This is a genomic window from Pseudobdellovibrionaceae bacterium (assembly GCA_023898385.1).
GTDB lineage: Bacteria > Bdellovibrionota > Bdellovibrionia > Bdellovibrionales > UBA1609.
Window position 1 is genome coordinate 3,228,921 of sequence record CP060220.1, and the last position, 57,671, is coordinate 3,286,591.

The 57,671-nt window shown below is 47.3% G+C and carries 42 protein-coding genes, 2 tRNA genes and 3 rRNA genes (2 of these 47 cut by a window edge); 28 read left to right on the forward strand and 19 right to left on the reverse strand.

Annotated elements, in window-relative coordinates; all coding sequences use genetic code 11:
* The 9 genes from carB to pilQ form a co-directional block, all read left to right on the forward strand.
* Positions 1–1,715, forward strand: partial view of a carbamoyl-phosphate synthase large subunit gene (gene carB, locus H6626_14900; GenBank protein USN49060.1) — the 3' portion only. 1,486 nt of this gene lie to the left of the window's left edge; 1,715 of the gene's 3,201 nt are visible here — the last part of the coding sequence; its start codon lies beyond the left edge, outside the window; its stop codon occupies positions 1,713–1,715.
* 15 nt (positions 1,716–1,730) lie between these two features.
* Positions 1,731–2,621: an ABC transporter ATP-binding protein gene (locus H6626_14905; protein ID USN47447.1), complete on the forward strand. Its 891-nt coding sequence runs from the start codon at positions 1,731–1,733 to the stop codon at positions 2,619–2,621.
* A complete protein-coding gene (locus H6626_14910; GenBank protein USN47448.1) occupies positions 2,618–3,385 on the forward strand; it encodes an ABC transporter permease in 768 nt (255 codons plus the stop codon). Before H6626_14905 ends, H6626_14910 begins: the two co-directional genes overlap by 4 nt.
* Positions 3,386–3,401: 16 nt before the next feature.
* Entirely contained in the window at positions 3,402–4,184 is a 783-nt protein-coding gene (locus tag H6626_14915; GenBank protein USN49061.1) for a prepilin peptidase, read from the forward strand.
* Between the two features lie 111 nt (positions 4,185–4,295).
* Positions 4,296–5,345 (forward strand): type IV pilus assembly protein PilM, encoded by a 1,050-nt coding sequence (pilM, locus tag H6626_14920; GenBank protein ID USN47449.1) that lies wholly within the window; start codon positions 4,296–4,298, stop codon positions 5,343–5,345.
* Positions 5,342–5,935, forward strand: coding sequence for a PilN domain-containing protein (locus tag H6626_14925; protein USN47450.1), 594 nt, complete (start codon positions 5,342–5,344; stop codon positions 5,933–5,935). Before pilM ends, H6626_14925 begins: the two co-directional genes overlap by 4 nt.
* A 6-nt stretch (positions 5,936–5,941) precedes the next feature.
* Complete coding sequence (gene pilO / locus H6626_14930; GenBank protein ID USN47451.1) at positions 5,942–6,532, forward strand: type 4a pilus biogenesis protein PilO; 591 nt, start codon at positions 5,942–5,944, stop codon at positions 6,530–6,532.
* A gap of 9 nt (positions 6,533–6,541) precedes the next feature.
* The gene (locus H6626_14935) at positions 6,542–7,135 is read left to right on the forward strand and encodes a pilus assembly protein PilP (protein USN47452.1); all 594 of its coding nucleotides are present in this window, start codon (positions 6,542–6,544) and stop codon (positions 7,133–7,135) included.
* A 21-nt stretch (positions 7,136–7,156) separates the two neighbouring features.
* Positions 7,157–9,418: a type IV pilus secretin PilQ gene (pilQ, locus tag H6626_14940; protein ID USN47453.1), complete on the forward strand. Its 2,262-nt coding sequence runs from the start codon at positions 7,157–7,159 to the stop codon at positions 9,416–9,418.
* A gap of 93 nt (positions 9,419–9,511) precedes the next feature.
* On the opposite strand, the gene H6626_14945 is transcribed toward pilQ, so the two are convergent.
* Together H6626_14945 and H6626_14950 are read right to left on the reverse strand one after the other, a co-directional pair.
* The gene (locus H6626_14945) at positions 9,512–11,557 is read right to left on the reverse strand and encodes a M13 family metallopeptidase (protein ID USN47454.1); all 2,046 of its coding nucleotides are present in this window, start codon (positions 11,555–11,557) and stop codon (positions 9,512–9,514) included.
* 133 nt (positions 11,558–11,690) lie between these two features.
* On the reverse strand, positions 11,691–12,215 hold the full coding sequence (locus H6626_14950; GenBank protein USN47455.1) for a hypothetical protein: 525 nt from the start codon (positions 12,213–12,215) through the stop codon (positions 11,691–11,693).
* 186 nt (positions 12,216–12,401) lie between these two features.
* On the opposite strand from H6626_14950, the gene H6626_14955 reads away from it, so the two are divergent.
* Positions 12,402–13,712, forward strand: coding sequence for a replication-associated recombination protein A (locus tag H6626_14955; protein USN47456.1), 1,311 nt, complete (start codon positions 12,402–12,404; stop codon positions 13,710–13,712).
* A gap of 123 nt (positions 13,713–13,835) precedes the next feature.
* Here the strand turns inward: H6626_14955 and H6626_14960 are convergent, their stop codons facing one another.
* On the reverse strand, positions 13,836–14,141 hold the full coding sequence (locus tag H6626_14960; GenBank protein ID USN47457.1) for a cupin domain-containing protein: 306 nt from the start codon (positions 14,139–14,141) through the stop codon (positions 13,836–13,838).
* Between the two features lie 313 nt (positions 14,142–14,454).
* Here H6626_14960 and H6626_14965 point away from each other — a divergent pair, with 313 nt between their 5' ends.
* Together H6626_14965 and H6626_14970 are read left to right on the forward strand one after the other, a co-directional pair.
* Positions 14,455–14,952 (forward strand): hypothetical protein, encoded by a 498-nt coding sequence (locus H6626_14965; GenBank protein ID USN47458.1) that lies wholly within the window; start codon positions 14,455–14,457, stop codon positions 14,950–14,952.
* A 531-nt stretch (positions 14,953–15,483) separates the two neighbouring features.
* Positions 15,484–16,278, forward strand: a complete 795-nt coding sequence (locus tag H6626_14970; protein ID USN47459.1) for a hypothetical protein — start codon at positions 15,484–15,486, stop codon at positions 16,276–16,278.
* Here H6626_14970 and H6626_14975 read toward each other — a convergent pair.
* Together H6626_14975 and H6626_14980 are read right to left on the reverse strand one after the other, a co-directional pair.
* Complete coding sequence (locus tag H6626_14975; protein ID USN47460.1) at positions 16,265–16,942, reverse strand: acyltransferase; 678 nt, start codon at positions 16,940–16,942, stop codon at positions 16,265–16,267. The two genes, H6626_14970 and H6626_14975, sit on opposite strands and share 14 nt — an antisense overlap.
* The gene (locus tag H6626_14980; protein USN47461.1) at positions 16,939–17,778 is read right to left on the reverse strand and encodes a helix-turn-helix transcriptional regulator; all 840 of its coding nucleotides are present in this window, start codon (positions 17,776–17,778) and stop codon (positions 16,939–16,941) included. The genes H6626_14975 and H6626_14980 overlap by 4 nt, the downstream gene beginning before the upstream one ends.
* A 239-nt stretch (positions 17,779–18,017) precedes the next feature.
* Here H6626_14980 and H6626_14985 point away from each other — a divergent pair.
* From H6626_14985 to H6626_15010, 6 genes are all read left to right on the forward strand, one after another.
* Positions 18,018–18,093: transfer RNA gene (locus H6626_14985), tRNA-Ala, on the forward strand.
* An 884-nt stretch (positions 18,094–18,977) separates the two neighbouring features.
* Positions 18,978–20,497 (forward strand): 16S ribosomal RNA (locus H6626_14990).
* Between the two features lie 234 nt (positions 20,498–20,731).
* Positions 20,732–20,808: transfer RNA gene (locus H6626_14995), tRNA-Ile, on the forward strand.
* 274 nt (positions 20,809–21,082) lie between these two features.
* Positions 21,083–24,063: ribosomal RNA gene (locus H6626_15000) — 23S ribosomal RNA — on the forward strand.
* Between the two features lie 230 nt (positions 24,064–24,293).
* Positions 24,294–24,410: ribosomal RNA gene (gene rrf / locus H6626_15005) — 5S ribosomal RNA — on the forward strand.
* Together the 16S, 23S and 5S rRNA genes with 1 tRNA gene alongside form the textbook arrangement of a ribosomal RNA operon.
* Before the next feature lie 434 nt (positions 24,411–24,844).
* Positions 24,845–28,306 carry a DUF2341 domain-containing protein gene (locus tag H6626_15010; GenBank protein USN47462.1) on the forward strand — a complete coding sequence of 1,154 codons (3,462 nt, stop codon included), beginning with the start codon at positions 24,845–24,847 and terminating at the stop codon, positions 28,304–28,306.
* 74 nt (positions 28,307–28,380) lie between these two features.
* Here H6626_15010 and H6626_15015 read toward each other — a convergent pair whose 3' ends face one another.
* The 3 genes from H6626_15015 to H6626_15025 all read right to left on the reverse strand — a co-directional run bounded on the left by H6626_15015 (position 28,381) and on the right by H6626_15025 (position 30,098).
* Positions 28,381–28,932, reverse strand: coding sequence for a hypothetical protein (locus tag H6626_15015; GenBank protein USN47463.1), 552 nt, complete (start codon positions 28,930–28,932; stop codon positions 28,381–28,383).
* A gap of 3 nt (positions 28,933–28,935) precedes the next feature.
* Positions 28,936–29,484, reverse strand: coding sequence for a hypothetical protein (locus H6626_15020; protein ID USN47464.1), 549 nt, complete (start codon positions 29,482–29,484; stop codon positions 28,936–28,938).
* A gap of 182 nt (positions 29,485–29,666) precedes the next feature.
* The gene (locus H6626_15025; GenBank protein ID USN47465.1) at positions 29,667–30,098 is read right to left on the reverse strand and encodes a hypothetical protein; all 432 of its coding nucleotides are present in this window, start codon (positions 30,096–30,098) and stop codon (positions 29,667–29,669) included.
* A gap of 84 nt (positions 30,099–30,182) precedes the next feature.
* Here H6626_15025 and H6626_15030 point away from each other — a divergent pair, with 84 nt between their 5' ends.
* The 3 genes from H6626_15030 to H6626_15040 all read left to right on the forward strand — a co-directional run bounded on the left by H6626_15030 (position 30,183) and on the right by H6626_15040 (position 32,881).
* Positions 30,183–30,398 carry an RND transporter gene (locus H6626_15030; protein USN47466.1) on the forward strand — a complete coding sequence of 72 codons (216 nt, stop codon included), beginning with the start codon at positions 30,183–30,185 and terminating at the stop codon, positions 30,396–30,398.
* Positions 30,399–30,879: 481 nt separating this feature from the next.
* Complete coding sequence (locus H6626_15035; GenBank protein USN47467.1) at positions 30,880–31,491, forward strand: hypothetical protein; 612 nt, start codon at positions 30,880–30,882, stop codon at positions 31,489–31,491.
* Between the two features lie 280 nt (positions 31,492–31,771).
* On the forward strand, positions 31,772–32,881 hold the full coding sequence (locus tag H6626_15040; protein USN47468.1) for a VWA domain-containing protein: 1,110 nt from the start codon (positions 31,772–31,774) through the stop codon (positions 32,879–32,881).
* A 40-nt stretch (positions 32,882–32,921) separates the two neighbouring features.
* Here H6626_15040 and H6626_15045 read toward each other — a convergent pair whose 3' ends face one another.
* From H6626_15045 to H6626_15085, 9 genes are all read right to left on the reverse strand, one after another.
* Positions 32,922–33,569 carry a response regulator transcription factor gene (locus H6626_15045; protein USN47469.1) on the reverse strand — a complete coding sequence of 216 codons (648 nt, stop codon included), beginning with the start codon at positions 33,567–33,569 and terminating at the stop codon, positions 32,922–32,924.
* A gap of 180 nt (positions 33,570–33,749) precedes the next feature.
* Complete coding sequence (locus tag H6626_15050; GenBank protein ID USN47470.1) at positions 33,750–34,298, reverse strand: SAM-dependent methyltransferase; 549 nt, start codon at positions 34,296–34,298, stop codon at positions 33,750–33,752.
* Positions 34,299–34,796: 498 nt separating this feature from the next.
* Positions 34,797–35,591 carry a nucleotidyl transferase AbiEii/AbiGii toxin family protein gene (locus H6626_15055; protein ID USN47471.1) on the reverse strand — a complete coding sequence of 265 codons (795 nt, stop codon included), beginning with the start codon at positions 35,589–35,591 and terminating at the stop codon, positions 34,797–34,799.
* Positions 35,582–35,848 carry a hypothetical protein gene (locus tag H6626_15060; protein USN47472.1) on the reverse strand — a complete coding sequence of 89 codons (267 nt, stop codon included), beginning with the start codon at positions 35,846–35,848 and terminating at the stop codon, positions 35,582–35,584. The genes H6626_15055 and H6626_15060 overlap by 10 nt, the downstream gene beginning before the upstream one ends.
* Before the next feature lie 1,030 nt (positions 35,849–36,878).
* Entirely contained in the window at positions 36,879–38,273 is a 1,395-nt protein-coding gene (locus H6626_15065; GenBank protein ID USN47473.1) for a hypothetical protein, read from the reverse strand.
* A 407-nt stretch (positions 38,274–38,680) separates the two neighbouring features.
* Positions 38,681–44,689 (reverse strand): hypothetical protein, encoded by a 6,009-nt coding sequence (locus H6626_15070; protein USN47474.1) that lies wholly within the window; start codon positions 44,687–44,689, stop codon positions 38,681–38,683.
* The gene (locus H6626_15075) at positions 44,676–45,197 is read right to left on the reverse strand and encodes a hypothetical protein (GenBank protein ID USN47475.1); all 522 of its coding nucleotides are present in this window, start codon (positions 45,195–45,197) and stop codon (positions 44,676–44,678) included. The genes H6626_15070 and H6626_15075 overlap by 14 nt, the downstream gene beginning before the upstream one ends.
* Positions 45,194–48,583 (reverse strand): hypothetical protein, encoded by a 3,390-nt coding sequence (locus H6626_15080; GenBank protein ID USN47476.1) that lies wholly within the window; start codon positions 48,581–48,583, stop codon positions 45,194–45,196. Before H6626_15080 ends, H6626_15075 begins: the two co-directional genes overlap by 4 nt.
* A gap of 221 nt (positions 48,584–48,804) precedes the next feature.
* Entirely contained in the window at positions 48,805–49,326 is a 522-nt protein-coding gene (locus tag H6626_15085) for a hypothetical protein (protein ID USN47477.1), read from the reverse strand.
* Between the two features lie 127 nt (positions 49,327–49,453).
* Between H6626_15085 and H6626_15090 the strand changes: the two genes are divergently transcribed.
* The 5 genes from H6626_15090 to H6626_15110 all read left to right on the forward strand — a co-directional run bounded on the left by H6626_15090 (position 49,454) and on the right by H6626_15110 (position 54,316).
* On the forward strand, positions 49,454–50,413 hold the full coding sequence (locus tag H6626_15090; protein USN47478.1) for an ROK family protein: 960 nt from the start codon (positions 49,454–49,456) through the stop codon (positions 50,411–50,413).
* A 77-nt stretch (positions 50,414–50,490) separates the two neighbouring features.
* The gene (locus H6626_15095) at positions 50,491–51,099 is read left to right on the forward strand and encodes an AAA family ATPase (GenBank protein USN47479.1); all 609 of its coding nucleotides are present in this window, start codon (positions 50,491–50,493) and stop codon (positions 51,097–51,099) included.
* Positions 51,096–52,997 carry a response regulator gene (locus tag H6626_15100; protein ID USN47480.1) on the forward strand — a complete coding sequence of 634 codons (1,902 nt, stop codon included), beginning with the start codon at positions 51,096–51,098 and terminating at the stop codon, positions 52,995–52,997. The genes H6626_15095 and H6626_15100 overlap by 4 nt, the downstream gene beginning before the upstream one ends.
* 137 nt (positions 52,998–53,134) lie before the next feature.
* Entirely contained in the window at positions 53,135–53,737 is a 603-nt protein-coding gene (locus H6626_15105) for a hypothetical protein (GenBank protein USN47481.1), read from the forward strand.
* Between the two features lie 63 nt (positions 53,738–53,800).
* Positions 53,801–54,316, forward strand: coding sequence for a hypothetical protein (locus H6626_15110; GenBank protein ID USN47482.1), 516 nt, complete (start codon positions 53,801–53,803; stop codon positions 54,314–54,316).
* A gap of 96 nt (positions 54,317–54,412) precedes the next feature.
* Here H6626_15110 and H6626_15115 read toward each other — a convergent pair whose 3' ends face one another.
* Together H6626_15115 and H6626_15120 are read right to left on the reverse strand one after the other, a co-directional pair.
* On the reverse strand, positions 54,413–55,108 hold the full coding sequence (locus H6626_15115) for a GNAT family N-acetyltransferase (GenBank protein ID USN47483.1): 696 nt from the start codon (positions 55,106–55,108) through the stop codon (positions 54,413–54,415).
* A gap of 20 nt (positions 55,109–55,128) precedes the next feature.
* Entirely contained in the window at positions 55,129–56,022 is an 894-nt protein-coding gene (locus tag H6626_15120; protein USN47484.1) for a fatty acid desaturase, read from the reverse strand.
* A gap of 160 nt (positions 56,023–56,182) precedes the next feature.
* Here H6626_15120 and H6626_15125 point away from each other — a divergent pair, with 160 nt between their 5' ends.
* Together H6626_15125 and H6626_15130 are read left to right on the forward strand one after the other, a co-directional pair.
* Positions 56,183–57,592: an aminotransferase class I/II-fold pyridoxal phosphate-dependent enzyme gene (locus H6626_15125; protein USN47485.1), complete on the forward strand. Its 1,410-nt coding sequence runs from the start codon at positions 56,183–56,185 to the stop codon at positions 57,590–57,592.
* A 26-nt stretch (positions 57,593–57,618) separates the two neighbouring features.
* Positions 57,619–57,671: the 5' portion of a GNAT family N-acetyltransferase gene (locus H6626_15130; protein USN47486.1), read on the forward strand. 1,081 nt of this gene lie beyond the right edge of the window; the window shows 53 of its 1,134 coding nt (coding positions 1–53); its start codon is at positions 57,619–57,621; its stop codon lies beyond the right edge, outside the window.

A 57,671-nucleotide genomic window follows, 5' to 3' on the forward strand; every position in this document is an offset into this window, starting at 1 on the left:
CCCGAAGGGGTGTGCGTGAACTACGACGCAAGCATGATGTTCGGCCGGCTTACCTGAGAGTGGATACCTGCGCGGGTGAGTTTGAATCGAGTACACCTTACTTTTACTCTACATATTGGAGTGATCCGCTCAATGAGAACCTGTGTGACCCCTCTAGGCTTGTGACCCTTTTGGGCAGTGGGCCTAACCGTATCGGTCAAGGCATTGAATTTGATTACAGCTGTGTGCGATCTGTGCGCCAGTTGCAGGCGGATGGTTACCAGGTGGCCATGATCAATTCGAACCCAGAGACCGTATCAACGGACTATGACACGTCTGACTTTTTGTTTTTTGAGCCACTCACAGACGAATGTGTTGGCGAAGTGATGGATTTTCTCAAACCGTTTGGTTTTATTTGTCAGGTGGGTGGGCAAACCCCCATTCATCTGGCTGCGGGCCTCACCGAGTCAGGGCACAACCTATTGGGTTCAACTTTGGATACCATAGATCTTGCCGAAGATCGGGGAAGATTTGCTGAAATTTGCCGTGAGCTTAATTTTGAAGTTCCAGAGTCCACTATGGCGTCAAATGTTGAAGATGCCATCACATTTGTAAGACAAGCCGGTATGCCTATTATTTGTCGCCCCAGTTATGTTTTAGGCGGGAGTCGCATGGAGATTGTCGAGTCAGAGGACGAGTTGCGATCTTATTTTAAGCGGCATGCCGCCTATATTTCTGAGACTCGCCCCTGTTTACTCGATCAGTTTTTAGAACGAGCCCTTGAAGTGGATGTTGATCTTGTGCGCGGGAAAGACTGGTTAGTTATTGGCGGTGTTCTTGAGCACATTGAAGCTGCTGGTGTACATAGTGGTGATAGTATTGCCGTGGTGCCACCGCAGCGATTAAAGCCAGAGACCCGCGACAAAATAGAAGACTTAAGTCGGCAACTGGCAAATCGCCTTGGCATTCTTGGGTTTTTGAATTTGCAGTTAGCAGTTAAAGATGATCGCGTTTACATGCTTGAGGCTAATCCGAGAAGCTCAAGGAGTGTGCCGTTTTTGGTTAAGGCCACGGGTGTGCCCCTTGTGGATTTAGGGGTCAAAGCCATGTTGGGCGCGCCGGCTAGCGAATTGGCGTTGTCTGAACTGGATTGGAAAGCCTTAGATAAAGTTTGTGTTAAGGGCGTGGTATTTCCCTTTAAGAAGTTTGCCGAAGCTGATTCCATTTTGGGGCCCGAGATGAAGTCCACGGGCGAGAGCATGGGGCGGGGAGCGGATTACTCAGAAGCCCTGCTTAAGGCCCTATTTTCAAGTCGCGTGAGTCTGCCACTATCTGGCGAGGTGTTTCTCTCATTAAGAGATAAAGACAAAACTGATTTGTTACCTGTGGCGCAAGAATTGGTGAGCATGGGATATACATTATCGGCAACAGGTGGTACTGCGAAATTTCTTATCGATTCGGATTTGCCGGTGACAACAGTTAAAAAAGTACATGAGGGCCGCCCCCATTGTGTGGATCGCATTCGATCGGGCCATGTAGCGTTGGTCATTAACACCACCTCGGGTCGTCAGGCCGTAGAGGCCAGTTTTGGAATTCGTCGAAGCTGTACGGATTATTCCATTCCCTGTATTACCGAAAGTGATGCCGCCCACGCTTTCTTGTTGGCTCTGAAAAAACACCGGGCGGGTGACTTTTCGGTATCACCCATTCAGCGACCGAAGCCTTTGACCCACTAATTTTTCTATGCTGCAATGTTTGCAGCTATGGCCATTTTAGAAGTTAAAGATTTACATAAAAGTTATAAAAAAGGCTTTATCCCAAAAACACAAAAAGTGTTAAAGGGCCTTAATTTTAAAATTGAGGCCGGAACCATTACTGGTTTTTTGGGAGGAAATGGCGCCGGCAAGACCACAACTATGAAGTGTATGTTGGGCTTGGCTTTTCCTGACTCTGGTGAAATCACTTATTTCGGAGGCCAGCCGCTGTCGGGAAAGGTAAAAAGTCGAATTGGCTTTTTGCCGGAGCATCCGTATTTTTATGATTATCTCACCGGAATTGAGTTTTTAGAGTTTTACGGGCAACTCACTTTAAGTTGGAGTCGTAAAAAGCTGCGGTCCCGCATCGATCAATTGTTGGCGAAAGTGGATCTGGTGCATGCCGGAGATAAAAAGCTTCGAGATTATTCAAAGGGAATGTTGCAGAAGGTGGGCATGGCGCAAGCTCTTATTCATGAGCCAGAGTTTATTATTCTCGATGAACCCATGGCGGGACTCGATCCTGATGGCCGGGGTTATATTAGTGATATCATCAATGAAACAGCAAGCTCTGGAACGGCGATTTTCTTCAGCAGCCATTTGCTGCACGATGCAGAACGCCTTTGCCAGGATTTAATTATCATACGAGATGGTTTGGTGCGGTTTTCTGGAAAGACTGAAAAATTACTCGACCGAATGGGCCAGGCCTCCATCGTGACCTTCTTAGAGAAAGACCTAAAGCATTCTTGTCGAGTGAAAGACTTGGCTGAGCTACAAAACAAGCTCGATGAACTTCGAAAAATGAATGCGACTGTTCTCGATATTCGACAAGATCGTAATTTAGAGCAGGCCTTCACTCTTGTGGGATTGCGGGGTGAAGAGTTATGAGAGTGGTTTGGATTATTGCACTTAATACTTTTCGAGAGATCATTAGAGATCGAATTTTATATGGCTTGGTGGTTTTTGCACTGCTATTGATCGGCTTAAGTTTAGCGTTGGGACAGCTCAGTTTTGCTGAGCAAATTCGAATCTCAGCCAATTTTGGCTTTACAGGTATCCACCTCAGCGCCGTGATGCTTTCGATTTTTGCAGGTGGCTCGCTGGTTGCCAAAGAGATTGATAAAAAGACAATTTTGACTCTATTGGCAAGACCCATCAGTCGGTTTCAATTTATGCTGGGTAAGAGTTTGGGGTTAACCTTAGTGGTGGTTTCGGTGGTGACGGGCCTAGCTCTCGTGTTGGCATTTATTCTAATGAACATGGGCTTTAAGTTAAATGAAGGTTTTTTTCTGGGTTTATTTGGGATTATTCTCGAAGCCATTGTTTTGTTGGGTATGGCACTGTTTTTTAGCACGTTTTCTCGTCCAATTATGGTGGCCTCATTTGTTTTAGGAATGTTTTTGATTGGGCATTGGTTAAATAGCCTAGAGTATTTTTCGAATAAAAGTGAGTCAGGGGTATTTAAGGGCGTTGGAAGCGCCATTGTCGCTGTATTTCCCAATCTAGAGACCTTCAATTGGCGCTCCCTTGCTGTTTATGGAGAAACTCTCGAGTGGTCTGTGGTTGGTACGGCCGTCGTATACGCCTTTGTCTGGTACAACCTGTTACTGTTGGCAGCGGCACTCGTGATAAGGAAAAAAGATTTTGGTTGATCTATTTTTAGACCATATGGGTGTGGCGACTTTTGTGGTGTTTCTATTTGGAGCCATTTGGGGCAGTTTTGCGAATGTGGTCATCTACAGATTACCCCACGAAAAAAGTGTAGTGAAGCCCAGAAGCCGTTGCCCCAAATGTGAGGCGGCCATCAAGTGGTATGACAATGTGCCCATTTTGTCCTGGCTATTTTTGCGAGGTCGTTGTCGATCCTGTAAGGCGAAGATTTCCTGGCGCTACCCATTGGTGGAATTTTTGATGGGAAGTGTTTTTGCAATTGTCTTTTACCAGTTTGGATTTTCTTGGTTAACCCTTGAGTATCTCGTGTTTGCCTTTGGTTTGATCGTTGTCAGTTTTATTGATTTTGACCATATGATCTTGCCCGATGTTTTTACTCTATCCGGTGTAGTATTGGGTCTACTGGGAGCCGCACTCAACCCTGAGCGGGAATTTATGTCGGCATTATGGGGCGTGCTCATGGGGGGCGGGTCTTTGTACCTCGTGGCCTATATTTATTTTGCCCTTCGAAAAGAAGAGGGCATGGGCGGTGGCGACATAAAGCTTTTGGCATGGATCGGCGCCCTATTGGGTTGGAAGTCCATCCCCTTTGTGATCCTAGCCTCAAGTCTAGTTGGAAGTGTGGTGGGAATTCTAATTATGATCCGCAGCCGAGAGGGGATGAAGGCGGCAATTCCCTTCGGGCCATACCTTGCGCTAGGGGCCCTTATTTATATGATCGGTGGTTCTCAACTGATCGACTGGTACTTTCGTCTACACATACCTTCGTTGGGACAATAACCCCTAAAGGCCGGTTGTTTGACATTTAAAGTCGACTTCGGTCTAATTTAGATTGGGTATCTTTTAGGCAAACGGCGAGTAAAAAACATCAGTGATGGGGCCTAGTTAACCATGTTTTTTGGCAAGAAAAAGATTATTGGGTTGGACATTGGTACTAGCACCATAAAGCTGGCGGAGCTTGACGTCTCTAAACGGTCGGCCACATTGGTGTCCTTCGGTATGTTAGAAACACCTCCTAACTCCGTCTCAGGCGGAGAAGTCATCGACAGTGGTGCCATAGGTGCCACCATTGGCCAGCTAGTTGAGGATGTGAATTCCAAACGAAAATTGGCAGCCACTTCGCTTTGGGGAACCAGCGTTATTGTTAAGAGAATCAGTATCCCGCGTATGGAAGAAAGCTTAATCGCTGAACAGATTCGCTGGGAGGCCGAGCAGTATATACCCTATGATGTAAACGAAGTGAACTTGGCCTTTCAAGTTCTAAAACAAGCCAACAAGTCGCCTGAAACGATGGACATTTTGTTGGTGGCCGCTGTTCAAGAAAAAGCTTTCAAAAGTGCAGAAACTATTGAGCTAGCGGGCCTTAAATGCGCGATTTTAGACGTGGCAGGTTTTGCTTTGGCCAATTGTTTTTTTCGAAGTTACGGGGACCGTGCCACTGGCAACGCCTTATTGTTGAATGTGGGTGCGACCACGACTAATTTTGTCGTTGTTTCAAAGGGTGAAGTGGTTTTTTGCCGAGACATTCCGGTAGGTGGATCCACCTACACCAGTGAGCTTCAAAAGGGTATGGGCATCAATAGTGAAGAAGCCGAGGTCATGAAGATGAGCGTGGCTTCTGGTCAGCCGGCCCCCGATGAGGCGGCAGCTATTATTCAGTCGGTGCATGATATAGTGGCTGACGAAATCTCTGGCAGTGTGGACTTTTTTGTTAACACATCGGATGCAGATCAAATCAAACAGTGTTTTGTCACTGGTGGTGGAAGCAAAATGCCAGGACTGCTGACTCGCCTTTCAAATATAATGAATTGCGAGAAGTTTGATCCCTTTTTGGGCATCAACTACAGTAAAAAAGTGTTCTCAGCCAGTTACATTGATCAAATCAGAGATTTCTCCGCTGTGGCCATCGGCCTCGGTTTGCGCGGGGTGGGTGATTCATGATCAAAGTCAATCTTCTTCGAAATCAAGGTGTAGAAGTTGCTGAGACTCAAACATTTGATATTGGATCTCTCGACAGCGGTTCTCAGTCGCAGAATGCGAAAAAAATTGGGGCCATGTTGGCGTTCGTTATTTTATTGATTGGGTTTGAACAGTTCACACTCAGTGAGCTTGAAGATGATTACAAAGCAGCAGTGGCTCTAAACCAACAAAAGGTCACTGAGTCTAGAAATAAACAGAAAAAAGCAGACGAGGCAGAAAAAGCACAAAAAGTGATTCGGGAGCTTGAAGATAAAATCCGTGTGATTAAGGTGCTTTCAAAAACTCGACTTCGCGAGATTAAGATGCTGGACATGTTGCAAAATATTGTGCCTGAACGCTTGTGGCTCACCCAAATTAAGTATCAAGAAGACACAATTAATCTCATGGGCTATGCCCTATCGGAAGACGAACTGACGGGTTTTCTTGAGGCTATGGAAGCGCGACGAGGAATGTTTAGAGATGTGATACCGTTAAAGTCAGCCGAAAAGACAGTGGGTCAGGGCAATGTGATAAGTTTCGAAATTAACGCAAAAGTGATGCCATTGGAATAAGTGAATATGGAAGAAAAGCTCAACCAGTTAACATTACAGCAGTCAGTTTTAATAGGTATAGGCCTGGCTGTACTATATTTCTTTGTGATGTTCGACGATGGGACGAGCAAAGAAAATCAGATTAAGAATATGAAGGATCAGGTGGCGGCCAAGGAACAAGAAATCGCCAAGTATGATAAGACTATTAAGGATGCTGAGCGTTTTAAGGTGGTGGCCGAAGAGTTAGGCGAAGAGATGAATAGAATTCTCAATTATATTCCCGCCGATTTAAGTGGCGTTGAGTTGATGAAAACAATGTCGAATGAGGCCCGAGTGGCAGGTGTTAATATCAACAATGTTCAGTCATCGGGCGGAGAAAAGACAGACTACAATTTTATAGAAGCCATAGGTGTCACTGTAGATCTGCGTGGATCATATGGCCAATTGTTGTCATTCATGTCGTACCTGACGAAAGTAGAAAAAATTGTCACGTTAAAAGAGTTCGAGATGCGTTCAACATCCGGCAAGAACAACGAAGATAATGAATTGACGTTTAAGGCAAAGTTTAAGGGATTTAAATATGTCGTTGAGGAAAACAAAAACGACAAAAAGAAATAGGCTTTAGGGATGAATCGAAAGTGGTCTGAAGTTTTAGCATTGTTATTTGTCGGTGTGGCCAGCACCATGATGGCTTTTGCTGTAACGTCGCCCTTTGTTCGCGTGGCGGAGTCCCAAGAAGCACAACTGCCCCCTCCTGTACCTCCACCCCCACCAGGCACAGAAGTTCCACCGGAGACAATGCCTGGTGATAATGCCGGGGCGGCCCCGGTACCTCCGCCAAGCCCTGCGGCCAATGAGTTGCCCTTTCTTGAGCCCTACAACTACAATCCCGAAGGTCGACGAGACCCCTTTGAGCCGTTCACCACAATTCAAGTCACGGTGGGAGTGGATGGGCCAGCGGCCGGACCGATGTTGCCCCTTCAGCAGTTTGATCTGGGACAGATAAAATTGATTGGAATCATGTGGGACGTTAAAGATCCAAAGGCCATGTTTTTGGATCCGAATAATGAAGTGCATACTTTACGAAAGAATGATCGTTTGGGCCGAAGCAACGGATATATAGCGGTGATTCGTGAAGGGGAAGTTGTCATTGTAGAAACAGCTCGCATTCGCGGCGAGTTGCTGTATACAACCCGAGTCGTGAAAATGGCTCGAAACTAATTGGTAGATGGGGTGTCAAGGATGGCGCAGAAACTTTATAAAATTATTTGGCTAGTTTTAATCTTAGGATTGTCCACGTCTTGTTCTTCGCCAAGTTCAAAAAGCGACGACGATGTTCTTGCGGCCCTTGAAGACGTCGAAAGTGGAGTTGAAAGCGAACCTGCTGAATTTGGATCTGACGAAGAGGTAGCATCCAATGAAGAGGGCATTGAGGATGAAATCATTGATAGCGAAGACTTTGGGGGCGACGAGGTCATGGACTCATCTGATGAGTCCGCTGATGACATAGCCGACAGTGAGCCTGCCGAAGAAGACTTCGGATCAGAAGAAGAAATGTCTGAAGAGCCGGAGCAAATGGCTGAAACTCAATCCATGGAAAATGAGATGGAAGAGCCTCTGGCCGATGAAATGGCTCAGGAAGAAGCGCCTTTTGAAGATGAGCCTGTTTTTGCCGAAGAACCAGGTGTAACGGCTGAGCCAATGATGGCTGGGGCCGCGGAAGCAGAGGTGACTGATATTGAATATCGCAGCAACGAACAAGGTGGAGCGATTGTCATCAAAACATCTGCAGCCACACCCTATACCACTCGCCTCAATCCTGAAACCAATCAGTTTGTGGTGGAAATTCAAAATGTGAATTTAGCAGATCGTTTTAAGCGCCCCTACATTATGAAAGACTTTGGGGCCGCGTTTAAAGCTATTAATGCCTATCAAAATCCAGGCACCACAACGGCCCGCGTGGTTATTCAAATGCAGGCATCCAATGAGCCTCTTGTCCAGCAAGAGGGCCACTCTATTATTGTTATTCCACAAGGTGAGATGAGCATGGCCCAAGCAGAGGCCGTGCCCCCCGCGGAAGACGCAGCCGCTGTTGCCGCCGGCCCATCTGCGGCCCCTGCCGAGGCTGACAGCTTTGAGGACGATCCCACATGGCGCTCCTCTTACGACACTCAAAAAGCGGAAGAACAAGCCAAAATACTCGGGGCGCGAACTCTTGATGAGTTTATGACAGAAAGTAACGAATTTTTTGGTCGGCGAATCTCAATTGAAACAAAAGATGCCGATATCCGCGATGTAATCGGGTTTATTGCAGAAGAAAGTGGTGTGAACCTGGTGATGTCAGATGATGTACAAGGTAAGATTTCGCTACGTCTTCGTCGAGTGCCTTGGGATCAGGCCTTGATCATCGTTATGCGGGCCAAAAACCTTGGGTATATCCGACAAGGTAACGTTCTTCGCATCTCTCAATTGGCGTCGCTTCAAAAGGAAGCGGCTGACGCTCAAGCGATCGTTCAATCGCAAAAGGGTCTCTCACCTCTAAAGGTGAAGGTGATCCCCATCAGCTATGCTCAGATCAAAGATTTAACCACTCAAATTAAAGAGTTTCTAACGCCAAACAGAGGGAAGGTCGTTGGAGATGAGCGCACCTCAGCGCTCATCGTTACTGACACCAACGACGTTTTAACTAAAATCGAAAGATTGGTAAAAGAGTTAGATATCCCGCCCACGCAAGTGATGATTGAGGGCAAGATCGTTGAAGCCACAGAGACCTTTCAAAAGGACGTAGGCCTTAACTGGGGCTTTACCGGTGCAAATACCACAATTAGTGCTTCAGGTGGCGATAATGGCCGACCCATTGATCTTAATTTTGGGTATGCCTTTCAACCGTTCACCAATGATGCTGTCAGTGCCTTGGCCAACGCGTTTAACTTAAGAGTGGGCCGAATGAGTTTTCTTGGAAACCTATCAAGCACTTTGGCTTTGGCAGAAAAAGACAATTTGGTGCGAATTATTTCGTCACCTCGAATTGTAACCATGAACAAGTCACCTGCTGAAATCACACAAAAAGGAGAGACCATCTCCATTAAGCAAACTAAAGATCCGTTGACCGACGAAATCACGAAGTCGTCAACTCGGGTCCCGGTGAAGTTGGAGCTTAAGGTGACACCTCAAATCACAGCCGAAGGAAGTGTGATTTTAGATGTGGAAGTCCTTAGAGAATTTGCTGGTGCTGAAGCCGACCAAGACACAAAAGACCGTCCCGTGAACTCTCGTTCCGCAAAAACGAAAGTTCTGGTTCAAAACGGACAGACAGCAGTTATTGGCGGGATCTATCAAAGTGATGAAACCCAGTCTGAATCGGGTTTCCCTGGCTTAAGAAAAGTTCCGGTTTTGGGCTGGCTTTTTAAAGCGGATAGCAAGAAGACCGAAAAAAACGAGCTGTTATTGTTTTTAACTCCGCGCATCTTGAACCCCGAAGCGCAAACGGCAAAAGGCTCTTAAGCTTTATCTAAGAGGCCTCTGGCAGCAAGAGCCGCCAGAGGCGAATGATTAAAAATTCAAAACACCTCAGTACTCAACTACGACTCACTCAAATTACCAAATTTGCACTCGATCTTTGGGGGCCACATACATATTGTCGCCGGCCTTGCACTGATAGGCTTCATAAAATCCAGTGAGGTGTTTTATGGGCAAATTCACCCGCTGTGGTTGTTGTGAGTGGTAGTCATTTCTCAGCATTTGCTCTCTAAACTTCGGCCGAATGCTTTGGCACCAGGCCCGTGCGTATTGAAGAAAAAATTCTTGTTTTTGTTTTTGAGTGGCCGCCTTTTTGCCAAAGGCAGCATCGTAGGCAAAGGTCAGTCCACTCAGGTCGCCAATATTCTCACCCATTGTCAATTCGGGATTGTGTTCCTCAGCCGCATAGTACACGCCAAGTTTTTGCCCCATTTCTTTAAAGTGCTTGAGGTCCTCTTCGGTCATCCAGTTATTCAGAGCACCGTCCCCATCATATTGAGCTCCTTTGTCATCAATGGCATGACCAATCTCGTGTCCAACCACAACACCCACAGCTCCCATGTTCACATGTTCAGGCAGATTTTGATCATAGAACGGGTATTGGAGTATCCCAATGGGCATCACAAACTTGTTATCCATGGCCGAGTAATAGGCGTTCACCGTCAACGGTCCCATTCCCCAAACATCTTTGTTGCGGTCTTTGCTGAGGTCGTCGTAGGTCTTTTCAATCATCATCTTGTTGAAGATCACCACGTTGTTTAAAAACGAAGCGTTGTCATAGGTCTTAACCGGGAGAAAATCCCATTCCGCCTCAGTATTGGGCGTAACCACTTGATACCCGAGGCGCTCCATTTTTTTTAAGGCTCCTTTTCTGCCGGCATCACTTAACCATTCATTTGATTTAATCCGGTGGATCATCTCTTTTCGTACTTTTTCTAATAGAGCCACAAATTTTTCCTTCGAAAAATCTGGAAACATCTCTTGAACCATGTCGGCGTCAATTTCTTTGGCAAACTTTCTAAAGGTATAGTCGGCACACCGTTGATCGCGAGGTTTTCGCACGGCGGGGCCACCTAAATACTTGTGACTGAATTGGAATTTCTGATCATAAAACTCAGGGTAGGCATCGTCGAGTGTAGAATAAAGTGACTGAACCGCGACCAGATCCTTCAGCGTCTGCAAATCGCCTTTGACAAACTGCTCGTGAAGATAAGCTGTGGCTTCCGGCGAAAGATCCCGAAGGGGCACAGATGCCGATAGCGGAGCAAATACCTGGTCGAGGTGAAATGCCGGATACTTAGCAACCAGAGATTCCCGAGACACATAGCGATCTTCGTTAATCAGCGCACGAAACTCTTCTGGCGTGGGATACACTTGGGAGAAAGCCTGTTCCAGGTCCACAACCTTTTTCGCCCGCGCAGATATTTGCTGAGTTTCACCAATGGTAATGAGAAAGGCAGAGACAAGTTCCGTATAGGCTTGTTTCACGTCTTCTTTTTCATAGAGTTTTCGGTGATTCAACTGCATGACATCCACATCAAAATAAGCGTCATTTTTTAAGCTGTTCTTTTGGTTGGGAATATCACCAAGACCCAGAAAGCTGGGGGATCCAGCGTTCCATCTCTGTACAATGTATTGTGCTAGTTCTTCGTGGCTATTGATCTGGGCAAGGTCAGCTTTGACTTGGGCCACCCACTCTTGCTCGTCAGTGACCTGTCGTTTTTCGTTTAGACAGGATTGATAAACATCTCGCACTTGGGCCAAGCGGGGAGACACTTTTTTATTGGCAACACTGTCTATGAACGCCATCTTTTTTCGTTTGACCCGCTCATGCGAGTCATTGAATGCAAATGTGTAGGCGCTTTTATCATCGGGCAGCGAGAAGTCGGCCAGTGCACCTGAACAGGCGTATTCATAAAAATCATTGCAGGGGTCTAATTTGACATTAACCGGGAAGTCCCGCCGTTCAGGGATCACTAGATTTTGAGTCAGCAGGGCCTGCTGTCCAGTGGATGCATCTGGAGTTTCGGCATTGGCCGCATTAATCTGTCGTTGGGGGTGATTGCAGCTCAAAAGGGTCGCCACAAAAACAATTACCGATGATAAAAGTGCCAATTTACTCATAGAGGTACCTCGTAGGGAATTATATTAAGCCAAAAATGGGGCAGGACTATTCCCGCTAACTTAAACGATAGACCCGGTTTGGGTCAAAATAGAATGTAGTGAATTCAGTCTAGGATCGAATCTTTTTCACAGGCTACTGGGTGACCATGGTCGTTGAAAGATTGAGGCGATTTACGGGCTCACCGCTGCTATCCAGAAAATAGCCCTGGGCCTCAAATTCCACGGTGTAAACAAAGCTATCGGCCTCTGGCAGTGAACCCAGGTAGATCACCACGCTGTGGGTGCCATTGTAGTTGGACTCAAAGTCTCCGTAAATTTCTCCAGATTGACTACCAAAATCGAACCCACCTTCGGCTTTCACAATGCCGCCGCCCTTGGTGGAGGTCGCGTAATAGGTGAAGGTCAATATACGAAATTTCTGGCCAGACTGATTGTTCAAATTAAATTTAAAACGAGTCCAGGGAGCTTTGATGGTTCTTTCGTTTTCGGTACCCTTATCGATGGTAATATCGGCGTTGATAACAATAGGGCTTTCTGGCACAGGAGTGAGAGTGATCAGCTTAGACAGTTTCATACTCTCACTCTCAACACCACACTGAATTGTCGATAGGGCGAGTAGACCCAAAAGCCCGAGCTTTGCAATTTTCAAAATGTTCATCGACACCACCACCTTAATAATAATTTTAGTATATTACGTGTTGATAACAAACAGAATTACTGCTGGACCTACGGCTAGAAGCCAGAAACACGTTCTGGCGTCTCAGGACGAGACATTTCCCCGATTCATGGGGAATTCTCAGGATCACCTCTTGCCAGTGCTTCCGTAAGGTTTTAAAACAGCGGCATGGATCTTTTTGAGCAGGCGCAGAACCAATACGAAGACTCAACCCAGCCGCTGGCTGAGCAGTTGAGGCCAAAAGATTTTGAAGACTTTGTGGGTCAAGCTCATGCACTTGGACCAGGTACAGCGCTTAGAAAAAATATCGAAACAGGGTGGATCCAAAACTTAATTTTGTGGGGCCCCCCGGGGAGTGGAAAGACCACTTTTGCTCACCTTCTGGCCGAAAAAATAGACAGTGAGTTTGTCACTGTGAATGCCGTCGATACGGGGGCTAAAAAATTGCGCGAGTTGGGACAACAAGCTCGAGATCGTCGCTTACAGTTTCGGCGAAAAACCATGCTATTCATCGATGAAATCCACCGCCTTAACAAAGCTCAACAAGATGTGCTTCTGCCGTTTGCTGAAAAAGGTGATTTTGTTTTGGTGGGTGCAACCACTGAAAACCCCAGCTACGAACTTAACTCTGCTCTGTTAAGTCGTTGCCGCTTGGTGGTGTTTCGGCCCCATACAAGAGAAGATTTGGCTCGATTAATGAAACGAGCGGCCGAAAGGCTGTCGGTCCCCTTGGACGAGCTATTGACCTCAGAAGCCCAAGAAGATTTGTGCGAGCGTGCTTCAGGAGATGCGCGCCGATTGATTAATTGGTTTGAGCAGATTGCCAGTGTGGCTCAGTTGAAGGCAGAGGGCATCAATTGGCCCGTGGGGCGTGATCAGCTCAGTCAGGTCATTGAGACCGCCGGTATCAGCTACGATAAAAACAGCGATGAACATTACAATTGCGTTTCGGCATTTATCAAAAGTGTTCGCGGCAGTGATCCTGATGCGGCCTTGTATTACTTGGCACGAATGCTAAGGGGAGGGGAGGACCCCGTTTTCATTGCTCGGCGCCTAGTGATTTTAGCTTCAGAAGATATTGGTAATGCTGATCCTCGCGCTATTACCGTAGCCGTGTCTGGACTTCAGGCTGTGGAGCTTATTGGTATGCCCGAGGCGAGAATCAGTTTGGCGCAAGTCACGACCTATCTATCGAGCGCCCCCAAATCAAACCGCGCCTACGTCGGATTAGAAAAAGCATTTAAAGTAGTGGACAAAACAGGAGCCCTGCCGATTCCCTTGGCGTTAAGGTCCTCGCGCACACAAGCCATGCGTGATCTCGGCTACGGCAAAGACTACGTCTACACCCACGATGCTCCAAAGGGTTGGGCTAGACAGCAGTACCTCCCTGAGAGTGTGAAAGCTGAGAAGTTTTACGAACCCGTGGACCGGGGTTTTGAAAAGACGATTCTGCAATATTTGGCCTGGCTTCGCGAGTAGCTCCACCACCGGCTAAAAAATGTTTCCCATGAAAGTGTGAATGGCCGCCGGTAAATTTACCGATCTTATTTGATTGGGCTCAATATTTTTTAATAATAGAGAGAGCCCCACTTAGGGCCCGACTTAATACACCTTGTTGGCACAGACACACACGCATAACTCATCCCCTTGCGTCTCCATAGAATGTTTTGTGTTTGAAGGGATGGTAATGCGGTCACCCGGTCGCAGCAGCAGCTTATTGCCGGCCACATTCATGACCAGTTCGCCACTTGCGACCATTCGTACTTCATCAAAGGGATGTCTGTGATCTGTAACGGTCGCCCCTTTGGGATACTCTTCGTTGAAGGGCTCTAGACCTTCGGCCTCAAAAAGAATCTTAATCTGTTGAATATCAGGAACTCGTGGCGCCTGCCATCGTCGCACAAGCATAAAAACCTCACAATTATTAATGTAGAGACCCAAAAATCAAGGCAAAGGCGGTATTGTCGATCTCACCTGTAAAATCGCGTTTGTGTGGGAATCTGTCAAATAGTGTTCTAAGTTTTGCCAGTTTTATGATGAAAACTGTCTCATTTCAATAACTTACTGGATTTTGTCTGATTCCTTTGCAGGACAATAAACCAAAAATTCCCAAAGCCCTCAAGTCTTTCCAAGGTGTGGACGATAGCTACTCTGACATCGTTGAAGACGCAGACACAATGAGAAAGCAGGCGAGGGAATTTTGAGTCGGATGAAGCAGGTTATGAATAACCCCAAAACAGAAGAGCAGATTGTTCACTATATTGAGCAGTCTACAGGATTGATGATCAAAGACTTTAACCAAGGTCGAGTCGAAATCCAGCAAGAGGCCGACGGAAAGACTTTGGGTTTTGAATTAAAGTCCATTGAAGAGGTGATCTCGCGATTCGATTCGCACGGTGAGCCTTTTTTACAAGTGAACTTTCGATCGGGCACTAAAATATTGCTCACAGAAAGACTTGTCGGCTTCAAGCCGGGGCAGATCAAGGGTCTAGACCCCTCTCGTCTTCCTAAAGTGGTGACCACTCCAGACCTAATCAGTGTGGTTGAAGCCATTGAAGACCATGTCAACCATGGAGAGGGAAGTCCAGAAGACATCGATTTATTAAAACAAGTCTTCAAAGCTGTGGTCACAGGCGCCGAAGCCGTAGGTTTTGACCTATCCATCGAGCGCGCTTGGCTTGACCGAATTGCCAAAGTAAACGCCAAGGCATCGGCTTAATAATTTAAAGCTGTGCTCCGTTGATTTTTTGTCGTTCAACAAAACCCCCAACCTTGTTCTCTGTGACTCAAGTGAGCCTCTAACAAGGCATTTTTTTCCACCGATCCGAAGAGAAACTCATCGATGACGATTGCGTAAAATGCGCTTCGAGTGGCAGCGACATTTTAAAAGCTCAATCCCATGTGGCCCAAATAGGCAAATGTTGGGGCGCCCATTGGTAGGCTTGTCAGGGTCAATAAACTCGAAAAATCCAGTAATGCTAGGGGTGCGTATGCATCATCAAGAAACCTTCACAGGTCTTTTAGTTCCTTTTTTTCGGCCATGGCTAAGATCAAACGTGGTCGATGGGTTCCACAACATGGACCAGGGCCTTAAAATATTTTGCGAACTAACAGACCCAGATCAAAAAGCCCTGGCATAGGCGTTCTTTTAGCGTAAAGCCATATTAAAGCTTTTTCAAATCCGAGGCCTGAGGGGTGCCAGTGGGTAACCTCCGTGGTAGGAATCCCTTTTCCAAAGAGGAGGATACGAATGGTCAAAGTCCTAGCGACCTTGGGTCTAGCTGCGTTGACACTTTTGCCTGCAGAGAGTTTTGCCACGGAAGACTCATTTGCAATGAAGTACTACGATTGTTTTCCCGTAGATTTGCCGGAAGTGCCGGTTACTATTCGAATCGGTATGGAAAAGGTTCTTCGGGTCGGAAAAAGCTCCACCTCCTACATGGGAGGCGTACCCGTGTATCTGGTACATGAGGGTGACAACGTGGCTGGCATAAGAGTGGGAGACACCTCTTTCACTATCAACGATCTCGAGCAGATGGTCTTATTTGAAAGTAATGAAGCCCAAATCAGCCAAAGTATCCCAATTAGCCTCACCAACTTTCACCTGCCCATATCGTCTCTGTCCACCTGTGAGGGGTGGGAGGGCAACACTCTTAGTGGGGGAACTTGCTTCAATTTAGGTTTTCTCGAGGAAGTGAGTCTCGGTCATGACGTTTTAGGAGGGATTCTGAAATATATGATTGGTCGCTCGTGGCTTGCGGCTGAGGGGTCGACAAGCCTTCGGGATCGCATGGAGAAGGAGTGGGGAGACCGTTGGCTTAGCTACGATCTTATCGTTACTCAAAGTGTTGGAGCACCAAAAGTCTACTTGGAAGATGAGTATGGTCATCGCCGGGTCAATTTAGTGTTAGGTATGATCGACGTGGATGACTCTAACCTTTACGCTGGTGTAAAAGAGGTAAAAGGTTTTTACGTAAACAATTTTGCTGAAGAGCTGTCCATTCTATCTGAACTCGGTTGCCTAATGCCGATCAGGCAGCCATAGGTTTTGTCGAGCCCACACGCCGGGCCGGGGTTCCGGCCCACACTTCATTGGCGCCAATGTGGGTGTTTTTGGGGACTACGGCGCCAGCGGCCACAAGGGCGCCATCGCTGATAGTGACTCCAGCCATGATGATGGCTTTCGTGCCGATGGTTACATGATTCCCGATTTTTACTGGGTAAAATGCGAGACGGTCACCCTCAATGGCATGACTAATAATGAGACTGTCATCGCCAACAATACATCCATCGCCAATGGAAAAATGCAGAGGATCCCCGATTCGGCCCGGAAAGTAGGTGGCATGCCCCACGGAGCTGCCAAGAGCCTTATAAATAAGTCGGGTCATGGGGACAGGTATCAACATGTTTTGTAGAAACGGGCGTATTATTAACATAATAAAAAGTTGATAGATCATTGCAACCCGCTCGTTGCGAGTGCCGGGTTGAATTTCACCGGTGGGCACATCATTTATTGTGAAATACAAACGGTAGGCTCCAATAATCAGGGCGAAAGAAGTGCAGAAAAACCCTGCAATGGTGAGAACTTCAGACGTTTGCCATATTTGAAACTTTGAATCTAATAAGAAAAAAACAACCAGCGAAAGTCCCAGACATCCATATATAATCGAAAAAAATGTGGCAACAGGTGCAAAATAAATTTTTCTCACCAAGTCTCCATTTCTTTGCGCCACGGGGGGTGGCAGGTATCGGTTGAGTCGGCAACTTTTGAGAAGTGTCTTGGTGACACCCCAAACACTTTCTTAAATCCTTGTTTGAATGCCGAATAGTCGCCATGTCCCGTGGCAAAACAAGACTCAGTAGCGGATTTCTCATGTGATACGATCAGACCACCGGCCGCCGTAATTCGAAGGTGTTGGCGATACTCGCTAGGCGACAACCCAAAAGAGCGTCGAAAATAGTGGGTCATAGTCGAGTAGGGAACATTCAGCGTGTTTGCAATGGTTCGCATCGAGAGATCGTTGGTATAGTGGGCATCCAGATAATCTTTTGTCCGCTGGGCCACGGAACAAGTTTCAGCTCTCCGGCTCACGGGAGTATAGTATTTGAGCTGTATCAGGTGTTCGGCCACTTCCGCTGCGGTAGAAAACGCCGAGGTTCGATCCCATGGAAACATGACGGCTCCGGGAAGATTCACTCTAAGGGGTGTATTGGAAGTATAGGCTTCCCAGTAAATGTAGCTAGCAGAAATTTGCCAGCAGACCACCTCTTTGGCCGGCAAAAACAGCGCAAAAAGCTCGTTCCCGGCAGGGCGCAAAAGGTGATCAGTCTGAAGACTCACCGGACACGTTCGCGGATCAATGATAAAAAGTTTCCATCCCATTGCGAACACTTCTGTGACCAAAGTGTCTTGTTGCCAAAGATGCCATCTTTTCAAATGGTAGAAGTCGCCGTCGAGCTGTTGCAACCGAGTGACAAAATTAACGCCATGGACTTCCATAGGTTGTTTCGGTTGAGTTTTCTGAGTATTTTGTGAATCATCCATAAATCAATTTCCGCACAAGCCATGCATCATGTGATCCTGAAGGCCACTTCCTCAAGCCCCAGGTGGCACTTCGAAAGAACCCTATATAGTCTAGGCCCAAAGCACTGTTGCGGCGCCCCTCATCCAGAAATTCTAGGTAAGCTTCAAGTATTTCACTAGGGGAAATGAGCAAAAATATATGAAAAAAACTGTATATCTTGCTTTTTCTTAAAAAGTGTCCCATTCTCTGTGCCGCCTGTGGGGGCATAGCTCAGTTGGGAGAGCATCTGATTTGCATTCAGAAGGTCGCAGGTTCGATCCCTGTTGCCTCCACCAGTTTTATCTCTATGTATTCGGGCAGAAAATCCTAAATCCTAAATCCTAAATCCTAAAATCCTAAAATCCTAATTTACTACACCTCATCTCTTCTAATAATGGGCACCACCGAATAGCTCTGAGTGGCGCATTTTGGACAGGCTCCAAAGTCAGGCTCTTCTCTCCTAAGAGTTGGTAGCCCCAAAAAAAACCAAAAAGCACAAGCATTTAACAAGGCCAGTCTTTATTGCCTAATCAACCAGTGATTAATCACCTTTAATTCATTTGATGTCATAGAGTGTGATATTCGTCGATGCGGCAGGACTCATTTGCAATCCCCGTCAAAGCTAAGGTTCGTAACTGAGACTAAATTCTGACCTCAACCGCTATTCAGCGTGGTCACTCGAAAAAATTAATAAATAAGAGGCCAGGTTCACCTACGGATCCATTAAGGGACGTCCACTTTCAAGCGTTGCCTATTTCTGATGAGAATGGGAGAGGTGCTAATCTCTCTGACACCACGAACGGGGCTGTAGACAAGGTTTCCAGGGAATCTTCATTAAATCAACAAATCTGCTGGACATTCAGGTGGCGACTCGATAGATTCTTCGGGCTTCGAAAGTTGCTGAACCCTCTAATCAAGGGATTCAGAGCCTCGGTTACCGCTACGCAAAAAAAGTAGCGGCTTCAAAAATATTCTTATTTTTGGGGTTGACCGGGGCCGGCCGTTGGCCTAAAACCCGAGGCTCTGAATTTTGCTCTTTGAAAACTGAATAGCTAGCCAAAACAAAATGGTTTTGGGTCCCAACAAATTTCATCTATATTTATAGATGGTTTTTTGGGTCAATTTTTTAATTTACAAATGCTTTGCATTTGCTTTTGATTTTAGATTTTTAGAATCAGAATTTAACTGAAGAGTTTGATTCTGGCTCAGAGCAAACGCTGGCGGCGTGCCTAATACATGCAAGTCGAACGGGGAAAGTCCTTCGGGACAAGTACTAGTGGCGCACGGGTGAGGAACGCGTGGATAATCTGCCCTCTAGCGGGGAATAACTCGGGGAAACTCGTGCTAATACCGCATAAGACCACAGTATCTGCGGATACAGAGGTTAAAGATTTATCACTAGAGGATGAGTCCGCGTCCGATTAGCTTGATGGTGGGGTAATGGCCTACCATAGCGACGATCGGTAGCTGGTCTGAGAGGATGATCAGCCACACTGGAACTGAGACACGGTCCAGACTCCTACGGGAGGCAGCAGTAGGGAATATTGCGCAATGGGGGAAACCCTGACGCAGCGACGCCGCGTGAGTGATGAAGGCCTTAGGGTTGTAAAGCTCTGTTCTATGGGAACAAAAAAATGAGGGTACCATAGAAGAAAGGACCGGCTAACTTCGTGCCAGCAGCCGCGGTAATACGAGGGGTCCAAGCGTTGCTCGGAATCATTGGGCGTAAAGCGGGTGTAGGCGGCTTTTCAAGTCAGAAGTGAAAGCCCCGGGCTCAACCTGGGAAGTGCTTTTGATACTGTTAAGCTTGAGTGTGGGAGAGGTCAGTAGAATTCCTGGTGTAGTGGTGAAATACGTAGATATCAGGAGGAATACCGGATGGGAAGCCGGCTGACTGGCCCAACACTGACGCTCAGACCCGAAAGCGTGGGGATCAAACAGGATTAGATACCCTGGTAGTCCACGCCGTAAACGATGGACACTTGGTGTTGGTGGTATTGACCCCATCAGTGCCGAAGCTAACGCGTTAAGTGTCCCGCCTGGGGAGTACGGTCGCAAGATTAAAACTCAAAGAAATTGACGGGGGCCCGCACAAGCGGTGGAGCATGTGGTTTAATTCGATGCAACGCGCAGAACCTTACCTACCCTTGACATCTAGTGGAAGACTCTCAGAGATGAGGTCGCCTTCGGGCCGCTAGACAGGTGCTGCATGGCTGTCGTCAGCTCGTGTCGTGAGATGTTGGGTTAAGTCCCGCAACGAGCGCAACCCCTATCTTTAGTTGCCAGCATTAAGTTGGGCACTCTAGAGAGACTGCCGACGTTAAGTCGGAGGAAGGTGGGGATGACGTCAAGTCCTCATGGCCCTTATGGGTAGGGCTACACACGTGCTACAATGGGTGATACAAAGGGTAGCAATACCGCAAGGTGGAGCTAATCCCAAAAAGTCACTCTCAGTTCGGATTGAAGTCTGCAACTCGACTTCATGAAGGTGGAATCGCTAGTAATCGCGGATCAGCATGCCGCGGTGAATACGTTCCCGGGCCTTGTACACACCGCCCGTCACACCATGAAAGTTGGTTGTACCAGAAGTCGCTGAGCTAACCTTCGGGAGGCAAGCGCCCAAGGTATGGTCGATGATTGGGGTGAAGTCGTAACAAGGTAGCCGTAGGGGAACCTGCGGCTGGATCACCTCCTTTCTAAGGAGATTTAATTATCTCTTAGGTCATGCCCAAAACCGCATTTTCTTCAGAGTAAGTAGATGCACTGGCTAGCTATTTAGCTTTGAGGGAGCAAATTCCTTTTTGAAGGTTTTTGGCTTTTTTTAAGCTGTCAAATTCGAGGCGTTGAGGAAGAGAGCGCGGAGTCGTACGAAAGTACGTCACACAAGCGATCGACCGAGCAGCGAAGAAGATGACCGCTTAAAGGAAGCCAAAAGGGCCTGTAGCTCAGTTGGTTAGAGCACACGCTTGATAAGCGTGGGGTCAGAAGTTCAAGTCTTCTCAGGCCCACCAGTTATTTCTAATAAAATACTGGCGGATACCATGGAGACTTGGTAGTTTTCCTCTTCTTTGTGATTTTTAATCTCAAAGATTAAGCGCTCTTTGAAAATTTAATATTGATAACAAGATTTTACCAACTTGTTATCGAGAATCAGTTAATAAACACTGAATATCAATTCTATTAATTACAAGCTTGAATTGTTTTTTTGTTGTGAAATGAAACAAACAGTTCAGTGGGTAAGTAAATTTCGAATTCAAGTGATTCTTAGCAAGGTAAAACTCAATTTAAAAGCTACTAAGGGCTTACGGTGAATGCCCTGGCACTAAAAGGCGATGAAGGACGTGATAAGCTGCGAAAAGCTTCGGGGAGTGGCACATACACTTTGATCCGGAGATATCCGAATGGGGAAACCCACCAGTTTAACTGGTATCTTAAAGTGAATTCATAGCTTTAAGATGCGCACGAGGGGAAGTGAAACATCTCAGTACCCTCAGGAAGAGAAATCAACCGAGATTCTCCTAGTAGTGGCGAGCGAACGGGGAATAGCCTAAACCTCCTATATGTTAAAGCTCCTGGGCGTTGTATAGGGGGTGTCGTGGGACTCTCAGAAGTTACTAGGATAACTTCGCAGAGTTACAAAGTTTTACTATAGTAGAACGATCTGGAAAGGTCGGCCAAAGAAGGTGATAGCCCTGTAAATAAAATAGTAAGACCTCTGGAGAGGATCCCGAGTACTACCGGACACGTGTAATCCGGTAGGAATCTGGGCGGACCACCGTCTAAGGCTAAATATTCTTTAGTGACCGATAGTGTACTAGTACCGTGAGGGAAAGGTGAAAAGAACCCCGAGAGGGGAGTGAAATAGAACCTGAAACCGTAAGCTTACAAGCTGTGGGAGCACTATGTCCTAGACAAGTGTGACCGCGTACCTTTTGCATAATGAGTCAGCGAGTTATGGTTTGCAGGCTAGGTTAAGCCGTGACAGGTGTAGCCGTAGCGAAAGCGAGTCTGAAATGGGCGTTAGTCTGTAACCATAGACCCGAAACCCGGTGATCTATTCATGGCCAGGGTGAAGCGTGGGTAACACCACGTGGAGGCCCGAACAAGTGGATGTTGAAAAATCCTTTGATGAGCTGTGAATAGGGGTGAAAGGCCAATCAAACTGGGTGATAGCTGGTTCTCCCCGAAATATATTTAGGTATAGCCTTGGGTCATTGTATCCCGGAGGTAGAGCACTGAATGGGCTAGGGGTCTTTACCGGATTACCAAACCCAATCAAACTCCGAATGCCGGAGATATGTATCCCAGGAGGCAGTCATAGGGTGATAAGGTCCTTTGACGAGAGGGAAAGAGCCCAGACCGCCAGCTAAGGTCCCTAAATATGTGCTAAGTGGAAAACGCTGTGGAGCTACTTTGACAACTAGGAGGTTGGCTTAGAAGCAGCAATCCTTTAAAGAAAGCGTAATAGCTCACTAGTCTAGTGGCTCTGCGCGGAAGATATAACGGGGCTTAAGCACATTACCGAAGCTGCGGGTTAGATTTATATCTAGCGGTAGGGGAGCGTTGTGGCGTAGGCTGAAGGTCGACCGAGAGGACGGCTGGACGAACCACAAGTGATCATGCTGACATAAGTAGCGTTTAACGCAGGTGAAAAACCTGCGCGCCGTAAACTCAAGGGTTCCTGGGCCAGGATAATCCTCCCAGGGTTAGTCGAGTCCTAAGGCGAGGCCAATTGGCGTAGTCGATGGAAAAACGGTTAATATTCCGTTACCTATCTTGTTGTAAGCGCAGGAGGGACGGACTAGGATAGGTTGGGCCTGTTATTGGTTCAGGTTCAAGCGTGCAAGTGGTGGAGTAGGCAAATCCGCTCCACATACACCTAGGCGTGGAGGAAGGAGAATTTTTCTCTGAACTCAACCGACTCCATGGTTCCAAGAAAAGCTTCGGCGTGTTTTCAAGATAGCTCGTACCGTAAACCGACTCAGGTGAGTGGGATGAGTATTCTCAGGCGATTGGGTTAAATCTGGTTAAGGAACTCGGCAACTTGACACCGTAACTTCGGGATAAGGTGTGCCATCTGGTGTGTAGTCCCTTGCGGGCGAAGCATTGGGTGGTCGCAGAGAAATGGGAGTAGCGACTGTTTATCAAAAACACAGGGCTGTGCAAAGTCACAAGACGACGTATACAGCCTGACGCCTGCCCGGTGCCGGAAGGTTAAGAGGATCTGTTAGCTTCGGCGAAGCGGAGAATTGAAGCCCCGGTAAACGGCGGCCGTAACTATAACGGTCCTAAGGTAGCGAAATTCCTTGTCGGGTAAGTTCCGACCTGCACGAATGGCGTAACGACTTCTCCGGTGTCTCAACCAGATGCCCAGCGAAATTGAATTCTCGGTGAAAATGCCGAGTACCCGCGGAAAGACGGAAAGACCCCGTGAACCTTTACTCTAGCTTGGCAGTGACCTTTGAGGCCTCATGTGTAGGATAGGTGGGAGTCTATGAAACCCGGACGCTAGTTCGGGTGGAGACACCCTTGAAATACCACCCTTGATGTCTTAGAGGTCTAACCTGCACCCGTTATCCGGGTGAGGGACACTGTCTGGTGGGGAGTTTGACTGGGGCGGTCGCCTCCTAAAAAGTAACGGAGGCGTGCGAAGGTTCCCTCAGCCTGATCGGAAACCAGGCGTCGAGTGCATTGGCATAAGGGAGCTTGACTGCGAGACCTACAAGTCGAGCAGGTGCGAAAGCAGGCCAAAGTGATCCGGTGGTCCCGCGTGGAAGGGCCATCGCTCAACGGATAAAAGGTACTCCGGGGATAACAGGCTGATACCCCCCAAGAGTTCACATCGACGGGGGTGTTTGGCACCTCGATGTCGGCTCATCACATCCTGGGGCTGGAGCAGGTCCCAAGGGTTTGGCTGTTCGCCAATTAAAGTGGTACGCGAGCTGGGTTCAGAACGTCGTGAGACAGTTTGGTCCTTATCTTCCGTGGGCGTAGGAGAATTGAGAGGAGCTGTCCTTAGTACGAGAGGACCGGGATGGACGAACCTATGGTGTTCCTGTTGTCGCGCCAGCGGCATCGCAGGGTAGCTATGTTCGGAACGGATAACCGCTGAAAGCATCTAAGCGGGAAGCCGACCTCAAGATTAGTTCTCCCAGATCTTTATGATCCTTAAGACTCCTTCTAGACTAGGAGGTTGATAGGCAGGAAGTGTAAGCAGGGTGACCTGTTCAGCTAACCTGTACTAATTAGTCGTGAGGCTTTTTTTTCTTCTCTTAACTCGAGAAGAGCTAAATTGAGTTTTACTCTTGCTAAGAATAACTTGAATTCGAAAGCCGATGGTTTTAAAAGAACCATCGGTTTTCGCAGAAGCGATATTCAGTGAGCAGCAATCAGTCGTCTGCTGATATTGGTTAAACCACCTTTTGCACCCTTTCTCCTTCAAGGTTTATCCAATACAGCGACGATGACTGATTACTGGTCATTGAATGTTAGATTTTCTGGTGTCAATAGCGGCGGAGAAACACCTGATCCCATCCCGAACTCAGAAGTTAAGCCCGCCAGCGGCGATGGTATTGCAGGGGTAGCTCTGTGGGAGAGTAGCACGATGCCAGGTCTTTTTTTAAACCCAGGATTTTTATCCTGGGTTTTTTTTTGCCCTAAAATGGTCTTTGTCGCTTGTTACTCAGCTGCCCCTTTTCGATTTCCTGATCCAGTCGTGTGCACCAATGAGAAATTTAAAGATACTTTGGTATGCAAAATTTTAACCCCTTCCATTTTGAAATTTCAAAGTAGTCTCAAGGTGAGATTTTTATCTTTTTTTCGAAATCTCTTGGCTTCTTGTCGCAGTTTTTCTAAATTAAGACGCATTGCTAACTCCTTGTTCTTCTTGGTGTTTCTCATGTTGAGACCTAAGATTTCACCAAGAAGACTTGGAGTTTTTCAAGTAAAATCAACGTTTCCCGCCATTTCACTGACAAAATCAACCGAAGCCTAAACAAAAATTTTTTAACACCTAAAGTCTATCGGATTTCTGCCGATAAGAACCGCATGGAAAAGGTGGTTTATTCACGTATTTTAGTTGCCACGCAGTTATTGCTCTTTGTTTTAGGGCTTTCGGGCTTAAGTGCATGCCGCCTCGGGGAGGCGTCGCTTTCTGGAAACCTCACATCTATTTACGGATCAGATCCTGATCAAAATTCGAATACTGAAACACTTGTTGTCGAAACAGCCTCTGGTGGGTCAGGGACAGCCATTGATACGTTAAATTTGGTGGTTGGAGAATCTACCGAGTTTTTCTCAGTGATGCGAAAATCTTCGGGGGAGTTTGTTGCTGACGCTGAAGTTTCATGGGTTCTCAATGGTGGAATTGGGACTTTGACTATCGATCCATCAGGTCAGTCGGCCCAGTTTAACGCCATTGCAGTAGGAACGGGCCAAGTCAAAGCCTATACGGGCGGGTTGTCATTTATTGTAGATTTGAATGTAACACTGCCACCACTACCTACAATTTCGTTTACATCGTCGGCCCAATCAGTCACTGAGGGCTCAGACATAGTCAACGGCCCCGAGTGGTATGCTGGACCTGGTTATACTCATAGGGTTCGGCTTACGTTTGACAATTCGGCGCAATCAGAAAACCTCAACGACTTTCCTGTAATGGTGAAATTGAATTCGGGCCGGATAGATTATTTAAACACCAAGGATGCCGGTGAAGATGTTCGATTCTACGATTCATCTGGCACACCGCTGTCTTTTGAGATTGAGTCGTGGAGTGAATCTGGTGACTCAATTATTTGGGTGAAAGTGCCCCTAGTTGCGGCAGGGTCAAATACTGATTACATCTGGATGTTTTATGGTGCCGATGAATCAGTGTCGGCTAGCAATCCAGCATTGGTGTGGAACGCCGATATTGCCAGCGTATTTCATTTTTCTGGTACGGGAAATGATTCCACAGCCAATGCAAAACACGCAACATCTGTGGCGCCAAGCTATTCGTCAGGATCTATGGGAAATAGTGCTGCCGTGAGTGGATTTGACTCGTCGTTCACCTTACCCAATGGCATGACGGCGACATTACCGCTAACAATTAGTGGTTGGTTCAAAACAACTAGCAACGGCACTATTTTTAGTGCGTCGAACGTGGCCTATCCTGGAACCCCGTCAAAGTGGGCGCCATTGATGTATATTGGTACAGATTACAAGTTGAGAGGCGCTTTTTATTCTGGGACATTTCCTTCATATGCATCCCCCACGGCTGTAAACGATGATTTGTGGCACCATGTCGCGTTTGTAGCGACCTCCACCGGTCAGAAGTTTTACCTCGATGGAGTATTGCTGGGCACATTTGGGGTGCCACAAGCTGACTATGTCAATATGGTCTATAATGACATAGGTAAAGGATCCACTTATCTTTGGCCACAGGCACCAGTGGCAGGATGGAGTTCCTTTAGTGGATCACTAGATGAATTTCGTGTGGCCACAGTTGAAAAGTCGGCTGATTGGTTAAAAGCAGAACATCTTTCGGGATCAGATACGTTTATCACTTACGGCCCCCCGGAGACTAGCACGATTGGCTTAACAAGTGCGAGCGTTGATATCAGTGTTAGCTCATCCCATGATGAAGATATCGTTATTCCAATTACAGTGAGTGGTTCGGCGTCGTCTCCCAACGATTACGCTATGGCTGAAACCACTTCGATCACCATACCCGCGGGCCAAACGTCTTACACTGTTAATTTCGATATCGTACAAGACCTTGCCGTGGAAGGTGATGAAACTGTTACCTTAACCTTGGGTGATCCAGGCAATGCCTATTTAGGCACAGATGATTCGTTTGAACTAACTATTTCTGATGATGACACCTTGGCTGAGATCAGTGTGGCCGATGTCACTCGATTTGAGGGGCAGACATTCACTGTGGAGATCAGTCTTAACCAACCTATTTATTCGGGCAATGTGGAGGTGGACTACACCACATCCAATGGAACGGCAGAAATCCCTGGTGACTATACCGCGAAATCTGGAACGGCAGTTTTTGGGGTCGGGATCACTTCAGTAACTGTGCAGATACCCACATTTACAGATTTAACGGACGAGGGTAGCGAAGTGTTTCAATTTAATTTGTCAAACCCTGTCAACGGAGTTCTGGCAGGTGCCTCAGCAACATTGCAATTAGACAATAATTTTGCACCAGTCACAGTCAATGATGGTCCGATTATAGTAAATACCTCAAGCTCCAGCCACACCGTTTTGGGCAACGACACTGATCCAGATGGAGATCTATTGATAGTGTCTGCCGCTGAATCGGCTAGCGGCGGAATTGTGAGTGTTTCTCCTACAAATATAATCACCTATACTCCGCCTGTGGGCTATTCGGGTATTGAGACAATAACCTATGAAGCCAACGACCAAAAGGGTGGAGTCACTCCGGGTACGCTGACACTGTATGTGATGACGCCCTATACATGGACGGGGGCTGCAGCCAACAGCAACTTTTCTGATGGTGGAAACTGGTGTGGCAATGTGGTCTCAAACGCATGTCAAGGTGACATGGCGGCACCCAACGGCAGTCAAAAGGCCATATTTGATGGTACGTGCACATCGAATTGTGATGCGACCATTGGGTCGACGACTTCGTTGGGTGGATTGCATTTGAATGAAGGATACTCGGGAACAATCACGCAGGGCGTGGGTGTTGACCTTACAGTGGGCGCTTTGGGCTATATGCAGGCCGGCGGTAGTTTTATAGGTTCTTCTGACGCCGGAGATGATTTAAATGTTTATACCTATTCCACACCGAATATTATCATCAGTGGCGGTACTTTTAGGGCACCTAGGGGAATATTCACAATCAGATACGGATTCGTCGTTAGTGCTGTGGCCAACTTTGTCCACAATAATGGGCTTCTCCGAACGGTGGGTGATTGTGGCTGTAGTTATGCTAGAGGTCGCATAGAACTCAATGGAGATCCCCTTTATAATTTTGATGACAATCGCTCGTGGGGTTTTTCTGACCATATTGGAACTACTGTTGTTGAAGGTGACTATATCTTTAACTTGGGCGGCTATGGGACTCGAGGCAATATTGAGCTTCATGGTGATCTTACGGTATTGGCGCAATCGAATTCTTATGCTCTTTCCAGTATTACTCTGGCTGGTAGTGGTGATCAAACAATCACTCATACAGCCGGGGCTTTTCCTCGATACACATTTATTATTAATAAACCAAGTGGAAATGTGGTGCTGGCTAGTAATCTCACGATGACCGATGCATCTCAAACGGTGAACTTGTTATCCGGCCAAATTTTGTTAGGCGGATACACATGGAGTATTGCTGGTAACCTGGTGTTGGGTGCATCTCAAACTGTCGACCTTGGTGGAGGATCACTTTCGACAAAGACTTTAAATTTAAACTCGGGATCGATAGTTGACTTAAATGGGGGCACGCTCACCGTAAACGGCAGCCCTGTGGTTGCGGGGCCTTATGGATCAGGGTCTGTTACGGATTAATATTTAGTTTCTGATCGATGTTGAAAGACTTTGTTTTAAAGAACGGCATTTCTGCACCTAGCCATGCTCAATCTCTACAGGGAATTGATAAAACAGCCTGGGTAATCTACGCTTTCTTCAAAAAAAGGTACTGTCACCGTGTAGTTGTGGCCGTCGATATTGATATCCCAGCCTAAGTTATAAACTCGAAAGCTTTCTTTAAACGCCGATTTCACAGTTTGAGAGTAAACAAATACTGCCATTGACCTATAGTCAAGGTTTCCGACTCGTCCCGGCTTTTTTATGTAGCAGGCCCAGTCAATTTCTCCGTTTCTTTGTTCGAAATGGCAATTCTCAGCCCCTTCAATTCGCACTTCAAAAGTGGACCCCAACTGTCCCAATACTTTGGCTCGTTGAGTATAGTGTTCGATGTCGGCCGTTGAAATGGGTGTGCCAGGGTCGGGCTGAAGGAAAACAACATCTTGAGTGTTAGCAAATCGAAATTGATAGCCGTCTTTATTGGCTATAAGTGTTGCAACTTTCAAATCAGGGAAGTTGTACTCCTCACAACGTAAAAGTTCTGCATTTGCAGAGCTAGATAAAGGCCCACCGAAGGCAATAAACAAAATTAAAACTAATTTATTCATCAATTATTTCTCCCACCTAAATTCAACAACGAAGGCGCCATCTAGAAAGGGTGTCACTTTAACGTTCACCTGGTCTTTTTTGTCGTCAAATAAAGTGATGCCACCAACAACCACATCGGCCTTTGAGAAATGATCATCTATAAGAGATTCTTTGATTAAAAAAATGGACGAAGCCATGGCATTTGCTAGTGCCGAATGCACTCCTTGGATCTCAAGCTGCGCTTTCACAGCTTCCACGACACCCGTATGACACCACCGATTGGACCAATCATCTCGTTTGTGGTGGGTGCTGCAAGGGTAGTCATATTCAGGAATTTGCACACCATCGATTTCAAGAACGTCGGTGGCGGTCATACTCAAGAATCGAATTTCTACAGTTTGTGACTCACCTGTGTTCGATGGTTGAGACATGCGGGTGCTATGATTTTTGGGATGGCGCAGATCGAGTTCGAACCCATCTGGTAGCGATAGATTAAGCGACGATCCCAAAGCTGAATTCGTATTTAAAATTAGAAGAGCCAGTGCCCAGCTCCACCCAATCATTCTTAACATGAAACTCACCCCCCGGCTTCTAAATCACGATTCTTTGATGGACTTGAAGCAATATACTAGACGGCCATAGCGGCAGATTAAACCACCAGAGGGGTTTTGAAAAAAATGGATTCAAATGCAGAGGTTGAGCAGGACTCGGTCTGACATTTGTTCAAATCTGAGCCGCTAGAATCCGCAGGCGGTTATAAATGACCCAGCGTATAAGTGCGTGCGAGCTCCCATTCAGTATTTCCGGTGGGTTTATGAATCAGATGGTATTCAACGAGAGCACCTTGTTCCTGTTCCGCCTCGTCAACCCAAGAGATTAGCAAAACCCTAAGTTGATAATCGCCCTGACCTGCCACTTTGATGGGTGGGCTCACACGGGAGGCCCAGTCTCTTGCCGCGTCATCACCGGGTATTAAATCAATATCTGTTATCTGAAACCACGGGGGAGGCAAAAGGCCTGAGGCTTCAAGGACCTGCACATCTTTTCGCCAAAGGCTTAACAGGCGCACCTCGGGAGAGGACTTCGCGTACTTAATTTTGGCCGCAAAGCCATATCCAATAAATCCAGTGGCCAACACCAATAAAATAGCCATAAGACGCTGTGGTGATGAAGTGACGTCGTTCATCGAGAGATCCCCTTCAATTGACGAATACTTTCAAATTAAACGCGAAAACTTGCGCCTCGGCAACTTCTGTCCCTAAATAAGGCCATGGAAATTCTTGATAAACTCACTTGGGGCGCGGCCATATTGTTTTGCCTGACCCTTGGATTAGCTCCCTTTAACCCACCTCACCTCTGGGAAAAACTAGTGATGCTAAAAGCTGGCACGCTGGTAAAACCCATTGATTGGTTTGATCTTGTCCTTCACGCCACGCCTTGGCTTATTTTGCTGCTGAAAGTGGTGCGCACGGCCACACAAAAATAATTTCGGTGAATCCGCATCGATCACACAACAGTCTGTAGATAGGGTACCGAACTGTAGCGCCAGGGCATTCAGCCAAGGGGGGCCCATCAAACACCAGCGCCCTCCCGATGTGCATGGCGTATCCGGGTTGCGGCACGAAGTGACGCAATCCGAAGACGACATGCGGCCACTCGGGCCGGCGCTGGTGTTTGATGGGCCCCCCTTGGCTGAATGCCCTGGCGCTACAGTTCGGACGGGGCTTTTAGGTTGGGCTCATTCTAGGTTTTGTATGGGTTGCTTTTGGCTCGCCCTTGCTTGTTGTTTAACGATGACGTTTTTTGCTTGCGACTTAAAAAAATTTCCCAACTCTTTTCTCAGATTAAATCTATTTGGTTTTCACGTCGGCCCTGCTTTTGAAATGTTCTGCACCGAAGTCTTGATTGATGTTTGAGTTTCGGCCCCTGATTTGGGGTGACCCCAGTGGTACGTATGAGGAGAACCCATGAGAATTGCTTTAGCTGTTTCTAGTTTTGCTTTGATATTGGTGATGTTTAGCCCCGCTTTAGCAGCATCAGACGCCACTCAATTGAGCGACTCTGTGGCAAAGTACGGTCATAAAAAATCAATGGCTATTCGAGTTTATCCATTTAAGGTCATGAGTGGCTTGCTTGATTTTGCAGGACAAAAATATTTGTCAGATAAAACAGCAATCACTGGCGAAGTACAATATTTATATAATGATTCGTTTGTTCGGCGGCAGTTAGGATCAGACAGCCAGTTTTCATCAAAGAGTGTGGAAGTTCGAATCGATAGGGCCCTTGATGGCCTTATTTCTGGTGATACTTTTTATGTATCGTCGGGTCTTGGATTGGCCTCAGTATCTATAGGAAGTCAGTCCAGCGATACAACGGTTTCAGGCAATATGGTGTTTGGTAAGGTGATTTTCGGAAACCAATGGGCCGGGGAGAGTTTTAATTTTAACGCTGGCCTGGGGCTGATCACGGTGCTTTCTGGAAACATTCGGGCGCAATCTAATAAAGATGACATCGATGTATCGCAGGCCCTTTATGGCGCTGGAATCATCGGAGAGTTGGGGTTGGCCTATATGTTTTAGTGGCGGCTCAGAACCCGATCTGTAGATCATGGCGGGGGTTTGGGGCCTGGTTTGGGCTCAATTGGTGACAATTATGGGCTCCCTATGCCTTTTGAGGCATAGCTATAACTACCTGAAATCAAACGGGTTTTTGGTATTTCCTTGGACTTGTCAATTTCTCATTCGTATCGGCGTTTATAAAGAAGACAATGAAAATCCTTTAATTTCAGTGCGTTAGGTCAAGGTGTCTGACTGGCATACATATTGGAATTGAAGTCGTTGAAGGAAAGGACTTTGGCTTATGGAAACCCTGCGCCGACTGATATTACTTTTTGTTGGTCTATCAATATATGTAGGATGCTCTGACGTGAACTTCCAAGTGGTACCTAGTGCTACTTGTGATGAGTTTAACGATCAGGGTGGCGTGTGCCATCACGGCGAAGACGGGTTTAATACCTATAATATTGAGTTTAAAACCGGAAAAGTAGACATCCTATTTGTTGTTGATAACTCTGGGTCCATGTGGATTGAGCAAACTCAAATGGCCAATAAATTTCCGTATCTTTTAGATAAGATTGCTGATTTAGACTATCAAATCGCCATTACCACTACCGATGTTGAAAATGATCAGGGGCGATTTTTGCTATTTCCGAATGGGGCGCCTTATTTAACAACGGCCACCCACGGCAATAACCTCGATTGGTTTCGTGAGACCATTCAGCGAGATGAAACACTAGTCTGTGATAGCAACAACTACGAAGAAGCTTTTTGTCCGTCAAATGATGAGCGTGGCATTTACGCCGTCAACTTGGCACTAGATCACCCAGAGAACTCAAGTTTTTTTAGAGACAGCGCCACTCTTCATGTGGTTTTTCTTTCTGATGAAGATGAGCGGGGCGTAGGCCGTGGATCTCGAACCTATCCGTTTGAGGCTTACGACGAACCTTCAACATTGATTAGTAAAATTCGAGACCAATTGGGAATAACGAAAGCCGCACAATTTCACGCCGTCACAGTGGCACCCGGAGATGAAGCCTGTTTGGTGAAGCAGTATGTTTATCCTGCAAACACGAGCTGGCCCATTAAAGGTCGCGAAGGTAAAGTTTATGCTGAACTGGTGAGCCCGAGTTCTTCTTTGCTGAGCATGGGTAACATTTTGCCAGGTGTGCAGGGCAGTATTTGTGCCAAAGACTATGGAGCTCAGTTGGGTGAGATTGGTGATGACATGAAGATCAAGCCCATTCAATTACCTTGTGAACCACGTGATGGCGAAGTCAGTATTGTTTATGATCGATTTCCAGATATCAACATAGATTACAGTTTATCTGATACAGATATGTTGACCATTCACAGCATGCCGCCTGAGCACACGAAAGTGCGTATACAATTTAACTGTCCCATTTATTTATAGTTTTGATGGCACTGAGTTTTAAAAGGGTTCATGCCAGTATCTAAGCGGCACTTTCTTCTTTTAACTTCTGGGCTTGAGTTAAGATGTATCCCTTGCCGTAAATGTTCATCAATGAGGCATCAATTTCAGGAATCACTTTTTTTAGCTTAGAAACTTGCGCATCAATAGAACGGGGAGATATTTTTGTGTTTCCCCACACCACACTTTGCAGCCATTCGCGCGACAATAATGCATCGATGTGGCTAAAAAAAGCATAGAGCAAGCGAAATTGAATCGGTGAAAGGCTAATCACCTCATCACCTCTTTTTGCCAAAAAATCATTGGGAAAAAGCCGAATGTCCAAAAACACCAGTTCTTGTTTATCTGAGTTAAAAGCGCCCAAAGACATGCGCTGGTGGATTTTTTGGCCTCCACCTGCAATACGGTTAAGAACATTCACAATACGCCATCTCAAGCGAGGATATTGTTGTGGTTCAGCCAGATAGTGATCAGCCCCATACCTAAACGCGAGCTCTTCTTTGTTGAGGTCAGATTCTTTCGTTAAAATAATAAGACCCAATTTTTGCGGAGGGTTTTTTTCACGAAGAGGTTTTGTCATCTGAAATAAAGGAGAGTTGCCATCAACGATGCAAAGACTGGGTTCCCACTCTTTGACCAAAAAGTGAACCATAGCTTCCGTGGTAGCCATCTGCACTTCATAATCGTTTTCTAGGTGCGGAAGAAAAGACCTTAGAAAGCCTTCGTTATGTGAACAAATCAGTAATTTGTGTTTTACAACTTGCATATGTGATATATCGTCAAAATAAAAAAAAAGTTGAGGCCAAAGGGCCTGTTTTTTTTCAAAAAATGGTCTCGACTTCAGCTCCAATTAAGGCTTTTTCAGCACCAAATTAAAGCAGGTCTGGCCGGATTTCAGGTACTTTTTCTCAAAATGAGACCGTGGCACAAAATCCTTTGGATCGATGGCGCCAGACTGAACGACTGCAAAGCCAAAGTCTTGCACCAGATGTTTTTTGGCTTCGTCGAAGTAATGCCTCTCGTTGGTGGCCAGAGTCAGCGTACCGCCAGGCACAAGAGAGTCAAATACATGGGCCATAAATAGCATTCTGCCAAAGCGAAGATTGCTGTGTTTCGCTTTTGGGTAGGGGTTTGGGTAGAGAATAAAGTACCGCGATACGCTGGCTTCAAGCACGTGGTGGCTCACCCAATTTACGGCATCTGCATGCACAGGCAAAATATTATTGATTGCGGGATGGGCCTCAAGGCGACGAGCAAATTTAGAGAATTTTTCAGACGTACGCTCAATGGCCACGAGATACCGCTCCGGATGGGATAGAGCGTATTGAATCGGGTGATAGCCGACGCCGCAGCCAACTTCAATATCCACAGTGCGACCCGATTCAAAAAGCCTCCGCATGAGAGGAGAGTCATCACGCGGGGGTTTGGGCACTAAATGGGGGTTAAACAATCGGCTGGACATTATGGCGTAGTTACTAACATCGCATCAAAAGCGGGCCAAGGTAAATAATGGCCGGTGGCGGTTCGAGGTACGACCTGTGCGGACGCCATCCCCTCGAGGTGTGTGAGCATTCACTGGCACAGCTCTTTGCAAAGCTATGCCCTTGCCAGCGCTGATTCGAATAAGCAAAGGGTTCAAGAAAGAACCCCCACTTTCAGTAAACTCTTACGAAAGGGGGGCGATATGAAAAACCGAAGTTGTTTTTCTTATCGGCAGCGACTAGCGCTACTTAAGGAAATTCTTTGGATCACGTTGTTGGTCTTGAGAATTGCGGTAGTGTTAGTAGTGCTTTTTAGACTTTAATCTGAAATCTCTGTAGGGCTTAAGAGTTCAAACTTGAAAATGGGCATCCCGATCAAGTGGCTGACCACGGAGGAGCTAAAATCAGCGCTGGCACTAGATATTAACAACCACTGGAAGAACACCACCTAGCCTTCCGTAATGAAGTACCACATCGTTCTCGTGCCGTTCAGTTCGTGGATCTACAAATGATTTTTTGTTTTTTGAATAGTAGAGGGCGCCAAGGTCTTCAGGTTGACGAGACAAGAAAAACTCTTCTGCATCATTGAGTTGTGAAAGCCACTTCTCTTTGAGTGACACCACGTCAACTGGTACGCGAAGGTTCAATCTTGAGAATTCATCAGGCCTGTATTTCCCACGCCGTTTCAATAGTTCAAGTAATGAATGGGGCGTGAACCCGGGATCCTTGCCAACAGCAGCCCATACCAGGGGCCCAAGCGGAAGGGTGTTATCAAAAATTTGGTGGATGTCTATATAGTCTCTGGGTTCATCTCTGCCGGCCAGGGCAAGCACTTTGTTGATGGCGAGATCAATGGGGTGCAGAGTGTATCCAATGTCCTCTTCAAAGACGGTGGGCATAAAACGCCAGGCACTGTCGTGTGACCATTCCACTTTTGTTGATTGGGTATCCTTTTGTACAATCGCGCGAATGTAGCCAGGTTGGTGCATTTCTACACTTACCTTGTATCCGTTTTTTTTCAACAAATTTTGGTCTGCGGAAAAAGCTGAAGCGACTCGCTCTTCAGAGTCATGAAAATAATCTAGGTCGTTACTGTACCGAATTGAATTCGGTGAAAAATTAATGGCGGCTCCACCAGCCAAGTGACTGTCTTCAGAGCGATTGATCGACAATGTTTGTGCAAGATTCTTTTGAAACTCTGTTAACGGCATAATTTAGCTCCAATTAGCCACGTGTCTCGGCCACCATGCTTCATAAGTTGTTCACCCACCCATTTCACATCGTTTAAGCCAATTTTTAGCTCAGGATCATAAGACCAAAAGCATTGACTATGATACTTCCGATAAGCGCGGCGGGCATCGCGAACAAGAACCATTTTTCGAGCCTGATCAGGGGTGAGTTTTCGTCGAGACTTAAGACCACCTTTTCGGCCCATCTGAGAGAGGTATTTTCGGGTTTTTCCGTCCATAGTTAATCATAAGGCGCTTATGATTAAAACTCAATAAAATAAATATATTAAGGCTATTTTACAGAGGTCCAACAAAACAGGCCCAGTGAGGCGCTCGCGGGCCACACAAAGGCCATCGGTAGCACCCTACAAAGGAAGGTAAAGATCAAAACCGGACACCGTTCAATATACGACCGGCTCGGACCTTAAAACACAACTCATTGGAGGGGTTCCTGGCACAGCTCCTTGCAAAGCTCCTTGCAAAGCTATGCCCTTGCCAGCGCTGATTTGAAAAGGCAAAGGGTTCAAGAAAGAACCCCCACTTTCAGTAAACTCTTACGAAAGGGGGGCGATATGAAAAACAACAGCTGTTTTTCTTATCGGCAGCGGCTAGCGCTACTTAAGGAGATTCTTTGGATCACGCTGTTGGTCTTGAGAATTGCGGTAGTGTTAGTTGTGCTTTTTAGACTTTAATCTGAAATCTCTGTAGGGCTTAAGAGTTCAAACTTGAAAATGGGCATCCCGATCAAGTGGTGGACCACGGAGGAGCTGAGATCAGCGCTGGCACTTTGATAGTCGTAAGCACGCGCGATAATGCGACTGTCCGGCGAGGCAGGCGGCATTCGGCCCTCTCGGACGCTTAAGTCAAAAAAATGAGTGTTCCCGTCAATGGCACAGATTGCAGCAAAGGCCCTTGCCAGCGCTGATTCGAGTAAGCAAAGGGTTCAAGAAAGAACCCCCACTTTCAGTAAACTCTTACGAAAGGGGGGCGATATGAAAAACCAGAGTTGTTTTTCTTATCGGCATCGGCTAGCGCTACTTAAGGAGATTCTTTGGATCACGCTGTTGGTCTTGAGAATTGCGGTAGTGTTAGTTGTGCTTTTTAGACTTTAATCTGAAATCTCTGTAGGGCTTAAGAGTTCAAACTTGAAAATGGGCATCCCGATCAAGTGGTGGACCACGGAGGAGCTGAGATCAGCGCTGGCACTTGATGGCCAAAAAAAAGCGGAGCCAAGGGCTCCGCTTTTAAATCCTTAATGTGGACTCTTAACTATTGAAAAGAGTCGTAGCTTTGACCGTCATCGATACAGTCGTCCTTGTGCTTTTTGCTAGGTACGCAGACCTGCACAGAGCCTTCACAGCTAGCGCCTGAAAGGGTGTTTTCGATGCGGAAGTTGATTTCATAAACCCGGCCATTGTCACCTTTAGTGCTTTCTTTTCGAAGCAAGATGTGCTCGTTGTGAATCAATGTACCATCATCACGAGTGCGCTCATGAACTTTTACAACGGCATCTGGGCCAGTATCACCGCGGCCAGTACCAGTAGTAGGTTCATCTTGAGTAATAGAAGTTACATAAAGGTTGTTATACCCAACATCTTCACCGCGACGGTTACGGATGTGATCAAACAAGTGGCCAAGGTGGTTGGTACGAAGACCACGAATCTTCACAGAAGACATCTTGTGGTTAGGTGGCCAAAGCTTATCTTTAGACTTGGCAAGGTCACAATCAGGAATTGTGGCTGCAGGGAACACCATGACGGTCACAGAGTCCACAAGGTCGCTGTCGTCTTGACCATCGTAAACAGATAGCTCAAACACAAGCTCTGCCACACCAACGCTAGGAGCGGTAAATGTAGGCTGCGCAGGGTTAGTCAAATCAAGCGTCACATCAGGACCAGAAACCTGAGACCAAGTATAGGTTAAAGCGTCGCCGTCCGGATCAGAGCTAGCTGAACCATTTAAAGTCACAACATCACCTTCAGTGGCAGTGATATCATCACCAGCATTGGCTATGGGGAGTTGGTTTAGGTTGGCGACTGTGATTGTGACGGAGTCTGAACTATCGGTAGCACCATCTAACACGAATAGTTGAAACTCAATTGTCGCAGCGGTCGCTGGTGCAGCAAAAGTAGGATTTATAGCGAAGTCGTCTGATAACAATACCGTCGGGCCACTTAATTGTTGCCAAAAGAAAAAAAGCATGTCGCCATCCGCATCAAAGCTGGCAGAAGCATCTAGAGTGACAATCGCGTTTGGTGCGACTGTCTGGTCAAGGCCTGCATCGGCCACAGGGGCACTGTTTACGTTCTTTACATTGATATCCACCGTATCAGAGGCCGAGAATTCACCGTCGGATACTGTCAGTTCAAGGGTAATCGTCACGCCCCCAGTCGGTACGTTTGGGGCAACAAAATTGGGTGTTGCTGTGTCTGCGTTGTTGAGCGAGACAGCGGATCCGGCAATTGCCTGCCAGGAATAAGTTAGTGAATCGCCATCAGGATCCAAGCTAAGGGTTCCATCAAGGTGAACTGTATCGTTTTCACTTACCGCTTGGTCGCTGCCCGCATTGGCAATGGGAAGGTTGTTGACAACTTGTGCATTGGCATTGAGCTGCACGAGCCCAATTGCTATACTGGCTACAATTGCATAAAACTTGGTATACATTTTTGCCTCCGTAATACTGAGTTAACCAAGCAGGATTCAGCCAAGAGCGATACATATGACGAGCAGAAGGCACAATTGGGCCTCTGTTGGTTTTATTTATATGTTGTTATTGGATTCATTCGATGTAATCGAAGTCATCCCCCGTTACTTACATTACCTAGCAATGTTTATGCCACACCAAAGTCTAGATATTATGAGAACTTATGCCTCTTAAAATTAAATCATTGTGAACAGTAATTTTTCGCGCGCAAAGTCATTGTTCACTGAACTTTTGGAAGGGTTCATATCGATAAATAAAAGTAATTTGATATCCCATTTTGACACGTCAACGATGATCTGAACCACATTGGTTGCAGGCGTATATTGTAAAATGCCACATAGAGTTGGCTAGGCTATCGTTTGCTGTGCTATGGCCGCCACGAGCATCTGAATCCGGTGGTCACACTAGCATTCAGATTCTGAACATATGACGAAAAGATACCGCTCGCATTCCCGCTGTCAAACTTGCTTCCTCGTTGAATGTAGTCTATGCCCGAAATGAAGGTATAGTGCTGGCCTGTCCTGCCTAAATTCCCAATGGCGCCGGGATCGGAGGGTGAAGAATAGGTCGGTGAATACAGCGGACCGAACCACAGCTTTTTCATGCTCGTTAACGCTACGGTATTTGTAGCTGACGCAGTATAAGTTGCTACAGTATTGTTTGTAGAGACCCACTCTTTAACATTGCCGCCCAAATCCCAAATATCTTCACTGTTTGTCAGTGTGTGAACTCGAAAGGTTTCATGCGAGCCGCCGCTAGTAGAACAGCTCCCGCCAAACACATTTGAAGTGAGTCCATCACATGATTGATTTGGAGTATTCGTTATATTGCCCACATTTAAGAAGCCGACACCGTAACTTAAACCGCTCCAGTTACTAGCAACCTGTTCGATGTTTCTAGCGGCCACCTGCCATTGGTTGTTAGATATCAAACTGAAGTGAGTTTCTCCCAAAGCGCTACAGGCCTCGATAGCACCCTCATTGGTCGTGCCTCCGCGCCTGATATATACCCATGGCCGACCTTCAGGTCTGCTTACAGGTTTAAATCGGTGACGATTACTTACTTGGACGAAGTAGTCGTACATTCCTATATTGCTAGCGTTACCATCCGCGACTACGACTTCCTCTGAAAAGTCGCCATCCGCATCAGAGTCGTACAATAATTTCGCTTCCCATTTCATCACACAGAAGTCCTCGTGAAAGGCATAGTCGTCATTGTATGGCACCCGCACATATCCAGCGGGGCACTGCATGGGGCCGATTCTGAATCGAAATCCATTGTTCATGGGGGCCTTTGCTTCACCGGCGGCATTAATAGCATATAGTCGAAGTGTGTAGCTGGTATCCAAATTGAGATTGCAACCCTCCATTGGCAGGTTGGCATTGTTGTTGGCGCCAGTATCAATGGGGCCACAGATGTCCACGAGGTTAGCAGCATCGCGAATAGAGAGCTCATAATGATCATACCCAGTTGAATGCTGCCAGTTCACCATCAGTTCAGTCGCGTGATCTGCTCCATTAAACCAATTGTCGTCTCTAGTGTCGGTGGATCCGTCGCGTACGCCCAGGATGTTGAAATTATTCATACCGGCATTTGTGGCGACAAAAAATTCCATCCCGTCGTTTGCCGCGGGGTAAGATCCGCCGCTGATAGCAGATACATGCATGGTGAGCACTCCACCTGCTGCTCCCGGGCAGCTGGCGATCGTGTGTTTGGTGATGTTGCTACCTACATTTATAGGTGTTGATGTCCCGCAAATGGGGGCGTTATTTTCTTTAATTTGAATATCATATGCGGTGGCGCCAACAGCAGGCTCCCAGTGTAGAGTTAAGTTTGAACCATCCTCCATAAAGGAATCAGGCGATTTGTCAGTGCCTTCACTTGTAACGCCTAAAATATGAAAACCCCCCGTTGAAGCAAGCACAGTTCGGAACGGAAAATCACCTATCTGGGCCGTGGTGGCGCCGCCGCCGTTATTGGCCGTCACTTCTACATAATAATCTGTAGCATCGGTAAAGTTTGAACAGCCAGACACCATGCCATTTAAAGCAGGGGCTGCAAAGTTACCACTACAGATCACACCAAAAGAGCTATTCTTAACAGCAACATCATAGTCATTGGCGCCGCTCGACGGTTCCCAATGGATTTTGACGGTGGCTTGGCCAATCCCATCTGTTAATAGACCGTCAGGCGTAGTATCGAGGCCATAGGTGACACCGAGAGTCTTAAATGTCCCTGGTGGCGGTAGCTGCAGGGTGGCCGTTGAATCTAGTGGGCCATTGAAACCATCGGGGTCATTTGCTACCACTCGGACATTGAATGTATCTCCCGGGTTATCTGGATCGCTTAGGCCACTGACCGTGGCTTCAAAATAGGTGGTATAATCAAGTATAGGCGGCGATGACCCTGACTCGGGGTTGCACCCAGGTGAGTCGGTATTGTTACAATACCACAAGGTAGCGCTGCCATCATTATCTGCATCATTGGTGTAGTCCACCCGAACGGTAAAGCCGGTAGGACTTGCACCGGTTACTAGTAGGTTCGAAATCACAAGGTCATTGGTGGGTTGATCGCTCTCATTAACATCAACCCGACCACTAAGGTCGCCTAGGGTGACTCCCGTTGTGACGTCCGACAAGTTGACATTGAAATATTCAGCAGGTTCAGCATTGCTGTCATCATTGATGGGTACAATAATTGAAATGGGGCCCGTGCTCGATGGCGCGAATAATTCGACGATATTTGAGTATGAAGTGAAATCATTATCTGCAATGGTCGCTGTACCGTCTGCTGTAGACCACTTGAAAGCTACAGGGGCGCATACGCCCGCCGATAGAGTCACAGACAATGTAGCGGTTTGGTTTTCGTCAACGACGACATCGTTAATGTTAATCGTAGTGTCTTGAAATGGTTTTATGGTGCCGCTACCTGTTTTTGTGCCCCAGGTGAGTGCGCCGCAGTCTTTGATCATAGTAGCACTGGCCCCTAAGTCGAGAATGTCAGCGACATCCAGATTTTTACCCGCCATCTGAACCGTACCATTTTGAATAGTGAGATCTTGGCCCACATCACTTATAGGAAGGTCAGATATGAGATTTAGGTCGCCCGTAGATTTATTTACTATAGTATTGGCAAACGGATAGTTAGTGGCTGTGTAATTAATTGACTGCGAGCTCAACCCAACAATCGACAGGGTTGCCGACCCGGGCGACGCATTTTGAATGTCAATGCCGCCGTCGACTTCTACAAAGCCCGTGTTGATGGTGGCACTGCTGAACATATCTACGAGCAAATGGCTTGACGCAAAGGCGGTGCCGGAAATGGTAATGTCACCTGATTTGTTGAGGTTTAAATCATAAAAATCCATAGACGGACTGGTGTCGATGATCGCCGGATCAGGGCCCACAAATTTGAATGTGGCACTCGAAGTGTTCACAGTGCCCAATGAGTATGTAAAATTCCGGGCAATTTCAATGTTGCCCGAAAAGGTTACAGACCCAGAAGAAGAGCTGATTTGAAGGCTCGGCAGTCTTGCGCCAGCATTGCCAGTTACTGTTTGTGATCCAGCTCCATTCAACATGATCGTCGTATCGCCACCGCCCCAATTGGTCGCGGTGAGATTGCCAGACACACGGATCTTCTCCGCACTTGTTGATTGTAGCTGTGCAGCTGCACCTCCGTTAAGAGTAAGGTTCTGAACAAGTAGATCAACACCACCACTCACAGTGACGCCAGCTGCAACAGTGGATTCAAGAAAGAGGTGTGGGATTTGTACGTGGCTTTCAATGGAAGTGCCAGTAGCACCAGTAATATGCATCTCGGAACCATTAAGATTGATGGTGCCACTGGTGAATGCCACGTTGCCTGACAGGTCAAGGTTGCCAGATGATTTTGTAAAGTTCCCTCCGGAGATAGTCATATCACCTTGAACAAATATGGTGCCGCCGTTTGAATTGAAATTTCCGCCATCAATAGAAAAACCATTGCTTTGGACGGTCAAAGTTCCAGAATTATGGGTAAAAAATCCTGCATAGGTGCTCTGAATGTCGATACCGCCCACTGTTACAGCACTGTTCAATGTGAAATTGCAGCTGGTGCAGTTCGAATTAAATATTGCTGTATCGCCAGGCCCTGGTACAGCTGCCGTAGACCAGTTGCCAGCGGTGTTCCAGTTGTTGTCACCAGCTGTGCCGGTCCAGGTGTATGCCGCAAGATTCAAGACAGTGGCCGTAGCACTGGCCGCGCTTACTGTGTTAAGGTTAGTGCCATCATCAGCCGTGCCGGCATTAATGGTAATACCCACCGTGCCATCCCCTGTACAGTTAGATAGAGTCACAGTTGGAGTGCTTGTCGTACCGTTGTTAACAACAGGCGTATTGCAGGTTACTCCGGAGGGATTAACTGTGACCCCGGCAGGAAGAAGGTTGAAGTTGGTAGCACCAGAATAGGTGACGTTAAATACAAAGTTGTCAGAGCTATTACCAGAACTTGGCGATGGCGCACCCACAACAACTGTGGGCACAGAGTTATCAACGGTGGCCGTAGCACTGGCCGCGCTTGCTGTGTTAGGGTTAGTGCCATCATCAGCCGTGCCGGCATTAATGGTAATGCCCACCGTGCCATCCCCTGTACAGTTAGATAGAGTCACAGCGGGATTGGCGGTGTTGCCATTGGTAACAGAGGGAGTATCACAAGACACTCCAGAGGGATTAACTGTGACCCCGGCAGGAAGAAGGTTGAAGTTGGTAGCACCAGAATAGGTGACGTTAAATACAAAGTTGTCAGAGCTATTACCAGAACTTGGCGATGGCGCACCCACAACAACTGTGGGCACAGAGTTATCAACGGTGGCCGTAGCACTGGCCGCGCTTGCTGTGTTAGGGTTAGTGCCATCATCAGCCGTGCCGGCATTAATGGTAATGCCCACCGTGCCATCCCCTGTACAGTTAGATAGAGTCACAGTTGGAGTGCTTGTCGTACCGTTGTTAACAACAGGCGTATTGCAGGTTACTCCGGAGGGATTAACTGTGACCCCGGCAGGAAGAAGGTTGAAGTTAGTAGCACCAGAATAGGTGACGTTAAATACAAAGTTGTCAGAGCTATTACCAGAGCTTGGAGTTGGTGCACCAACGACCACTGTGGGCACAGAGTTATCAACGGTGGCAGTAGCACTGGCCGCGCTTGCCGTGCTAGGGTTAATGCCATCATCAGCCGTACCGGCATTAATGGTAATGCCCACCGTCCCATCACCTGTACAGTTAGAGAGAGTTACAGTGGGGTTGCTTGTTGTGCCATTGCTAACAGCGGGAGTATCACAAGACACCCCCGAAGGGTTAACAGTGACTCCGGCCGGCAAAAGGTTAATGTTAGTGGCGCCAGTGTAGGTGACGTTAAAAACGAAGTTCGACGAGCTATTGCCAATGCTTGGTGTTGGTGCACCAACGACCACTGTGGGCACAGAGTTATCAACGGTGGCAGTAGCACTGGCCGCGCTTGCCGTGCTAGGGTTAATGCCATCATCAGCCGTACCGGCATTAATAGTAATGCCCACCGTCCCATCACCTGTGCAGTTAGATAGAGTCACAGCGGGATTGGCGGTGTTGCCATTGGTAACAGAGGGAGTATCACAAGACACTCCCGAAGGGTTAACAGTGACTCCGGCCGGCAAAAGGTTAATGTTAGTGGCGCCAGTGTAGGTGACGGTAAAAACGAAGTTCGACGAGCTATTGCCAATGCTTGGTGTTGGTGCACCAACGACCACTGTGGGGACTGAGTTATCAACAGTGGCTGTAGCGCTGGCCGAGCTTGCTGTGTTAAGGTTAGTGCCATCATCAGCTGTGCCTGCATTAATAGTAATGCCCACCGTCCCATCACCTGTGCAGTTAGATAGAGTCACAGCGGGATTGGCGGTGTTGCCATTGGTAACAGAGGGAGTATCACAAGACACTCCAGAGGGATTAACTGTGACCCCGGCAGGAAGAAGGTTAAAGTTAGTAGCACCAGAATAGGTGACGTTAAATACAAAGTTGTCAGAGCTATTACCAGAGCTTGGAGTTGGTGCACCAACGACCACTGTGGGCACAGAGTTATCAACGGTGGCTGTAGCACTGGCCGCGCTTGCCGTGTTAGGGTTAGTGCCATCATCAGCCGTGCCGGCATTAATGGTAATACCCACCGTGCCATCCCCTGTACAGTTAGATAGAGTCACAGTGGGAGTGCTTGTCGTACCGTTGTTAACAACAGGAGTATCACAGGTCACTCCGGCAGCATTGATAGAGACCCCGGCAGGGAGAAGATTAAAATTAGTAGCACCGGTATAGGTGACGTTAAATACAAAGTTGCTCGTGAGCTTACACAGAACTTCATGATGGCGCACCAACGACCACTGTGGGCACAGAGTTATCAACGGTGGCCGTAGCACTGGCTGCGCTTGCTGTGTTAGGGTTAATGCCATCATCAGCCGTGCCGGCATTAATGGTAATGCCCACCGTGCCATCCCCTGTACAGTTAGATAGAGTCACAGTGGGAGTGCTTGTCGTGCCACTGTTAACAACAGGAGTATCACAGGTCACTCCGGCAGCATTGATAGAGACCCCGGCAGGGAGAAGATTAAAATTAGTAGCACCGGTATAGGTGACGTTAAATACAAAGTTGTCAGAGCTATTACCAGAACTTGGCGATGGCGCACCAACGACCACTGTGGGCACAGAGTTATCAACGGTGGCCGTAGCACTGGCTGCGCTTGCTGTGTTAGGGTTAATGCCATCATCAGCCGTGCCGGCATTAATGGTAATGCCTACCGTGCCATCCCCTGTACAGTTAGATAGAGTCACAGTGGGAGTGCTTGTCGTGCCACTGTTAACAACAGGAGTATCACAGGTCACTCCGGCAGCATTGATAGAGACCCCGGCAGGGAGAAGATTAAAATTAGTAGCACCGGTATAGCATTGCTAAAGCTGTCAGAGCTATTACCAGAACTTGGCGATGGCGCACCAACGACCACTGTGGGCACAGAGTTATCAACGGTGGCCGTAGCACTGGCTGCGCTTGCTGTGTTAGGGTTAATGCCATCATCAGCCGTGCCGGCATTAATGGTAATGCCTACCGTGCCATCCCCTGTACAGTTAGATAGAGTCACAGTGGGAGTGCTTGTCGTGCCACTGTTAACAACAGGAGTATCACAGGTCACTCCGGCAGCATTGATAGAGACCCCGGCAGGGAGAAGATTAAAATTAGTAGCACCGGTATAGGTGACGTTAAATACAAAGTTGTCAGAGCTATTACCAGAACTTGGCGATGGCGCACCCACAACAACTGTGGGCACAGAGTTATCAACGGTGGCTGTAGCACTGGCCGCGCTTGCCGTGTTAGGGTTAGTGCCATCATCAGCCGTGCCGGCATTAATGGTAATACCCACCGTGCCATCCCCTGTACAGTTAGATAGAGTCACAGTGGGAGTGCTTGTCGTACCGTTGTTAACAACAGGAGTATCACAGGTCACTCCGGCAGCATTGATAGAGACCCCGGCAGGGAGAAGATTAAAATTAGTAGCACCGGTATAGGTGACGTTAAATACAAAGTTGTCAGAGCTATTACCAGAACTTGGCGATGGCGCACCAACGACCACTGTGGGCACAGAGTTATCAACGGTGGCCGTAGCACTGGCTGCGCTTGCTGTGTTAGGGTTAATGCCATCATCAGTCAAAGCGGCATTAATGGTAATGCCCACCGTGCCATCCCCTGTACAGTTAGATAGAGTCACAGTGGGAGTGCTTGTCGTGCCACTGTTAACAACAGGAGTATCACAGGTCACTCCGGCAGCATTGATAGAGACCCCGGCAGGGAGAAGATTAAAATTAGTAGCACCGGTATAGGTGACGTTAAATACAAAGTTGTCAGAGCTATTACCAGAACTTGGCGATGGCGCACCAACGACCACTGTGGGCACAGAGTTATCAACGGTGGCCGTAGCACTGGCCGCGCTTGCCGTGTTAGGGTTAATGCCATCATCAGCCGTGCCGGCATTAATGGTAATGCCTACCGTGCCATCCCCTGTACAGTTAGATAGAGTCACAGTGGGAGTGCTTGTCGTGCCACTGTTAACAACAGGAGTATCACAGGTCACTCCGGCAGCATTGATAGAGACCCCGGCAGGGAGAAGATTAAAATTAGTAGCACCGGTATAGGTGACGTTAAATACAAAGTTGTCAGAGCTATTACCAGAGCTTGGCGATGGCGCACTCACAACAACTGTGGGCACAGAGTTATCAACGGTGGCCGTAGCACTGGCCGCGCTTGCTGTGTTAGGGTTAGTGCCATCATCAGCCGTGCCAGCATTAATGGTAATGCCCACCGTGCCATCCCCTGTACAGTTAGATAGAGTCACAGTGGGAGTGCTTGTCGTGCCACTGTTAACGACAGGAGTATCACAGGTCACTCCAGAAGGGTTGACGGTGACCCCGGCAGGGAGAAGGTTAAAGTTAGTAGCACCAGTATAGGTGACGTTAAATACAAAGTTGTCAGAGCTATTACCAGAACTTGGCGATGGCGCACCCACAACAACTGTGGGGACAGAGTTATCAACGGTGGCCGTAGCACTGGCCGCGCTTGCTGTGTTAGGGTTAGTGCCATCATCAGCCGTGCCAGCATTAATGGTAATGCCCACCGTGCCATCCCCTGTACAGTTAGATAGAGTCACCGTGGGAGTGCTTGTCGTGCCACTGTTAACGACAGGAGTATCACAGGTCACTCCAGAAGGGTTGACGGTGACCCCGGCAGGGAGAAGGTTAAAGTTAGTAGCACCAGTATAGGTGACGTTAAATACAAAGTTGTCAGAGCTATTACCAGAGCTTGGCGATGGCGCACTCACAACAACTGTGGGCACAGAGTTATCAACGGTGGCCGTAGCACTGGCCGCGCTTACTGTGTTAGGGTTAGTGCCATCATCAGCTGTGCCGGCATTAATGGTAATGCCCACCGTGCCATCCCCTGTACAGTTAGATAGAGTCACAGTTGGAGTGCTTGTCGTACCGTTGTTAACAACAGGCGTATTGCAGGTCACTCCAGAGGGGTTAATAGTGACTCCGCTCGGAGTTAAATTGATGCTAGAGGCGTCGGTGTATGTGATATTAAAGTCGAAGTTAGTAGCGCTATTACCAGAACTTGGCGTTGGCGAACTAACGACCACGGTGGGGGCAGAGTTATCAACCGACACCGTCGCACTATGCCCGCTAACCAGGTTGCCATTTCCAACTAAATCCAATCCAGTATTTGCGTTTACAATTATCCCAATGGCACCATCACCCGTACAGTTAGAAAGCGATACCGTCGGCGAAGAAGTCAATCCATTTGTCACATTAACGGTACCGCACGTTACGCCGGATCCATGAAAACTAATATCGCTGTTTGATAGAGATACGCCTGTGGCGCCTGAGTAGTTGACATCGAAATTGTAGGTGGTCAGTGCATTTCCCGACGAGGGCGCGATGCTGCCAAACGCTACCGTCGGCGCCTCGGCATCCATATCCAAGTTCACCACATCATCCAGCTCCGGAGTGCCCGTTGTCTGCTGGGTGATTCTTACCATTCGAGACTGAACGAGACCACCTGTGGTATCAAGATCTATGCTGGCCGAAAAGGTGCCGTCTGGCTCACATGCAATCACGCTAGGCGAATTTACATTACTCAAGTCCACGTTAATATCTACACCAGGAGAACATGTGCCCTCTAGGGTAAAAACCTCTTGCACATCATCGAGGTCGGAGTGGCTGGTGATCACTGGGCCAGCAAACTGATTGTAGATCACGGTAATTTGGTTCGCCGTACTTAAAAACCCTATTCGACTGACGCCGTAAATATTAAAAGCCTTTGTTGCGTCTTCACCGTTCACAAATCCAAGAAAACCAGTGAGATCTTCGATGACAATGTTAAAACCACCATCGCTGCAATCCACATCGGAAGAGGGCGAAATAAATGAGTGTTCCAGCGCAGAAATAGTTTGCCCGGCAGTGGCTTCGATTTTGATTTCTATGGTGCTTTTATCGCACTCGCCAGACACAGCGAGATTATTGCCAAGGCTGTAAATGTAGTAGGTGCTATTGAATTTATCAGATTTCGGAGGGGTCACTAGGCTGCCGGTGAAAAAACCAAACTCGGGAGTCACATTCGTACACCCGACTCCCAACAACAAAATAAAGCTCAACATCGCAGCTTTGACTAAGCTGATACTTGCGTACACTTGATGTTTAAATACTTGTATTGTCGATGGCACTAAAATGCGACCTTTCGCAAAACGTCCTTCCAACTTCTTAATTTTATTCGGCTTAGGTCGGGAATTTCTTTAGCAAATAAAAGAAATAAGAGAGATTTTTCTGATTTTTCACAGGGGGATGCGTAGCGAGCGCCTCGCCCGTCACATTATGGCAACATTCTATGATTGAAACAAATGGGTTTCTCAATTTGAGACAATTTTAGGTCAATTATAAACTTATTTTATTTGCTTCGGTATTTACCCACAAATACGCCCCCTCCACACTCGGGGATTCCGTACAAAAAAAGGTTAAGGTGTCGGGCACCGCCAGACTTATACACTTCAAATAGGGCCATCAACTGTTGGGTCAGCGTCAGATTATTTTTTACGGGACAATTTGGATCTTCCAGCACTTCATCTTGCTGAAAAACGACATAACTGCCCTGACTTTGGGCGCGGTATAACACCGAACGATAACAAGACTCCACAGGGCGCGCGAGGGGATTATCCACAGTCAGTTGTTGAGCCTTCGCAAACCAAAGATCCACCGAAAGTTGTTCGTAGTAGGATTGCTCTTGCCAAAACTTTTGCTGCTCTTCAATTTGCTCCACGGTCCAGCTGTCGCAAAATCCGCCTGTAAATTCCCAGTGACCAACTAGGTCTCTGTGCTCGGGCGCCAAGCCTGGTGGCGGCAACAGTGCGAGGGCATCAAAGCCCATAGTGGCAAATACGATCAGTAAAAAAGTGCGAATATAAAAAATCATAAAATACACTCCATAGCTAAATCGAGCGGTCTGTCTCGATCTTGAGTCTATCGATTCTTTTTCTTCTTACGCAAGGCAATGTTGAAATCTAGTTGTTCCTGACTACCATGGTGGTATGTCTAGACTTATGTCCACCTCACACTCTCAATCAGAATCCCACGTATTGGCCTTTGATCTGGGCGGCACCAAGGTGGCCGCAGCCATAGTGGCTCGCGACGGCACGATCGTTCAAGAGTTGAAAGAACCGGTCAAGTTAGACCAAGGGCCCAAAGGTCTAGTTGAGCAAATGATGCACTTGAGCCAAAGTCTTCCGCTCAAGCAATATTCAATAAGAGTGGCCGGTGTGGCATCAGCGGGACCTCTTGATCCAAAGCAGGGATTGTTGTTGAACCCCACAAACTTTCTCACAGAAGGCCAGGGTTGGGGTGTTGTTCCGCTCGTCGAGCTTCTCACTCGGGCGTTATCAATGCCAGTGGTGCTTGAAAATGATGCTGCAGCGGCAGCACTGGCAGAGAATTGGCTCGGGCAAGGTCAGGGCGTGGAAAATCTAGTGGTGATGACTCTTGGTACAGGCCTTGGTGTGGCGGCCATTGCCAATGGCGCACTTGTGCGAAGTGGTCGTGGGCTGCATCCAGAAGCCGGACATGTGACACTAAAATTCGACGATACCACAGCCCTTTGCAACTGTGGTCGCTTCGGATGTGCAGAGGCCTATTTGTCGGGGCCTCATTTCGCCAGACGCGCTTCATCGAGGTGGGGCTCATCACCTCTTTCGGCAAACTACATAGCAGAAAGAGCCCAAGCCGGTGACGCCCACGCACTGGCCGCATTTTCAGAATACGCCCAGCAGATGGCCGCGGCCATGGCCAATTATTGTGTGTTATATGGTCCAGAGATCATCGTATTGGCTGGAGGATTTTCGCGGGCAGTACCCCTCTACTTGGACCAGGCGAAAGGGCACCTTCAGCAGCAGCTGGCCCGTCGGCGAGAGGACGTTGACTTGATGCCGCAGCTTAAAATATCAAGGTTTCAAGAAGAAGCAGGTGTGCTGGGTGCGGCGCGAGTGGCGTTCGCTGAGTTGACCTAGGGACCTGTTCTCAGCAAAAATAAAGCAGATATTTTTGTAATAATTTTTTGTTTAGTTTTCTTAAAGAAAGGCCATTGATGACAAGCGGCTATCAACCCACAAATCATTCCTGTCGAATAGTGCTCACAGGCGGCCCTGGCGGTGGAAAAACCACAGCGGCAGACCTATTACGCCGCGAAATTGGTGATGAAATCGTCATTGTGCCAGAGGCTGCGACCATGCTTTTTCGTGGCGGATTCCCACGCAGCCACGAGCCCCATGCCAAGCGGGCCGCCCAACGGGCCATTTTTCACGTTCAAAGAAATTTAGAGGATGTTTATTCTTGGCTTTATTCTGATCGCATTCTATTGTGCGACCGAGGAACCGTAGATAGCAGTGTTTACTGGCCTCAGATCGATGGCGATTTTTTCACATCGGTAGGCACGACGGTCACTCAAGAGCTCAATAGATATTCATCTGTGATTTTCTTCGAAAGTGCTGCAGTGGGTGGGTTGGACATTGAAGGAGGGAATCCTGTGCGTACAGAAGACATTGCCGAAGCCCAAGAACTGGATCGAAAATTACATGGCGTATGGAGTCAGCATCCAAATTTTTATTACCTACCTCACCAAAAATCTTTTTTTCAAAAACTCGATACGGCCCTTAAAATTATGCAAAAAATAATTAATGGTCGAGGAGCTGCGTGAACGAAGTTTCTGGTGTAGTCACCAAAAGCCTTATTCAATTTTTGGACAGTGAAAGACGTCAAACAGACTTAGTCATTGAAAAGACCAACGCCAAAATGTTCGAATCAGAAGCGCATGATCGGCACACGTTGATGGTCTCATCAACCCGGGTGGGCTGGAATTACTTTTGTGCTTTTGTAGAAAATATGGATTTGCATCTTGATGATCCGAACTGGCCCACCAAGTTTGCCAAACTGTCTTTTACAAAAGGTTTTGAGTGGTTTCAGTATTTTAGGCCCATCATGACAATGGGGATTGATCCAAGGCGCATCTACGCAGTTGTGGTGAGATGGGGCGGGCCTCAGTATTTTCGAATAATGAACACCTATTATAAAGATTTGGCTTCTGGAGAACTTGAAGTGGGGATGACCATTGATCCCACTTATCGAGGGTTGCCGCGGCTATTTGAGATCATAGGCGAAATTTTAGTTTATTTTCCCAAAGTATTTTCGTTGCCGCCGGCTGAAGTGAATAAAGAGATCCATCCGCACCAAGCCACTTTTACAGTTAAACTAGATAATCCCCATTCATTTTGGCCTAAGGCAAAGCACTATCTTTATTTGGTGACTCATCCCAGAGAAGCATTAACGCTGCTAAAATCAAGAGACGAATTTCTGTACGACAACTGCATGAGGCTATTGGCCTCAGAGAATACATTACTTGAGCAACAAGCTCGGCTTGAAGAGCGGGTAAGAGAGAGAACGGCGGCATTAGAAAATGCCAATGAAGCCAAGTCATTGTTTCTGGCGAGTATGAGTCACGAAATTAGAACGCCGCTAAATGCCATTTTGGGGTTTGCTCATTTGCTAGTGGATTCCAAAATAACTGAGCGCGAAAGGGTTGAGTTTGGCGAGGCCGTGTATCGAAATGGTGAGGTCTTATTGAGAATCATTGACGATATTCTTGATTTGGCCAAAGTGGAATCCGGTCAAATGGCGCTTAGCAAAGTGGATTTTCCCTTTCGGCGCACTCTAGAAGAAGTACTTGATGTTTACTACAAAAAGGCCTCAAGCAAGGGCCTTGAGATGTCTTGCGAGTTTCATCAATCCGCACCACCCGCATTGTATTCAGATCCGGTTCGGGTTCGTCAAATCTTTGGTAACTTGTTGGATAACGCCATTAAATACAGCGACAAGGGCAAAATACGAGTAGATGTATGGGGTGATCAACAAAAAGGGGTCACTTGTATTGTCATCGAAGACACAGGGGTGGGAATTGGGGCTGAAAGATTTGAATCCATATTTGAACCCTTTGCCCGTGGAGAGATGTCCGCTGTTAGAAAGATTCCAGGAACCGGGCTTGGATTACCATTGTCGCGCCGACTTGCAAGAGCATTAGGGGGTGATGTAGTTTTAAAACGCTCCACGCCTGATAGCGGGTCGGTGTTTAGCCTTCAGCTGCCGGCTAAGTTCGACCAGTCCGATGCAAAGGCTGGCGTGGCTGGCGTTGTGAACCTAGGCCAACCATTGTCTCCCGCCGATGATGAACTCAATCACTTTTTGGATGGAATCTCTGTATTGGTAGTAGAAGACAACGACGACAATCAACTTTTGATTAGTCTGTTGTTAAAAAAACGAGGCGGTAGGGTGGTCATAGCTCAAAATGGGCAAGTGGCTCTAGAAGAGCTTGAAGCCAACAGCTATGATTTGGTTTTGATGGATTTGCAAATGCCAGTTCTCGACGGTTATGAAACCATTCGGCGCTTGCGGAAAAATAGCTACATGGGCAAAGTGTTTGCCATCACCGCTCATGCCATGAAGGACGAGCGAGACAAGGCCTTGGCTGCGGGGTTTGACGATTACCTCACGAAACCCATCGATATAGGGCTCCTGTATCAAAAAATTCAAGAGGGCCTTTGATCTGTAATTAAGATCTTTTTACATTCATTGACGCAGTGTCGCGTTTAGACATATTTCAAATAGCCATTCCGAGATTGCTCTTGGTCGTTTCCGGCGTAGTCTCACTTATCGAACATATAGTTTCTTGGGGAGGGAATATGAAGTTACGTGCAATGGCCATGGGCTTGGCGTTTTTTAGTTTAATCGGTGCTGCGCATGCAGGCGAAATGTCATGGCAAGAAAAGCTTGAAAATTATCGGGAAGAAATCAAAGGACGTTCAATACGAAACCTATACTTTTTTGATTTGACCTACCAGTCGGCAAAGATCTCAGCCACATGTACAGCCAGCACGGCCGTTGTGGGTGCCACTTTTGTCAGCGAATCCATGCCTGTGTTTGGGGTCATCTCTGAGGGGATCGCGAGTATCACAAGCTCAGAGTATGAAGTGTTTGATGCGGAGTCTTTTTTGAGCCTGGAAACGGCCGCTGGTGTTGGTCGTGGCGCATTGGGTGGCGCCGTTGTTGGTACGGCAGAGGTCTTTGAGTTTTTGCTACTGTGGTTGGCAGGAGAAGAAGACCAGAGTTTTAAAGCGCTTAAGAAAGTCTATGGCGGAACCGTGGCCACGGCAGAGGCGCTATTTGCCGAACAAAGCCAGTGCCTCATGTCGTTCTCAAAGCTGATCCTAGTTTTAAAAGAAATTGATAGCCGGGAAACAGACCCGAGAAATCTTTACTTCACTGATGAAGAGATCATGCCTTAATAGATAAAAAGTCGTGACATCGGCCTTCTTAATTTGTATAGTCAAATAAATTTGGAGGGCCGCATGACACCCGTTCACTTTCATCTATTCATTAATCATTTTCCACTATTCACAATTGCAACTGCCACGCTGTTCTTTGTCTTTGCCATCTACCGCAAAGACCCGCCGCTTCGTTCGTTTGCACTGATTGTGCTGGCCATCGTTTCATTTATGGCGGTACCCACCTACTTTTCGGGCGAAGGAGCTGAAGAAATAGTTGAGAAAATGTCTGGCTATTCAGAGTCACTTTTAGAGGCCCACGAAGAAGCCGGTGAAGTGGCTATGGTCCTGTCAGTGATTTTAGGAGTACTGGCTATGGTGACTTTTTTGATGGGACGTCGCCCGGCTTCAAGTATCTTAGACAAAGTCGTGGTATTGGCTTCAATCATCGCGATAGTCGGGTTACTCAATGCCGGTCGCCTCGGAGGCCTTATCAAGCACGATGAAATTCGAGAGGGCAGCCTGCCTGTAGTCAATAGCCAAGAAGTCGACGAGTCAAATGATGACCGGTACGAAGGGTACGAAGAAGATCACCAGTAGCAATTGCACATGGCGTAGGTGAGCCAGTGCAGCTTTAAGAGCATTTCAAAAATCCTACAATTTGTAGACAATGGAGTGGAGAAGGGGAACTCGGATTTAGAGAACCTTTCGAAGGAGAATTCTGGTCTCCCCTCCGTCAGTCATTTCGGTGCCAGTGATTTGAAATCCTTCTTTGATACTCAGTAAAAGCATGGACTTCCATTGGTTTAAGGTTTTTGCTTCCACAGCGGCAAATCCTTGAATCCGACACCAATGGTGTTGATGGCGCATAAGCTCTTGGCCAAGACCATAACCCCGGTATTCTTCATTTACTGCACCAAGCCAGCTATAGAATCTCATTTTGTCGAGTTCGTACCCCAGTTTAAATCCTACAGTTTTACCGGAGTGACTCGCACTAAGGAGCAAAATACGTTTTTCTTTCTCCAATTTGGTGAGTAGTTTTTCAAAACTAAGGTCTTCGAAACTCAACTTTGCCACCTCAAAGATATCTCTAAGGTCTTCGAGTGAGGGATTTTCAATGAGGTCCAGAGAGAAAGTCACAGGGGCAAAGCGCGGGCCAGGCTCACCATTGATTTCAATGGTTTCAAAAAACATTTCTTTTGGCCGCACCCAAAGAGGGCCGATGGCATTTTCGAAAAGGGCTTCATACAGCGCCAGTGTCTCAACGGACTCACTATGATGAACTTCCCCTAAGTATTTATAGAGTTGACCTTTGTAGTGGCGATAGAGATTGGTGGAGAAGTCGTATTTTTCTGACATGGCGAGAATGACCTCATCATAAAGTGGAGTCACTGGCAACGCCTAAGGTGTTCTCAGGCAAAATAGGGTTTCTTTAACAGGTACGGCATGGATCGCACGTAGCCCCTATCTAGAGTGGGGTAGGTAATATTGTGCTGAGTGAGTTCGAATTTGGTTTTAAGTTTTCCATGGGGAATGGCTGGATACATGTGGTGAACCCCGTGATAGTTGATGTGACTCCAAATCCACTCCAGAATGGGATGGGTTTTTACCACCCATGCGTGTGCCTGATTTTTTTGGTGCTGAGTATGGCTTGGAAGTCCGCGGTGGTCAGCGGCGTATCGAGCTGAAAAGACGAGCGGGAGAGTGAGATGAAATCCCAACAACGCAAGGAGGGCAGAGATGTTGAGGGAGTGAACAAAAATGGCCACAAACAAAAAAGCGACAATCATGGAGAAAAGATCATAAAAAACTTCTCTTTTCACACGGCGGTTCAAATTTTGCCAGTGCATTATCTGCGAGAATAATTCATTGAAATGGAGTTGGCTGTATCTAATGGCGCCAAAGAGAACAAACAAAATGGGCGAGCCTCTATGGAAGAAATACTCGGGATCATTTTCTCCTGTATGGGCCAGTTGGTGATGCGACAAATGAATCTTTTTTCCCGCATAGAATGGCAACAGTGATGCCGTGCTAAAGGCCACTCCAAAGAAGTCATTTATTTTTTTATTGGGATGCAGATTTCTGTGCATGGCCTCGTGTCCTAAAACTCCGAGACCGACCAGTAAAATGCTGATTCCAAAGCCCGCCAAGACAGACAGGAGCAACTGAGTGACGGTCCAAGGGGTTTGCCCAGGATCAATTCTCATAAAGAGCAAAAAACTCAGGCTGCCAGCAATAAACAATAAGCCCTTTGCGATGTTTTTCTGCCCTTCTTTTGCAGTTAATCGAAAAGAGTCTCGATGCATGCGCCGCCCCCCCTTTTTTTTGGCGTGAAGATAATCTATTTCTAGGCCCAATTTTAGACAACTAAGTCACCATTTTTAATGTGATATTTTCAATTTTTCTAAAGCAGTTGCGTCTATTGGCGAAATGATTTCAATATGACCTTCGGGGAGGGGTTGAAGCATGCAGACTGGGCTTGATAGCGACTTAAATGGGCGAGGTTCGTCGGCAGAGCCATCGCAAGCGGCTTCAAAAGGGGCTTCGCCACTGGCAGCATTGCTGCGCCAGAAATCCCAGTCCGCGGAACACCGTCGGCTCAATCGCCTAACAAAACTACTAGGTGGTTTTCACTTAAAAGGCATGATCGTTGACCCACCACGCCAGGGCCAACTTCGAAGCCTTGTTCAAGGCGATGAGATCAAAGTTAATTTTAGCTCGGGCAATTATCTGGGTCTGGACGTGCATCCTGAAGTGCTCGAAGCCTGTATCGAAGGCATTAAAACCTGGGCGGGGCATCCGGGGTCTTCGCGTATTTTTTATTCTCACAAAAATGCGGTGTTGTTAGAGCAAGAATTGGCCACATTTGTTGGTGCTGAGGCTTCGATGTTGGCCGTAAATGTGTCGCAGGCTCATCAAGGGGTGGTGCCTGTGCTGTTTGGCAATCGCCACACCACAATTTTTATTGATAAACATGCTCACACCTCAATGTACATGGCCTCTCTCATAGCAAAAGCTAAGGGTGCCCGCATTTGTCGAGTGGACATCAGAAAGGGCTTAACTGATCTATCTAACAAAATTCAACGTGACCTTCGGCCGACGAAAGTGCTGATGTTAGACGGACTATTTAGCATGCAGGGGGATGTGCCCCAATTGGTGCCGATCCAACAGCTTTGCCGGCGACAGAACATGGTTCTTTATGTGGACGATGCCCACGGAATTGGAATTTTAGGAGAAAACGGCGGTGGGGTGGCCCAACATTTCAATCTCAATTTTGAAAATCTCATTCTCATCGGGAGCCTGCAAAAGGGTTTGGCCTGTTCGGGCGGCTTTGTGGCGGGTTCAAAGGCGCTCATTGATCTACTAAAGTTGCAGTCCACATCCTACATTTTCTCAGGTCCCCTGCAGCCCCACACCATAGAGTCTATTCGGGCTGCCGTAAGAGTTTGCATGTCCGGTGAGGGGCAGCGCTTGCGAGAAAATCTAAAACAAAAAAGTCACCTGCTTCGGGCAGAGCTCATAGCCATGGGTTTTGACGTCGAGCGAAGTGAAAGTCCTATCGTACCTATACCCATCGGCGATGATGCAGCCACAATGTACGCCGGTCGTTTGTTGTATGATTTGGGTTTTTACGTCAGTTCTGTTTGTTACCCCGCGGTGCCAAAGGGTGCCGGTATACTAAGGGTCACGGTTAACTCTTGCCACACAGATAAAGAGTTAGCAGACCTTATTTCAGCCTGCGGTCACTTGCGAGCCTGGCTCCTCAAAGGTCGTTGGCAAAAAAAGTGGGAGATGGCTAAAGACATCTTTGTGTCCAATCTCAGTGGTCCCAGGTATAAAGGTATTTTAAAGCCATCAAAAAAGTGGGGCGCTTAACTTCGATGATTATGTTTAGGTAAGCCGTGCGGGTCGAAGAAGTTCAAACCAAAAAACAGTGGCGTGATTTTTTTTATCT

Bases quoted from the DNA above. Each gene is read 5' to 3' on its own strand.
- H6626_14905 (USN47447.1), top strand. From the start codon at position 1,731: ATGTTTGCAGCTATGGCCATTTTAGAAGTTAAAGATTTACATAAAAGT.
- H6626_14910 (USN47448.1), top strand. From the start codon at position 2,618: ATGAGAGTGGTTTGGATTATTGCACTTAATACTTTTCGAGAGATCATT.
- H6626_14915 (USN49061.1), top strand. From the start codon at position 3,402: ATGGGTGTGGCGACTTTTGTGGTGTTTCTATTTGGAGCCATTTGGGGC.
- pilM (USN47449.1), top strand. From the start codon at position 4,296: ATGTTTTTTGGCAAGAAAAAGATTATTGGGTTGGACATTGGTACTAGC.
- H6626_14925 (USN47450.1), top strand. From the start codon at position 5,342: ATGATCAAAGTCAATCTTCTTCGAAATCAAGGTGTAGAAGTTGCTGAG.
- pilO (USN47451.1), top strand. From the start codon at position 5,942: ATGGAAGAAAAGCTCAACCAGTTAACATTACAGCAGTCAGTTTTAATA.
- H6626_14935 (USN47452.1), top strand. From the start codon at position 6,542: ATGAATCGAAAGTGGTCTGAAGTTTTAGCATTGTTATTTGTCGGTGTG.
- pilQ (USN47453.1), top strand. From the start codon at position 7,157: ATGGCGCAGAAACTTTATAAAATTATTTGGCTAGTTTTAATCTTAGGA.
- H6626_14945 (USN47454.1), bottom strand. From the start codon at position 11,557: ATGAGTAAATTGGCACTTTTATCATCGGTAATTGTTTTTGTGGCGACC.
- H6626_14950 (USN47455.1), bottom strand. From the start codon at position 12,215: ATGAACATTTTGAAAATTGCAAAGCTCGGGCTTTTGGGTCTACTCGCC.
- H6626_14955 (USN47456.1), top strand. From the start codon at position 12,402: ATGGATCTTTTTGAGCAGGCGCAGAACCAATACGAAGACTCAACCCAG.
- H6626_14960 (USN47457.1), bottom strand. From the start codon at position 14,141: ATGCTTGTGCGACGATGGCAGGCGCCACGAGTTCCTGATATTCAACAG.
- H6626_14965 (USN47458.1), top strand. From the start codon at position 14,455: ATGAATAACCCCAAAACAGAAGAGCAGATTGTTCACTATATTGAGCAG.
- H6626_14970 (USN47459.1), top strand. From the start codon at position 15,484: ATGGTCAAAGTCCTAGCGACCTTGGGTCTAGCTGCGTTGACACTTTTG.
- H6626_14980 (USN47461.1), bottom strand. From the start codon at position 17,778: ATGGATGATTCACAAAATACTCAGAAAACTCAACCGAAACAACCTATG.
- H6626_15010 (USN47462.1), top strand. From the start codon at position 24,845: ATGGAAAAGGTGGTTTATTCACGTATTTTAGTTGCCACGCAGTTATTG.
- H6626_15015 (USN47463.1), bottom strand. From the start codon at position 28,932: ATGAATAAATTAGTTTTAATTTTGTTTATTGCCTTCGGTGGGCCTTTA.
- H6626_15020 (USN47464.1), bottom strand. From the start codon at position 29,484: ATGTTAAGAATGATTGGGTGGAGCTGGGCACTGGCTCTTCTAATTTTA.
- H6626_15025 (USN47465.1), bottom strand. From the start codon at position 30,098: ATGAACGACGTCACTTCATCACCACAGCGTCTTATGGCTATTTTATTG.
- H6626_15030 (USN47466.1), top strand. From the start codon at position 30,183: ATGGAAATTCTTGATAAACTCACTTGGGGCGCGGCCATATTGTTTTGC.
- H6626_15035 (USN47467.1), top strand. From the start codon at position 30,880: ATGAGAATTGCTTTAGCTGTTTCTAGTTTTGCTTTGATATTGGTGATG.
- H6626_15040 (USN47468.1), top strand. From the start codon at position 31,772: ATGGAAACCCTGCGCCGACTGATATTACTTTTTGTTGGTCTATCAATA.
- H6626_15045 (USN47469.1), bottom strand. From the start codon at position 33,569: ATGGCTACCACGGAAGCTATGGTTCACTTTTTGGTCAAAGAGTGGGAA.
- H6626_15050 (USN47470.1), bottom strand. From the start codon at position 34,298: ATGCGGAGGCTTTTTGAATCGGGTCGCACTGTGGATATTGAAGTTGGC.
- H6626_15055 (USN47471.1), bottom strand. From the start codon at position 35,591: ATGCCGTTAACAGAGTTTCAAAAGAATCTTGCACAAACATTGTCGATC.
- H6626_15060 (USN47472.1), bottom strand. From the start codon at position 35,848: ATGGACGGAAAAACCCGAAAATACCTCTCTCAGATGGGCCGAAAAGGT.
- H6626_15065 (USN47473.1), bottom strand. From the start codon at position 38,273: ATGTATACCAAGTTTTATGCAATTGTAGCCAGTATAGCAATTGGGCTC.
- H6626_15085 (USN47477.1), bottom strand. From the start codon at position 49,326: ATGATTTTTTATATTCGCACTTTTTTACTGATCGTATTTGCCACTATG.
- H6626_15090 (USN47478.1), top strand. From the start codon at position 49,454: ATGTCCACCTCACACTCTCAATCAGAATCCCACGTATTGGCCTTTGAT.
- H6626_15095 (USN47479.1), top strand. From the start codon at position 50,491: ATGACAAGCGGCTATCAACCCACAAATCATTCCTGTCGAATAGTGCTC.
- H6626_15105 (USN47481.1), top strand. From the start codon at position 53,135: ATGAAGTTACGTGCAATGGCCATGGGCTTGGCGTTTTTTAGTTTAATC.
- H6626_15110 (USN47482.1), top strand. From the start codon at position 53,801: ATGACACCCGTTCACTTTCATCTATTCATTAATCATTTTCCACTATTC.
- H6626_15120 (USN47484.1), bottom strand. From the start codon at position 56,022: ATGCATCGAGACTCTTTTCGATTAACTGCAAAAGAAGGGCAGAAAAAC.
- H6626_15125 (USN47485.1), top strand. From the start codon at position 56,183: ATGCAGACTGGGCTTGATAGCGACTTAAATGGGCGAGGTTCGTCGGCA.